Genomic DNA, 57,671 nt, shown 5'->3' with positions numbered 1-57,671 from the left:
TTGAGTTGCGTGACGATGCCAATGCTGTTGCGCACCATATTTTCGGCGTGGTGGGCATTGGCCGTGATGCCCACCACACACTTCTCGCGCAGGGTATGGCAGGCGTTGGTTAGGTAGGAAATCGACGTAAACAGGGCAAAGGATATTACCGGCTCCATCACGTTTAGCTGTAGCTGGCCAGCCTCGGCGGCCATGGTCACGGTCAAATCGGCCCCGATAACGTAAAAGGCCGTCTGGTTGACTACCTCGGGCACTACGGGGTTTACCTTGCCGGGCATGATGCTGGAGCCGGGCTGCAGGGGCGGCAGATTAATCTCAAACAGACCCGTGCGCGGACCGGAGGACAGCAGGCGCAAATCGTTACAGATTTTGGAGAGTTTCACGGCCGTGCGCTTCAGTACGCCGGAAAGCTGCACGTAAGCACCGGTATCGTAGGTAGCCTCAATTAAGTCGCCGGCCAGGCTCAGGTCCAGGCCGGTTACGTCGCGCAGGTGCTTGGTTACCAGCTCTGCGTAGCCGGGAGGCGCGTTTACGCCGGTACCAATGGCGGTAGCGCCCATGTTTATTTCACTGATTAGCCGGCGGCTGTCCTCAATGCGCAGCAATTCCTCGCGCAGGTTGGTGGCAAAGGCCTTGAACTCGTCGCCCATGCTCATGGGCACCGCATCCTGGAGCTGGGTGCGGCCCATTTTCAGCACATTTCGGAACTCCTGCCCCTTGGCCGCAAAGGCATCGGCCAGCTCGCCCAGGGCCTGGCTGTAGCCCACGAGCTTGTTGCTGAGGGCAATGCGGAAGGCCGTGGGGTAGGCGTCGTTGGTCGATTGCGAGCAGTTGACGTGGTTGTTGGGGTGGCAGAACTCGTACTGGCCCTTTTGCTTGCCCATGAGTTCCAGGGCGGCGTTGGCTAGCACCTCATTGGCGTTCATATTCACGGACGTGCCGGCGCCGCCCTGAATCATATCGGTTAGAAACTGATCGTCGAGTTCCCCGCTGGCTACCCGCTCGCAGGCTTTGATAATGCACTCGGCGATGGCCGAATCCAGCACGCCTAGGTCGCGGTTGGCCATGGCGGCGGCTTTTTTTACGTAGGCCAGGGCCTGCACAAACAAGGGTTCCGACTTCAGCGGAATTCCGGTGATGCGGAAGTTTTCCAGGGCCCGCAACGTCTGGATACCATAGTATACTTCGTTAGGAATGGTTCGTTCGCCAAGGAAATCGTGCTCAAGCCGGGTGGTAGTTTGCATAACAGGAGAAAAAGGAAACTGAACAGAAACCTAAAGACGGAAAACAAGAGCCGGGTTGCGGCTTTTAGCTAAGTCAAGGGTAAGGAAAGGCGGCGAAGGTAGTGGGCGGGGCCGAAAACGGTGCCATTGGCTAGGGTTGCCCAACTGCTAGCGTTCTACTCTATCTACCAGCCTGAGGTTGAGCTTACCCATCTGCCCTAAACTTCATTCCGTTGTGGACTCAGGTCAAGGCTCTTCGCCCAGGTAGGCGGCGATGGCCCACTCCCACCTTATGATTGTCAACGTTGAGATTAACCGGGCACCAATAATCACTGTCTAGCTTTCTCACGATGAACCGCTTATAGACTAAGTGCTTTTGTGCAATGCTAGAGGAGTGGTGTATAGCTAGGTTTATACTTCCGTGTTTACTCCTTGCCTAACTCGGCATCTTCTTCACCATATACCATTTTACGAAATATTCGTAGAAATACGAATATTTCGTATATTAGCCTGATACCGATACTACTGCCTTTGATACGGGTGTCGGTTTGCTATTTACTTTACTTGCATGCTTACCTGTTGCCGTTTGCTTTGCTGCTGCCGTACGTTGCTGGTTGTGCTGGTGGCATGTCTGACCCTGCCCACTGCGGGCTGGGGGCAGGCCCGGCTCAGCGGCGTGGTGCTAGACTCCCTAACCCAGCAGCCGCTGCCCTTTAGCACGGTATTTTTGGCCAATACTACCCTAGGCGTTACCACGGATGAGGCGGGGCGGTTTGTGTTTGAGCGGGTGCCACCGGGCAGCTATGAAGCAGTAGCTTCCTTTTTGGGCTACCGCCTACGCCGCCAGCCGGTGCTGATAGCTACCAGCGCCCAGCACCTCACCTTCCGGCTCCCACCGGCGGCCACAGCCCTCGGTGAGGTGGTGGTACGCCCTACCCCCAACAACCCAGACGACTACCGCAAGTTTGTGGAGTCGTTTCTAGGAGCCACCAGCTTCTCGCGCCAGTGCCGCATCCGCGACCCAGAGGCCGTGCGCGTGCACTACGACCCGGAGGCCAACGAACTACACGCCACTTGTTCGGATTACGTGACGGTAGAAAACCGGGCGCTAGGCTACCGCATCAAGTACTACGGCCTGGATTTTCGCCTGAACTTCCGGCAGCAGTGGGTGGCGTTTTACGGCTGGCTGATTATGGAGGACCTCACGACCACATCGGAGCGGCAGCGCCGCCGCTGGCAGGAAAACCGCCGCCAGGCCTACGTTGGGTCGCTCACCCATTTTCTGCGTAGCGTGTACGATAACCGCGTAACTGAGGAAGGCTTTGTAGTGCAGCGCTTGCGCCGGGTAGTGAATCCGGCCCGCGCCCAGGCCGATAGTTTGCTGGTCCTTATGCGTCAGCAAACTACCACGCGCCGCCTACTGAACCCGGCCCGCTTCGACGATTCCCTGCAAGCCCTGGCCGCGGTGCCGCGCCAGCTGGAGTACCTGTACACGCGCCCCCTGACTACTGAGGCATACCGGCAGCAACTCCCAGACGCGGAGCGCGTGGCCCTGCAATTCCCCGACTTACTTCAAGTCAGCTACGGCCGCGAGAAGCCCGACCCAACGTATGCCGCCCACCTAGCCCGCACGGCGCCCCTAGGCCGACCGGCTCCGGCGGCGCCCACCACGCAGGTTTCGGTGTTACACCTGCTATTACCGCAAGTGCTGGTGCAGGCCAATGGCCAAGCCACCAACCCGCTAGGAGTGCTGACGGAAGGGTACTGGGGCTTTGAGAAGCTTGGGGAGTTTCTGCCCGTGAACTATCAGCCTGAGCTGCTTCAAAGCAGGCCCGCAACGAGTGGTCAGTGACTGAATTTTCTTATGCCAAATCGGTAGTGTTGGCATACGTATTACCCGTTCCCATGTGCGGCTTATGCTATAGCCCAGGGCTAAAAACCAACCGGAATGAAAGTACTAAGTGGCAAGGCATTGGAGCTAAACTCCTATTTTCGGTGGCTTAATTTATTACTTTTTACATGCCTGCTATTCAGCCTGTTCCGCGTACTGGTTCTTCTCAATCCTGGATTCGTTCGGCCGGGTTTGATGGACTCTGGATTATTGGGCCGCCGTTTCTGGCTTTGTTGGTAGCCGCCGCCTTACCTGCGCCATACCGGAACTCCGCTCAGATGCCGGTTTGGGCTTGGCTGGTCCTGGTAGTGCTTATCGATGTTGCCCACGTGTATAGTACCCTATTTCGGACCTATCTTGACCCGGTGCGGCGTCGGCGCTTCCGGACGCTGCTCTGGGCTGTGCCCCTAGGCTGCTACAGCGCAGGCGTGACTCTGCACTACGTCAGCGGACTCTGGTTCTGGCGAGTGTTAGCGTACGCGGCCGTATTTCATTTCGTGCGGCAACAGTACGGCTTTCTGCGGCTGTATGGGCGGCAGGAAGCGGCTATACCTCGACACCGAGCATTGGATCAGGCAGTTATCTATGCCGCCACGCTGTATCCGCTGCTCTGGTGGCATTTGTCCTCGCCTCGCAACTTCAACTGGTTTGTGGAGGGTGACTTTGTGCAGCACGATTTTCCGGTGGGTCGGGCGCTGCTCACGGTACTATACGTGGCTTTGCTGGGGCTGTACGTAGGCAAGGAAGCGCGGCAGTACCAGCAAAACGGCTGCTTGAACCTGCCGCGCAATCTGCTAATTCTGGGCACGGCAACTTCCTGGTACGCGGGCATCGTGCTGCTTAACGGCGACCTGGCCTTTACCCTGCTCAACGTGGTAGCTCACGGTATTCCCTATCTAGCCTTGGTTTGGGTTAGCAGTCAGCCCACCCCCCATGCATCCTCAACAACTCCTCACCGCCTAACTCCAACGTGGTGGCAGGGCCGGTTTGGGGTAGTGCTGTTCCTAGGTTTGCTATTCGGATTGGCCTATCTAGAAGAAGGCATCTGGGACGGGCTGCTCTGGCGGGAACATGGCCTGGTTTTCAGTTGGTTTCAACACCTGCCAGCCGTTACCAACCCCCTCGTACTCTGCCTGCTGACACCCTTGTTGGCCCTACCTCAGGCTACCCATTATGTGCTGGATGGCTTCATCTGGCGTCGCAATTCATAAAGTATAACGTGCAAAAAAGTGACTCCCACTGTAATTACTGTTCCATGGAACAGTGATTACAGTGGGAGTCACTTTTTTGTCTATGCTGCTCCAGGGCGTTTGCGCCGCCCAAAGGCAGCGGCAGTTCTTTGCTTAAGCTGCCTGAGCCAGGGGGCGCACCACTTCGGCATCCAAAATTTCTACCACAAAGCCATTTTCGGGAGAGTAGGTTTTGCGGTAGTGCACTACCAACTGCCGGCCGCGGGGCGAAGTGACTTGCGTGGTGCACACGTCGCCGTAGGCTTTTTCCTTTTCCAGGAAAGGCTGTAAGGCTTGGATGGTTTGCAGAAACTCCGCCGGCAGCAACCCGTGCTGCTCCTGCAACTTCACGGCGCTAACGGGGTACAAAAAACGAGTGTTGAAGAGAATCATGAAGGCAGAAAACAAGTCAGATTGGCTACTTGCTTTTAACACCTTGGACTCATCCTTAATTCCTACCCACCAACGAATTGCACCTCTTTCTTTACTAGTTAAAGCTGACCTGATGCGCACTTGCAAGCTCGCCCCATTTACCCGCCGTACTGCCGCAGAATTCCGGCCAGCGCAGTAGCCCGGGCCGCATCATTGGTGTCGGCGGCGGCCAGGTACAGGTGCTGGAGCGTGAAGAGCTGCATTCCGATTTCCCGCTCAAACAGGGCGGCATCGGGGCGGGCGGCGTAGTGGGCTAGGTGTTGGGTGGTGCGGGTTGTGAGTGTGTCCATGATTTCGCGGGCCCGGTGGCTTTCGCCCACTGCCACCAAGGAAGGCACCAGGTCAGGGGTGTAGGCGTCGTAGGGCAGGGCCGTGTCGGGCAGCACTGTTAGGCACTTTTGCAGCACTTTGCGGGCGCGAGGGTGGTTGCCGGCCTCCACGTAGGCGCGGGCCAGGCGGGCAAACTGCTCCCGGTAGCCGCTTAGGGTGAAGCGCTGATTTTCATCGTAGTACACCTTGGGGTTGTTGAGGTTGCGGTAGCTGTACTTGCGCATCAGGGAGTCATAGAGCAAGTCTTTTGCTACTTCTCCTTCCTCTGGCAAGCGCAACTCTGGCCGGAGCGCGGCTGGGGCGCGGCACGGCAACACCCGACAGGCCAGCCCCTCCAGCTGCAGGTAGGGCTCCAGGCCCATGCGGGTGGCTGGGCTTACGGTATTGGCAAAGTACACCGGCCGCTGCCAGTTGTTGGTAGCCAGCACATCGAGTAAGGCCAGCTCCCGCTTTTCCAGCGCCCCCCGGCTCACGTCCCACTCCAGGCGCGAAACTATCTGGGCCAGCCGCTCCGGGGGTACCATGCCGCTGCGCCGCACCGCGGCCGTATCAACGGGTAGTACCAGGTGGGTAGCGGGGTAAGAAAGCAGGGTTCGGGAACCGTCGCCGTAGCTAACCTGCAGCAGGGGGCTGTTTTGCTCCACCAGTTGCACAAACTCGCGCACGTTCAGCTCGCGCACGGCGGGATTTTCTACGAAGGGCAGGTAATCATTGGTGCCCTGGCGGTAGTGGGCCGGGCTAATGGACAGGGGTAGCGGAGCCGACTGGTAGCTGCGCTGGCGCATCTGCTCCACGTACCAATCGGTGTTTAAATAGCTGGATACCAGCACGCGCACATCGGGGCGCACGCCTTCCACCTCCTGGGCGTACCAGAGCGGGAAGGTGTCGTTGTCGCCCTCCGTAACCAGAATGGCATTGGGGGCCAGGGTGTTGAGCACGTTTTTGGCGTAGTCGACGGAGCTGAAGCGTCCGGTCCGGTCGTGGTCGTCCCAGCCTTCCGTGGCCATGAGGGTTGGTACGAGCAATCCTAGTGCCGAAGCCAGCAGCACCCGCGGCCGGCTAGCCGAAAGCAGGCGACCCAGGGCGGCGTGCAAAGCCGGCACGCCCAGCCCAATCCAGATGCAGAAGGCCAGGGTAGCGCCGGCAAAGGTGTAGTCCCGCTCCCGAGGCTCCTGGGGCGGCTGGTTGAGATAGAACACAATGGCCAGGCCGGTCAGCAGAAACAGCAGCCCCACCACCAGAGCCTGCCGCCCGTTGCGGCGCAGCTGCCACACCAAGCCGGCTACCCCCAACAGGAATGGCAAGGCGAGCAGGGCGTTACGGCCCCGGTTTTCGGCCACGCTGGCCGGCACCGCCTGGGTAGTAGCCCAGGGCCAGAGTACGCCCGCGTGCTGCACGTCGCTTTCCCGCCCGATGAAGTTCCAGCCGAAATAGCGCCAGAACATGTGCCCGAACTGGTACTGCCACAGGAAGCTCAGGTTCTGCGTCATGGTAGGCTTGCGGCCTTCTTCCAGGTCAGTAACCCACTTGCGGTACTGGCGCACCAGCTCAGGGCTAGTCCCGGCCGGGCCGGCGTAGATGCGAGGCAGCAGCACTTTATCGGGGGCCTCATAGCGCAGCTCCGGACGGTGGTCCGTGATGATGTAACGGCCGTTTTGGCGGGTGTAGCGCGGCGCCCCGTCCTCCTGGGCTACGGCCTGGGCAAACAGGTGGGGCCCGTAGAGCAGGGGCCGGTCGCCGTACTGCTCGCGCTTCAGGTAGCTCACGAAGGAGAGGATTTCGTTGGGCGCGTTTTCGTTGATGGTAGGGCTGAAAGAGCTGCGGATGGGCACAATCAGGTAGCTGGAGTAGCCAATGAGCACGAATACCAGGGCCAGCAGGGCCGTGTGCAACCCGCGCCGACCCTGCTGGTAAGCCCACCGAAGCGCCAGCAGCAATGCCCCCAGCCCGGCCAGCAAAAACAGCAGGAGCCCCGAGTTATAAGGTAGCCCGAAGGTGTTCACGAAGAACACCTCACTGGCCCCAGCCAGGGTAGGCAAGCCCGGAATAATGCCTTCCAGCACCAATAGCACCAGCCCGCTACCCCCTAATAGTGCCAGTATAGTACCCCGTCTTGTGGGTTGCGCCGTGCGGCGGAAGTACCACACCACGCTCAGCACCGGAATGGCCAGCAGATTCAGCAGGTGCACCCCAATGCCCAGGCCAATGACGTAGGCAATGAGCACTAGCCACCGGTCCGAGTCGGCCTCGTCGGCGCGCTTTTCCCACTGTAGCATTAGCCACACCACCAGGGCCGTGCCCAGGGTAGAAAGGGCATACACTTCCGCTTCCACGGCGTTAAACCAGAACGAGTCAGAGAAGGTAAGCGCCAGCGCCCCCACTACCCCACTACCTAGCACCAGGGCAGTTGCCGTACCGGGCATGAGCTCCGCAGCCTGGGCCGGCCGCAGGAGCTTTGCTGCCAGATCCGTGATGATGCCGAACAGCAGGGTAACAGTAGCGGCACTAGCCACTGCCGAAACCAGATTCACCAGCACCGGCACCCGGGTTGGCTCCCCGGCAGCTAACAGGGAAGCCAGCCGACCCAGCAGTAGGTAGAGTGGGGCGCCGGGCGGATGCGGCACCAGCAGCTTGTAGGCACTAGCGGTAAACTCGCCGCAGTCCCAGAAGGAGGCGGTGGGCTCCAGCGTGGCCCAGTACACGCCCAGTGCGAGCAGAAATAGGGCCCCGCCAAACACGGGTTTAAGTCGGGAATACAGCATCTGGCAAGAAGGTAAGGGTGACAAAAAACCGCATCCGGCGGCCCGGAATGACTTCCAGAACGCCGGATGCGGTTTTTCGCTTAGCCGTTGCCTTTCTCCCGAAATTTGTAGGTGGTTTATAAACTCAGCTCCACCGTTACGGCCGTGGAGCCGCCCGCATCATCGTCGGTTACCAGCAGCAGCTCATAGTGTTTTGGGCCCAGGCGCCGACGCCCAGCCACGCTTTCCACTTTACCTCGGTAGGCGCGGCCGCCGGGCAGCTCCAGCCGAGCCAATTGCACGGGCAACACTTTTGCTGCCCGGTTGGCCATCTGCAGCACGCCCACAAACGAGCCCAGCACGGCCCCGTCGAGCACGGCATCCTGGGTGTCTTCTACCGAGGCCGTTACAAATAGTCTATCCTCAAACCAGGTAGCCCCGGAAAAACCGGCGGGCTTCCCATCAATGACGGGCAGCTCAAACAGCTGGGCCTGCACCGACGGAACCTGCGGGCTACGGTGCTGCAAATACGCCAGCGCGGCCTCCAGGGGCAGACGAAACAATAGGTTACCGGCCGCCGAGCCCACGGTGCGCTGAAACAGCAGAAGCTCCGTAGTGGTAGCCGCCGCCGCCTCCAGGTTCAGAACCACGCCGGCGGGTAGCACTGCCCGCAAGGCCGCGTACAGTCCGCTCAAGGAAATGGGGTACACGGCGCCGGCACCGCCGGTTTTGGGCAGCGGCACCCAAAAGCCCTGCTCGCGCGCGGCCGTAGCCCCCGAGCCCAGCACCAGCAGGCCAGTCTCGCCGGTAGGGGTAGTCAGGGCGGTGAGGCATTCCAGATCCAGCTTCAGTTCCTTCGGAATTCGGCCGCTGCTGAAGTGTGCCGTTTCGAAAAGCCGGGTGGGCGCGCCCGCCGCCAAGGTGGCCGCATCCAGCTGATACAGGTAGGGTGCATCGTCGCCGATGACGTAGGCCACGTTACCGACTACCTCCACTCCCGAAGCCGAGGGTAGCTTCGGCAACACTGCTTCGTGACGAATAAGAGCCTGCATCATTGAGGGTTTTGGGAGATTGGGAAATTGGGTATATGCGCTTGGCTGCCTGAGGTTGGTAAACTCCTGGTTTTTTCGACACCGATTGCTATTGCTTTGAATCTGACAGTCAGTCATGGACAAACAAGCGTTATAACCAAGGCCCTCCATTCCCAAGACCCTACTTCACAATCGTAAACTCTACGCGCCGATTCAGCTTGCGGGTTTCCTCTTTTTCGTTGGATGCCCGGGGGCGGCTGCCGCCGTAGCCAATGGTGCTGATGCGAGTGGTGGGGATGCCGCGCGTCACGAGGTAGCGCTTCACCTCGGCCACACGCTCCTCGGAGAGCTTCACGTTCAGGTCGGGCCGGCCCTGGTTATCGGTGTGGCCCTCCAGGCGAATATTGACCGTGGGGTTGTCCTGCAGAGTGCGAGCTAGGCGGTTCAGTTCAGTGTAGGAAGCGGGCAGCAGGTTGTATTTGCCCTGGGCGAAGATTAGCGTTGGCAATTCCAGACTGGAGCCCACGGCGGCCGGCACCAGCAGCAACTCCAGGGCGCGGGAGCCGCTCATCGTAACCGTATCGGTGGCCGTGAGGTAGCCCGCGCGCGAAGCCAGCAGGCGGTAGCGGCCGGGCGGCAGCGTAAGCTGGTAATTGCCTCCCGCCACATCGGTGCGGGCCGTGGCGTTGAAAGCCAAGTCGTTACCCAGCCGAATGGCTTTCACTTCCGTGGCCAGGGGCTGCCGCGTTTTGGCATCCAGGGTCCGCCCCGTTAGCAGGGTACGAGCGGCCACGGCGGGAGCTACAGGCTCGGGCGGAGCGGGGCGGGCCGTGTCGCTCGGGGCTACCCCCGTCACCGTGCGAAACAAATCGGCGGGGCCGTTGGCCGTGCGCGAGGCAGCATAATACGCCTGCTTGCCATCGGCGGAAAGGCTTAGGTAGGCATCGAAGCCGGGGCCATTCAGGGGGGCACCTACGTTGCGCGGCTCGCTCCAGCGGGTCCAGGAGTCGTCGAGGCGTTGGCTGACGAAGATATCGGCGCTGCCGTAGCCGGCGTGGCCGTAGGAGCTGAAGTACAGCGTCTTGCCATCGGGAGCCAGCCAGGGAGCAAAGTCGAAACCAGGAGAATTGATAACGGCGCCTAGGCTGACCGGGTCATTCCAAATGCCATCAACCCCGGGCCGACTCAGGTACAGGTCGTTGCCGCCCTGAGAGTCGCCGCGCTCCAAGGAAAGCAGCAGAATTTTCTCGTCGGGCGTCATGAAGAAGGACGTAGCGGGGGCCGCCGAGTAGTAGTTGGCAATGTCCAGGGGCACCGGATGCCCACTTTTTCCAGTGGCACCCCGCGCCACTTGGCTCAGGCCCTCATCCCGAAACGAACCGTCCCGTTCGTAATGGCCCCGCAGCAGCAAGGTTTTGCCTGCGTTGGTAATGGCCATTACGCCGTTGTGCTGGGTAGTATTTAGGGCATCGAGGCGGGTAGCAGGGCCCCAGCTGCGGCCCTCGTCGGCGGAGGTGCTCACCCAGATGTCGCCGGATTCGGTTACGCCTTCCGTGTTGCCGGCGTAACGAGTGCGCACAAAGTACAGGGCGCGGCCATCGGGGGCTAGCACGGGCTGCAGCTCGTTGCCGCCGGGCGTATTCAGGCTGGCCAATGGCTCGGGGGCCCCAAAACCGGGCTGGCTATTGTCCACGTTAAGCCGAAGCTTGAACAGCTTCCATTGCTGGGTGGCGCGGTTTTGCACGCGCTGGCCTACCACGGGAGTGCCGTTAAACTTATCGGCCGCGGCCAGGGACGCGCATTTATCGTTGCCCCGACTCACCAGAATAAAGCTCCCGATGGGCCCCGAGGGCACTAGCTTCCACTGCTGGTAAAAGCTGCCCGTCCAGGGGCGCTGCACCAGGGGAGCGTTTTCATCGGGCTTTTCCAGGGTAAGACACTTGCCGCTGTGCCGGGCCTCAATGCGGTAAAAGTCGCTGCCCGTGGCTGCCGGCACAAAGCGCCACTGCTGGCTGTTAGCGTGCGTAAATTCCCACTGAATACCCGTAGCGCCGGCCTCAGTGGAGGCGTTGCTGATGTCCAGGGAGCGGCCGCTACTGCGGGCAATAACGCCGTACCACGCGCGCTCATCAGGAACAAAGGTTGCCTGAGCGAAAAGGGAAGGCGAGGCAAGGAAAAGCAATGCCCACAACGGCACTACCAAGCGAAACAGCGGAGTTGTCATGCACGCAAAACGGATGAACCGGGGCGCAAGTTAGCCGAGAAATTTGCGCGGCCCCGGCAATAGCGCGAAAAGGCGCTGCTCTCCTCAACGGGAAAGCAGCGCCTTTTGGTGTGGAATTGTGCGATAGGGTTCTGCCGCTGGCGTCATATACGGCAGGCAGCAGAGGCTAGATTATTTGGGCCTGGGGCGGTAGGTACAACCGCCTAGTTGTTGTTGATGTACTTGAAGCGAACAAACCGGTCGTTTTCGTAGATGGCGGTGAAGTGCCCACCCCCAGCCTTGGTATCTGATTTGCGCTCCGCGGGCTTGTGGTTGTGGCTTGCCGAAGAACTGGTAGGAACGGCAGGGTAAGCGCCGGGAGCCATCCCGGGCACATGGCAGATAAAGGAGAGAATCTTGGACGGCATGGCTTGTTTTTCGTTAGCAGTTAGATGTTTAGACACGGGTCAATCTGTGGTTAAGTGAGAAAAAACTGCATTTAAGCGCGTTAAGGCGGCTTTTTGTCAGATCAAATATAAACATATTATCATTTGATTGAACGATGCTAAGGTATATTTTTTCTCCTTAAAATGTAAATCAGTAGCACCCCTGATTTTACCTCCGTACTAGTACGGATATTTCGCCTGCCTTCTTCCGTTCTATATTTTAATTGAAAACTGCCAGTCTCAATCACCACTTCTTACGCTCAATAAACACATTACAGCAGCTTGAAGGCCGTTTTTGAAACTACTGCGCGTACTTACAGCTGCCTTTCCTACCTCGTTATCCGGGTTGAGCCCCACTGTGCTTACTAGCCGGTGAGCCTGCGCCAAATCTTCGCTCGTTTGCTAGCTTTTGTTGTCCAATTAAACCTGCATATATCCCTATATACTCCTAACAGGATTATTGCACATTACCTGCCCCTACGCGGTATTGGCCGCTATATTACGATATCAACTTGTGGCGCAGCGCGTACTGAATCAACCCCACCACCGACTTGGAATTGGTTTTGGTAAACAGGTTGCGCCGGTGAGTTTCCACGGTACGCTCGCTGATAAACAAGGCCTCGGCAATGGCCTGGTTGGAATATTCCTGCGCAATTAGCTGTAAAATTTCCCGCTCCCTGCCAGTCAGTTCGGCTGGGCGGCTGCCTTCCAGCGCCGCCGGAATGTGCATGTTCTGGAGCAGGGTAGCCGCTACATCGTGGCTGAAGTAGCTGCGGCCCAGGGCTACCTGGCGAATAGCTTCGCTTAATTCGGCGCGGTTGGCAGTTTTAAGCACGTAGCCCGAGCCGCCAGCTTCCAGCATTTCCGCTACCGTCGCGTGGTCGTGGAACATGCTCAGAATTAGCACCCGAATATGGGGCCAGCGCGAGCGAATAACCCGCGCCAACTCAATACCCGACATTTCGGGCATGTTCAAATCCAGAACGGCTACTTGAATAGTTGGGTGCTGGTCCGCCAGAATGCTTAGTGCTTCGATTCCGCTGTACGCCTGCGCTACCACTTGTAAGCCCGTTTCGGGCCGGAGCAGTCCTTTTATACCTTCAACCACCACCGGATGGTCATCCACCAGCAAAAGTGAGATTGTTTCTTCCGCAGGTAGGGGTTCAGGCATAGCGGCACAGTGGCAGTGCACTGTATTTTTTCGGGCGAGGTAAGGCCCATGAGGTACAAAGAAAGATACTATAATCCTCCTTGATCGTCAATATAAGAACAAGAATATATTATAATAGTTTGACGCCGCTAAACCGGCTTATAAGCATAGCGCGGAGCATACTGGCCCCCAAGCCGCCTTACGGCCAACTTAGGCAAAACCACTACGCTCCGCGCCATGCTAGGCAAGGAAGCTACTACTCTCTATTTCAGCCCGTACTTGTCCTTGAACTTGTCGCGCAGGTAGGTTTGCTTGGTATCGAGGCGGAAGGCGCGGCCGTCAATCCAGGCGCGGGTTACGTCGTTGGTGCGCATGTCGAGCAGGTCGCCGCGGCTGATGAGCAGGGTAGCACTCTTGCCCGCTTCCAGGGAGCCAAAGTCTTTGTCGATGCCCAGGATGCGGGCCGGGCTCAGGGTAATGGCCTCCAGAGCTTGTTCTTTCGTGAGGCCGTAGCCGGCGGCAGTACCCGCAATGAAGGCCAGGTTCCGGGACCCGGAGGTTTCCTGGGAGCCCTCATAATCAAGGCAATACCGAATACCGGCTTGCTGGAGCAGGCTAGGCAGGCGGTAGGGCTGGTCGTAGTCGTCGCCCTCGCGGCGGGGTAGGGCATGGATGCGGGACAACACCACCGCTACGTTGTTCTGCTTGAGAAAGTCGAGCATCATCCAGGCGTCGCGGGCGCCTACTACCGTTACCTTCTGCACGCCCAGCCGCTTGGCAAAGCGCACTGCTTCTATTAGCTCCTTGCCATAGTCGGCGTGAATGAACAAGGTTTTGGAGCCGTCGAAGAGGCCGGCCAAGGACGTTAGGCGCAGGTTTTCTTTGCGGCCGGCAGGCTGCTGGCGGTAGGCGCTGGCCTCGGTGAGTAGGCTTTCCAGTTGGCGCAATTGCTCCTGCCGGGCTTTTTCGCGGCGCTCCAGCACCTGGGCGTCGTCGTTGGGATTGGTTTTGATAATCATTACCGGCCAGTTCAGGTGCAGCCCGTCATCGGCCTTTACCTGGGCGTCTTGCCAGTTCCAGGCGTCCAGCTGCACCACGCTGCTCTGGCCCGAAAGGATGCCGCCGCGGGGCGTTACTTGCGCCAGTAACACCCCGTTGGTACGCACCGTCGGCAGAATATCGGAGTCGGTGTTATAGGCAATGAGGCTGCGCACGTTGGGGTTGAACTCGCCTACCTCCCGCTCATCCACCGTAGCGCGAATGGCCTCTACTTCCGTGAGACCCAGGGTGGAGTTAGGCAGAATCAGGCCGGGGTAAATCTGCTGGCCTTTCACGTCGATAACCTCGTAAGCGGCGCGGTCCTGGCTGAAACTACCCTGGGCGCCGGCGTAGGTAATGCGGCCTTTATCAAAGGCCACGGCAGCATCGGGTACTAACGTGCCGTTGCCCACGTGCAGGGTGCCACCGAGCAGCAGTACCGGCTTGCTTTGGGCCGGCGCGGGGGCCGGTACCTGCGCCAGCGCGGGGGTAGCTGTTAGCAGCGCCAGGGAAAGAAGTATATGTTTCATGGAGTTGATGTTCTGATGGGAGCCTCACCCCTAGCCCCTCTCCGGGTGGAGAGGGGAACTAGTTTTTAGCTTTTTAGAGCTAGCCTTTTCTAGAAGGGGCAAGAGGCTCTAGTTAGAAGCTAGTGCTCCTCTCCACCTGGAGAGGGGCTAGGGGTGAGGCACACGTTAGGCAATTCGTTTTTTACTGGTCCAGTTCTTTTTCCTCACCCATGGTGTCGCAGTGGTAGTGCTTGTTGGGCTTGGCGGTGGGTAGCTGGGTAGCGGCGCCGCCTTTCTTGGCGTCCAGCATTTTCTGGACGATGCGCAGGCGCTCCTGCTGCATCTGCTGGCGTAGCTGCTGGTCGGTTTCCAGGCTGAACAGCTCGCGGCCATCCACGAAGGTGCGCTCAGCGCGGGCGTACACGCTCAGGGGGTTATCGGTCCAGAGCACTACGTCGGCGTCCTTGCCCTCCTTGATGCTGCCCATGTTCTGGTCTAGGTGCAGCATTTTGGCCGGGTTGATGGTCACCAGCTTCAGGGCCTCTTCCTCAGAGAGGTTACTATACTTCACCATTTTGGCCGCTTCCTGGTTGAGGCGGCGGCTCATTTCGGCGTCGTCAGAGTTAATGGCCACGTTCAGGCCCACGTCGTGCATGATGCCGGCGTTGTAGGGAATGGCGTCGCGCACTTCGTTTTTGTAGGCCCACCAGTCGGAGAAAGTGCTGGCGTTGATGTTGCGCTGCTTCATCTTGTCGGCCACTTTGTAGCCTTCCAGGATGTGGGTGAAGGTATTCACCGGGAAGCCCATGCGGTCCGACACGTTCATGAGCATGTTGATTTCGGACTGCACGTAGCTGTGGCAAGTGATGAAGCGCTGGCGGTTCAGGATTTCTACTAGGGCCTCCAGCTCTAGGTCGCGGCGCGGGGCCTCGCCCTTCTTCTGCTTGCCTTTGCTGAGCTTGTTCCAGGCCTTCCACTCCTGCTCGTACTCCTTGGCGCGGGTAAAGGCATCCACGAACACCTGCTCGGTACCCATGCGGGTTTGCGGGAAGCGCACCACGTTCAGCTCGCCCCAGTTACTTTGCTTGACGTTCTCGCCGAGAGCAAACTTGATAAAGCCCGGTGCGCCGGCAATTTTCATTTGCTCCGGCGTCATGCCCCAGCGCATCTTAATCAGGGCCGACTGCCCCCCAATCGGGTTGGCCGAGCCGTGTAGGAGCTGAGCCGCCACTACCCCACCGGCCAGGTCGCGGTACACGTCCACGTCCTCGGGGTCCACCACGTCACTGATCCGCACCTCGGACGTTACCGACTGGGTGCCTTCATTCACGCCCTCGGAAATGGCAATGTGGGAGTGCTCATCGATAATGCCGGGCGTGAGGTGCTTGCCGGTGCCATCAATGCTGCGGCCTTCGCTGGGCACGGAGAGGTTGCGGCCAATCTTCGTGATTTTGCCGTTTTGCAGCAGCACATCGGTGTTTTCGAGCTTGCCGGCCGCCTCGCTAGTCCACACGGTAGTGTTTTTAATCAGAACGGTTTGCTGGGCGGGCACTTCCGCGCGGCCATAAGCCACGAAGGGATACTGCACCTGGCCCAACTGGGGCGGCACGGGCGCCTTCACGGAGTCGCGGCGGGCGGCACGGCTGGCTTCTTCCAGGCGGCGGGCCGTCCACTTCACGCTGGTAGCGTCCGGGAGCTGGCCGTCGCCCTGGAAGGTGCGGCTCTCGGCGGTGTAGTAGCCGCTGAGGCGGATGGCTCCGCTGCCTTTGGTTTTGGGCGTGGGATTGAAGACGAGGGTAGCCAGTTCCCCATTCACACTCAGAGAGCCTTTCACCGTGTCGCCGGGGGCTTTGGCAATTTTCAGTTCGGGCGCTTCGGGCTTGCCGGCCAGCAGCAGCTTCATTTCCGGCTGCGTGCCCACTTGTAGGGAGTACACGCCGCGGTAATCCGCCGGGATGGTGCTGAGCTGGTACCGCTCGCCCTGCACCCAGTTGTCCAGCAGCACGTTATCATCGGCGAGCAGGCGGCCCGAGCACACCAGGAAGTTGGCTTCCATGCCAGGGCGCAGGGCCCCTACCCTATCCTGCACCTTTACCAGCGCGGCGGGGGTAGCCGTGAGGGCCTGCAGGGCCTGCTCCTCCGAGAGGCCGTACTGCACGGCTTTGCGCAGGTTGGGCAGAAACTTCTTTTTGTCCTTGAGGTCGGCAGCGGAAAAAGCGAAGGGCACGCCGGCCTTGGCCAGCATAGCCGCGTTGGCGGGCGCCATTTCCCAGTGCTTCAGCTCCTGCAGGCTTACGCGCGCGGCGTCGTACACGTCGTCTACCTGGTAGGCGTCGGGGAAGTTCAGGGTCAGGATGAGCGGGGCCTTGGTGGCCTTGAGGTCATTTACGCGCTGGTATTCGTCGCCGCGGCCTTTGATGATGTACTGCACCCCAAACTCGTCGCCGAGCTTATCGGCCCGCAGGGCGTTGAGCTTGTCGCGCACCTCAAAAATGGCCGGCAGACTGCGCTGCTGATTCAGGGCCCGCAGCGAGAGGTTTTGCTCGCGGGCGGGGTTGCGCTGGTTCCAGTCCGCATCGAGGTAGCTCTGGCGCAGCAGGGCAATACTACCCATCAGGGACGAGGGGTAGTCCTGGGTGCTACTGCCCTTGTCGAAGCTGAAAGTAGCGGCGGCACGGTCCTGGAGCAGCACCTCACTTTCGCGGCGGGTAGTGTTCAGGCTCACCAACGCGGCCGTGCCTCGCACTATGCCGTCGGGCTGGTGGGTGAGCACCGCCCCGAAGCCCAGGCGGCGGTAGGCGTCGGCCTGGTCGGCGTTGACTTTGAACAGCTCGGCGGCGTTTACTTCGGGGTGCACAGCTTGGTTCCAGTCGTAGGCTCCGGCTTTGGTGCTTTCTATCTGGGGGCCGGCACGGCGGCCCTGGCGCTCGGGGGCTTTCACCTCGGGCACCCCGTAGGAAGCGTACAAATCCACGAAACCGGGGTAGATGAAGCGACCCTTTAGGTCCTGGACCACGGCCCCGGCCGGGATTTTCACCTTGGTACCCACGGCTTCTACTTTCCCGTCCCGAATGAGCAGGGTAGCATCTTGAAGGCGGGTTTTGTAATCGGTGAAAATAGTGGCGTGCGTGAAGGCGTAGACGCCCGGGCGCTGGTCGTAGACGCCGTTGCGCGGGAAGGTAGCGGGCTGCTGGGCCTGGGTCGCCGAGAGGCTGCCGGCCACGAGCCCGCCGGCTAGCCCCAGCCGGCGAAGATCAATGTGCATGGGTAGTAGAAGTAGGTGGAATAGGAGGAAATGAAAGCGTGTGAGGTAATGGTCCATCAAGTGCGGCCGCGGCTTGCTCGCTGATGGGCTAGGAAAGAAGCACCTGGAGCAACCAGAGTTGCACCGCGACAGTATGCCTGAATGACGACCTAACTACGCACCAAAACCCGACAAATCCACCATCTTATGCGCAAAGGCACCCAAGTAACCTGGAAATACGGCACGGGCACCGCTACCGGCAAAATTGAGGAGACCCACAAAGAGTCCGTCACGAAGAAGCTGCAAGGCGCCGAAATCACCCGCCACGGCACCCCGGACAACCCCGCTTTTCTCATCGTGCAAGAAAATGGCGACAAGGTGCTCAAGCTCCAAAGCGAGGTAAAACCGGCAAAGTAGCAGGCCGTGTCATTCCGAACGAAGCGAGGAATCTGGGTTGGCCTTCTAGCGGTAAACCCAGATTCCTCGCTCTGCTCGGAATGACACGTGTGTTCGAGCGTGTTTGAAATTTGTCATGCAGAGGCGCAGCCGAAGCATCTCGCTCAAATCGTTGAAGTACCATTCCAACGTCAGCACGCGAGATGCCTCGCTACGCTATGACGGTCTTTCTACTTGCTTTCTACCCGCTTTAGATGACAGCATCTGGTATAGTTTTAACTCCTTCCGGAACAAAAAAGCCCCACCGAATTATCGGTGGGGCTTTTTTTGTTGTGAGCTAATGCACTTTAGGCATTCTTAGGATCAGGCTCAATAAAGGCTTGCTCCTCCATTTCGGTGGGCACTACCACGATGCCTTGCTGCAGCTTGGAGTTTCTCTTACCGTAGATAAAGTAGACGATAAAGCCAAGCAGCATCCAGCCCATAGCTACTTTCAGGGTAAACGAATCCAAGCCAATAATCAGGGCCGAGCACACCAGCGCGCCCATGACGGGCACCAGCGGGAAGCTGGGCGAGGACAGCGGGGCACGGAACGGACGGGGCTGCGACGGATCGGAACGGCGCATTACCCACACTCCGATGCTTACCAGCACAAAGGCCAGTAGGGTCCCGAAGGAGGTCAGGTCGCCGGCCAGGGAACCGGGCACGAAGGCCGCGAACAGACCCACGAACACCATCAGCATCAGGTTAGACTTGTAGGGGGTGTTGAACTTGGGATGCAACACCGAGAAGGCTTTCGGCATGAGGCCATCCTTAGCCATGGAGAAGAACACCCGGCTCTGGCCCATGAGCATTACCAGCATTACCGACGTGAAGCCCAGCAGAATACCAATGGTAACGGCCGTAGCCAGCCAGGAGTAGCCGGGCATGTGGGCCCGGATGGCGTAGGCCACGGATGCCTCGCCGCCCACAGCTGGGTCAGCAAATTCGCGCCAGTTGGCCACGCCGGTCAGCACGTGACCGAACAGGATGTACAGGATAGTGCAGATGCCCAAGGAGCCCAGGATGCCGATGGGCATGTCGCGTTTGGGGTTTTTAGCCTCTTGCGCCGCCGTGCTTACAGCATCGAAACCGATAAAGGCAAAGAACACAATGCCCGCGCCGCCTAGTACGCCGCCCAGGCCGTGCTTATTCCAGCCCTCGTAGGTACGCACCACTTCGCCGGCTGCATTTTTCACCACGGCATCAGCCGGAATCAGGTAGGGCGTGTGGTTGGCCGAGTTGACGAACTGCCAGCCTACGGCAATGAATACCAGCACGATGAGGGTCTTGAGCACCACCACAACGGCATTGAACAGGGCCGATTCCTGGGTACCTTTCACCAACAACAGGCTCAGGGCCACAATAATAAGCAGGGCCGGCAGGTTGATAATGCCGTGCTGCGTTACACCGTTTACCACGGCGTGCTCAAAAGGTGAGTGGCTTAAACTGTACGGTATACTGGTGCCAAAGACCTCCAGCAGCTTGTTCAGGTACTCGCTCCAGGCGATACTCACGGTAGCGGCACCCAGGGCGTATTCCATAACCAAGGCCCAGCCAATAACCCAGGCCACAAACTCGCCCATGGTAGTGTAGGCGTAGGTGTAGGCCGAGCCGGCAATTGGAATCATGGCCGCAAACTCGGCGTAGCACAAACCAGCAAACACGCAGCCGAACGCCGCCAGAATGAAGGCCAGCGTCACGCCGGGGCCCGAGGCCTGGGCGGCGGCGTTGGCCGTGCGCACAAACAGGCCCGCCCCAATAATGGCGCCTACGCCCAAGGCCACAAGGTTACCCGCCCCCAGCGTGCGCTTTAGTGCGCCGTGCCCGGATGAATTGGCTTCGCCCAAGAGCACAGCCAGCGGTTTTTTGGCGAAAATATTTGCCATACAGGTTATTGAGAGAAGAAGAAAAGTGAGAAGGGGATTATGAAATTTGCAAAAAAAGCCGCCTGCAAGCGGCTACGTGGCCCGAATATAGCCCTTTCTCCGGACTGCGGACATGGCCCTGACTGTTGGCCGGCTGATTTTAGCTGCGCAGGTAAACTCGGCCGCAGGCTAACTCTTCGCCAGTCGTAATTCCCTCACAGACTCTTTCTGATAGAAAAAGCTGCTTGTTCTGCTTGCGACTTGTGGCCTGACTGCTAGCACTTAGGCGGCATCCTTACTGTCTGGAGCCAATACCTCATTAGGCATCCTGGCCCGGCCGCAGCACCTGCGCGCCCGTGGCCGCTACCTAGCCTAGCCGGAAGTGCGCGGAGGAAAGTTGACCTCATATTACTAGTTGTATTCGGAGCCTCGACGGCTTGATGGGGTCTTTTTTAGCAGAATACCCTCTTCGGGCACGACGGCGCCGGAAACCTGCCCGGCAGCCGAACCGAAACATTTCGGAACCAGACCACTTACTACCCTCGTTGGGTCCCGGCAATGGCCCATTTTGTAACCCAACAGTACTATTTTGCCGGGCTAATATTGCGCTTTGCTGTAGGCTGGCTTTGCTTCTTGCTTATATTTGAGAATATGCCTTCCGGCCACCGCTGAGCTGGCCTGCGGGCATCCACCACATCCAACACCCCATGAGTCCTCTGCCTAGTAGTACCGGTTCGGTACAGATTCAGCAGTTTTACGACAAAGGCCTGGCCCACGCGAGCTACGCCATCCGCAGCAACCGCCAGGTCGCCATCATCGACCCGGCCCGCGACCCCCAGCCTTACTACGACTTCGCCGACGAGCACGAGGCTACGATTATTGCCGTCATCGAGACCCACCCCCACGCCGACTTCGTTAGCAGCCACCTAGAAATTGCGCGCGAAACCGGAGCCACCATTTACGCCAGCAAGCTGGTGAAGGCCAGCTACCCCCACCAGACGTTTGATGATGGGCAGCGCATCACGCTCGGCTCCGTAGAGCTGCACGCCCTCAACACCCCCGGCCACTCCCCCGATTCCATTAGCGTGCTGCTCATGGATGAGCTGGGCCAAACCCGCGCCGTGTTTACCGGCGACACCCTTTTTGTAGGCGACGTGGGCCGCCCCGACCTGCGCGAGGATGACAACGTAGGAGGCCACAGCCGCGAACAGCTGGCTGCCCAGCTCTACCAGAGCACCCGCCAGAAGCTCATGACCCTGCCCGCCACTACCCGTGTGTACCCGGCCCACGGCCCCGGTTCGCTCTGCGGCAAAACCACCAGCCCCGACCTGGACAGCACCATAGGCAAGGAGCTAAAAACTAATTACGCCCTGCAGCCCATGTCGCAGGATGAGTTTATTAAGGTCCTGCTAGAGGATCAGCCGTTTATGCCCAAGTATTTCGGGCACGATGTACTGCTCAACAAGCAGGGTGCTTCCTCCTTCGAGGACAGCGTCCGGGCGGTGCCGCGCTTGCACTCGGGTATTCCGCTGGAGCCGGGGGTAGTACTGATTGACACCCGCCCCGCCGAGGAATTTCGGGCGGGCCACCTGTCCGGGGCCATCAACCTGATGGACGGCGGCAAGTTTGAAACGTGGTTGGGCTCCATTGTGGGGCCGCAGGAACCGTTTTACCTGATTGCCGACTCCCAGATTGCCTTAGACACAGTCATTCGCAAAACGGCTAAAATCGGCTACGAGGGCAACATCAAGGGCGCCTTGCTCACGCCCCGCGAGCTGCCCGTCACCAGCCCCGCCACCGATGTAGAGCACGTTCGGCAGCAACCCCAGGATTTCACCATTGTCGACATCCGCAACCGCACGGAGGCCCAGCAGCCCATCTTCGACAACGCCCTGCTGATTCCGCTGCCGGAGCTGCGGGAGCGGGCCCACGAGGTGCCTACCACCAAACCCGTGCTGGTACATTGCGCTGGGGGCTACCGCTCGGCGGCTGGGGCCAGCATTCTGCAGGCCGCCCTACCGGCGGAGGTGCCCGTGTACGATCTGGGGGAAGCTATTACCTCATTTCAGCCTCAATCGGCAACCGTATAAGTCAGCGTCCGGGCATTTGCGTTCCGGTGCAACCTCTCGGCGCAACCCATACTCTCCCAAAGGCCAGGACTACGGTTCTGGCCTTTTCCATTATCATGAAACCGGTTCCTTAACATGAAAAAGGCGTTCTACTTACTACTAGCCCCTACCCTGCTGTGTACGGCTTGTGATGAGACTGACATTGAGAAAGGCACTCCCAGCTGTATTCGACAGAAAACCATCAACCTGGAGCGAGAGTCGCCGTGCGAGGAGGGCGCCTACGTTAAGGAATACCTTTTTCAAGGCAAAACGGTGTTTGTATTCGAACCAGGTAACTGCATTGCCGACGGCTCCGCTGAGGTGGTAGATGAGGGATGCAACCGGCTGGGTTACCTCGGCGGCTTTATTGGTAACACCCGCATCAATGGTCAGGATTTCAGCACCGCCGAGTTTAAGCGCACGATTTGGGAGAAAAAATAACGCTCCTTTTTCCGCCTGACTCGGAAGGGGCCGCAGCCACGCCGCTAAGGGCTGCTGGCTGGGTGCAACCCGCCGGGCTTTCTTCTTCCCGCCGGCCGGAGTATCTTCGTAGTCATGCGCGTACTACACACCGCCGACTGGCACCTAGGCCAGCGGTTTATTCAGGGCCACGAGCGAACCGACGAGCACCGCCACTTTCTGGAGTGGCTAGTGCAAACCGTGCGCGAGCAGCAGGTAGAAGTGCTGGTGGTAGCCGGTGACATTTTCGACACTGGCTCGCCCTCTAATCAGGCCCTGGAACTGTACTACTCCTTTTTGCTCAGCATGCGCGGCACCGGCTGCCGCGACGTGGTAGTGGTAGGAGGCAACCACGACTCGCCGGCTACCCTCAATGCCCCGGCCCGCTTGCTGCGCCACCTGCGCGTGCACGTGGTGGGCTGCGTGCCCGACTGCTTCGAGGAGCAAGTATTGGTGCTGGATGATGCCCAGGGCAAACCGGGCCTGGTGGTGTGCGCCGTGCCCTTTCTGCGCGACCGGGACGTGCGCCTGTCGGTGCCCGGCGAGACGGCCGAGGAACGGGAAGCCCGCATCAAACAGGGCATTGCCGACCACTACGCCCGTTGCGCCGAGGTAGAGCAGGTCTGGCAACTCAAAGACTTAGGCCTGCCCGTGCTGGCGACCGGCCACCTCTACGCGGCCGGCGCGGCCCCGTCGGATTCGGAACGCACGATTCACGTGGGCAACCTGGGCCAGATTACGGCCGACCACTTCCCGGCCGTGTTCGATTACGTGGCCCTGGGGCATTTGCACCGCCCGCAACGGGTAGGCGGCCGGGAGCATATCCGCTATTCGGGCTCGCCCATTCCGCTGTCGTTTTCGGAAATCGACCACCCCAAGGAAGTACTGCTGCTGGATTTTCAGGGCGGCAAGCTCACGGAACTGCAAAGCCTGCCGGTGCCCGGCGCCCGGCGACTGGTGCGTTTCCACGGCACCCTGCAGGAAGTAACGGAAGGGCTCACAGCCTACGACAACACCGGCTACCCCCTCCCCGCCTGGGCTGATGTGCAGATTCATTCGGAGCTAACCCAACTGGAAGTAGCCGATGCCCTACTAACCGTGATTCAGGCCCTGGACCGGCAGCAGCTGGAAGTGCTGGCCCGCCGTCACTTCCGCCTAGTCAAGCTCCGCGCCCTGGGGCAGGCCGAGGAAACCGACGATACGCCCCTCACCCGCAGCCTCCACGATTTCACGGAGCGCGAAGTATTTGAGCAGCGCCTAGAAGCCGAGCCCGAGGCCAGCCGCGCCGAGCTACTCCGCACCTTCGACGAGTTGCTGGAGCGGATGTAGGAAGGCGGACGGACATATCACGCAACAAAAGCAGGTGTCATGCTTGATCTGGCGTCCGCGCAGCCGAAGTATCTCTACCGAAGTCCTAGCATTGCAACGAAGCGGTAAAGATGCTTCGCGGGGCTCCGCGTGACACGCACTTTTTGCTCTATGTTACACAGCCTTGTTCACTGCCCCTGAGCATTCCGTATTCCATACCAATACCACAAATTCCCATCGGGCTCAGTAAAATCTTCTTGCAGGTGCAGCCCAACTTTCTCCAGGATGTTGCGCGAGGCGGTGTTTTCCCGCCTAACGGTAGCGTTGATTTCCGGCAGCTTCATGATTTCCAGCCCGTAGCGCATCGTGGCGCCAGCGGCTTCCGAAGCGAAGCCTTGGTCCCAGTGATGAGGTAGCAGGCGGTAACCAATGTCGTGGTAGTTGGTGCGGCCGTTTACTTCGCTGTCATCAACCAGCTTGAGGCCACACCAGCCGATGAACTCCTGCGTATCGAGGCGCACCACGGCCCAGCGCCCGATACCGTTGCGCTCGTACTGCTGCCGGATATAGTGAATGATTTTCGCGGCTTCCTCGAGGGTAGCAATAGGCCGGTTAGGCACGTAGCGCAACACGCGCGGGTCGGAGTCCAGAGCTAGGATGCCAGGCGCATCGGCCAGGGTAATTTCGCGGAGCAACAAGCGCGGTGTTTCCAGGCTCGTCATGGCCGCCGCACTGCGTAAATCAGCTCGTCTAGAAATTCGCCGTTTTTGAAAAACGTGTTTTCGAAACGAGCCTCCAGTACAAAGCCCGCCTTTTCCAGCACTCGTTGGGATGCCAGGTTGGTGCCGAAGGGCCGGGCGAAAATGCGAGTGATATCGAAGGTGCGGAAGCCGTAGTCTACCATTTGCCGGACGGCCTCCGTGATGATGCCCTGGCCCCAGAACGGCTCGCCCAGCCAGTAGCCCAACTCGGCGTTTTTGCGCTCAATGTTGGTGCGGGGGTGAATCCCGATGCCCCCAACTGCTTCCCCGGCCACCTCAATAGCCAGGATGTGCGGCGGATTTTCCTGGCTAGCCATGTCAATAAAAGCCCTACCGTTTTCCTCTGTATAAGGGTGCGGGAACTGGTCGTTCATGTACCGGGCAATGGCCGAATTATTGGCGTAACGAACCAGACTAGCCAAGTCGGCCAGGGCCCAGGGGCGGAGGGTAAAAGTAGGGGGCATAAGATGAGGAGAAGAAAGGTAGAATACTTCCTAGGTGGAAAAGTACCAGCCCGTCATTCCTCGCTACGCTCGGAATAACGGGCTGGTATCTGAGTAGCTATGCAACGTCAGCACGCGAGATTCCTCGCTGCGCTCGGAATGACGTTCGGGTGTTTTTCATACTGTTTCCTACTCTATTTCCCCTTCACATAGAACGGAATATTGGCCGTAGCCACGTTGTCTTTGCCATCATAGGCGTACACAAACAGGCGGTAGGCGCCTTCCTTGGTGGGGGCTTTGAGGGTAGTCTGGGCTGAGGCGCCGGCCGGAATCAGGCCCGGAATAGCGACGGGCCGACTTTCCCGGTCGCCGCCGGATTTGAGGTCGGTGCTTTCCGGGAGCAGTTCGTAGCGGTAGGTCAGGGCGTCTTTGTCGGGGTCCGCGACGGCGACAACGGCGGGGTAACTCTGGCCGGCCTGTAGGTACACGTTGTCGGTGGCCTGCTTACCATTTAGCTTGAACGAGGTGAGGTGCGGGGCGCGGTTCTGGGGCCACTTACCGCTCCACAGGTACTGCATGACATCCACCACTTCCGACTCCTTGCCATCCTCGGTGAAGATGCCGTACCAGGTGGGCGTGCGCTCCTGCTTCTGGCCCCACAGAAACACGTAGGTGCCAAAACACTGGGTTTTGTCCTTGGCCACGGAGGCCTCGTAGCGGCTCTGGTACACGGCGGCTTTTTGGCTGCTGGTTTCTTCCACGGAGGCTTTCCAGGGCGTTACGGGGCTTTCCCAGTGGCCAGTGGGCCCCCATTCGGCTACCACGTAGGGGCCGGTCCAGCCGGTGGTGCGCACCTGCTGCGGAATGGAGGCCAGCCCGGCGTACGTGTTGATGCTAAGGATGTCCACGGCCGGGCACTTGGCCTTGATGTAGTCGACCTCCTTTTGGTTGAGGCCGGCCAGCACGGTGCTGGTTGGGTGATTGGGGTCTACCTCGTGAATCATCTGGGCAATTTGCTGCACGGCATCCCAGACTTTGGGGTTGGTATACTCCAGGTTCAGCTCGTTGCCGATGCCCCAGAACAGCACCGCCGGGTTGTCTTTGTACTTGAGCACCTCGGCGCGCAGCTTTTGAAGCTGCTCGGCCACCGCCTGGGGGTTGTTGTAGTCGAAGCCGTGCCGCTCCCGAGCCACATCCAGGCCCAGCATCACAGTAAGCCCGTTTTTATTGGCCTCGGCCAAGACTTTATCAGCGCCGCCCGTGCCCCAGGTCCGGATGGAATTGCCCCCGCAGGCCTTGATGCGCTCCGGAAATTGCCCGCCGCCCGCGCCATTGATGAAGTACGGCTTGCCGCCGCGTAGCAACTGGTAGCGACCAGCCGTTTGTTTTACCTCAACTTTAACTGGACTGGTTTGGGCATAAGTGGTAGTAGCGAGGGCAAGCAAGGAAACAGCGAGGTAAGGTTTCATAGAGGTAGGGAGAGTAGGCAGTGGATTCTGAAGTGCTCAAATTAAGTGTTTTTCACCCTACTCCCCTCCCCTGTTCGCTGCACCTAAGAACGAGCAAGCACTAGCCGGCTTCAACTACCCACCTAGCAACCGGCCCCGCTGCTACTTCGCAACGGAGCCGTACCGCCGTCTAAACTCAATGGACGCCGGCTATACCAGCACTGACAATAGGCCTATTTATTCTGGCCGTCATGCGGAGCATAGTCGAAGCATCTCTGCCGCTTCGTTGCAGGCTTCCTTGATTAGCCAGAGGTAGAGATGCTTCGACCAGCTCAGTACAACTGATTTATAAGCAGCATCATACCTAACAAAGCATTGGGATTTAGCACCGAAACCTGCACCTTACTCTACTGATTTTTCTGCTCATTGAGGAGCTTAAGCAGCACTCCGTTAGTCCAGCCGAAACCATCCTGGAGTTTATACTCACCCCCACCGGCCGGCCGGGTTAGGTCCGTGACGTTGTATTTCTCTAGCAGCTTGCCAGTTTGAGTGAACACGCGCACGTTGAGGTCCATCCAGCGGCGGGCAATGATATTTGCCAGCACCGGCTGCTGGTAGCGGCGCAGACCTTCTATTGCCACGTATTGCAACGGAGCCCAGGCGTTGGGCGCGTCCCACTGCTGACTGCTGACTTTGGTGGTGGTCAGCAGGCCGCCCGGACTCAAAAACGCACTTTCCAAACCCTGGGCAATAGCGCGGGCTTGCTCGGGGGTAGCCACGCCATAGGTGAGCGGAAACGTGCCGGCCAGCGTGCGAGCGGTAGCGAAGCGACGCTGCGTCAGGTCGTAATCAACAAACCAGCCGGCTGCGGCATCCCAGCAGTAGCGCCGGATGGCAGCGGCACGGGCCTGGACCTTTTGCTCATATTCCCTGGCTTGGGGTAGCTGTCCGGCGGCGCGGTGGGCGCGGGCCAGGCCTCGTTCCATGGTCAGGAGCAAACAGTTTAAGTCGACGGGTACCAGCTCCGTGGTGCGAATCGAGCCCAGTTGTCCATCGGGGCCGAACCAGCGGGTGCTAAAGTCCCAGCCCGAGGCAGCAGCAGCGCGCACGTTGCGGTAAAACTGCGGCAGCGGCTGCTTGGTGCGGCGGCCAGCCTCCACGTCGGCGCGGTACGATTCTTCGCGGGGCTGGTCGCTGTCGTCCCAGTAGCGGTTCAGCAGCTCGCCCCCGGGTAGGCACACCACGCGGCGGTCGGCCTGGCCGGGCTTCAGCGCTTCGGCGCCCGCCATCCAATAGGCGTACTCGCGGGCCAGGGCCGGCCGGTAGCGGCCAAGGACTGCCACAGAATCGGGGCCTTCGGCCAGCAAGCCCACCATTTGAGCAAAGAAGGGCGGCTGGGAGCGGGTAAGGTAGTAGGTGCGGTTCCCGTTAGGAATAAAGCCCAGCTTATCAATGAGGTAGGCGAAGTTATCGACCATATCGCGCACCAGATCCTGACGGCCAGCCTCGCGCAGGCCCAGCATGGTAAAGTACGAGTCCCAGTAGTACACCTCGCGGAAGCGGCCACCCGGCACCACGTACGGATGGGGCAACGGCAGCAAGGAGGAGTAGGGTGGCACCTGCGTTTGGGCCGGCCGGCGCAGCACCGTCCAGAGCGTGTCGAGGTGGGCCCGGATGCCGCCCTGGATGTTGCTGCGGTAGAGGGCCGTATCGGTGGCGGGCAGGTAGAAATAACGCTTGGTAAAGGCTTTTAAATCGAAGCCCGGCCGACCTTTTTCCTTTTGGTACGCGGCTAGCACTACACTCGGCGCCACGGTGGGCAACATGTCCACGAAGGTTTTGCCATCGGGGTACACTTGCCCCAGCTGCACCGCCTCAAACAGCCCTGGGTACAGCTGCCGTGGAGTGGGCTGGGCCAGGGCCAGCAGGGGTAGCAACAGCAGAAAAGCCGCTCCTATTTTCTTGATTATCAGCATACAAAAAGCACGTTAGGTGAACGCCTAGGCCGAGCCCACCAACACAGGAGCAGCGGCCCGCTGACGCCAACCGCTGCTCCTGTGTATCGACTCTGCCGCTACTACCTTAATACCCAGGATTCTGGGTGAGGTTGGGGTTTACGGCCAGCTGCTGATTGGGAATGGGGAAAATCAGGTATTTCGGGTCGCTGGTTGTGGTGCGCTGCTCCCCAGGGCTCAGGAACTTACCGAACCGCACCATATCCTGGCGCCGCCACTGCTCTAGGTACAGCTCCCGCCCCCGCTCATCCAGCAGGGTAGTTAAGTCCAGACTGGTTAGGGGTCCGGCATTGCGCGAGCCGTGGGTACGAATGGAGTTGACCAGAGCCAAAGGGGTAGCCCCGTAGGTCCCGGCGGCGGTAGCCGTACCACCGCGCAAAATAGCTTCGGCCTTCATCAGCAGAATATCGGGTAGGCGCAGGTGTACCATATCATTGTCGGTCGTGCCGGCGCCGTTGTTGGTGAAGTCGGGCGGGTATTTCATCGGACGGATACCCGTAACCTCCAGGTTGGCACCCGTTTCAATAATGCGCACTTCCCGGGTGAATGCCAGTGGCGCGCCCGTGCGGTCGGTGAGGGGAGCACCGGTGGTCAGGTTGTACTGCTGTCCGATCAGGAAGCCCACGTTCTGGCGCTTGCCAGGGTTAGCCGGGCCGTTTTTATAGGTGTACACCGTGCCCCGCCGGATGTCACTGGCCCCAAACTTATCGTAGAAGCCGGGCAGGGCGGCTGGGCCGTTGTAGCCGCTGGGGGTCATGTTGTAGTGCGAAATAAACCGCCATAAGTCAAACTGAGCCCCACTACTCACGCCACCAATGTTCAGCTCCGTGAAAATATTCTCCGTGCCGATGGCCGTGTTATCGGGCGCGAAGTTGTCGAAGTAGTTGGTAGCAAACGTGTAGCGCCCCGTGTTGATGATTTGGTTGGCCAGGGTAATTACCTGGTTCATGTCGGCGGCGGCAAACGTGGGCGCGGCGCGGTTGGCGTACACGCCCCGGTTGAGGTAGCACTTCATCAGCAGGCCGCGGGCCGCGTCTTTGTTGGCCCGATAAGCCGGTCCGTCGGGCAAGTTCGTGAGCACGGCATTCACTTCGCTGATAATGTAGTCGAGCGCCTCGGTTCCTTTTCGCACGCGGGCGTTGGCGGCTACACTTTCCCCGGGCTCCCGGTAGGGCACCTGGTCGAAGAGGTCGAGGGTCCAGTACATGGCCCAGGCGCGGAGGAAGCGGGCTTCGGCCTGTTGCTGCACGGAGGCATTGAACTCGGGCCGCAGCACATCGTTAGCGGCAAACACTACCCCACCCAGGTTGGCAAAGGCATCCCGCACCTGGCTGTGGTTGGCATCCCAGGTGTGCAAGTGCAGTTGCCGCCACACGCCGTTGTCGTCCCAGTCGCCGGCGCGGGTAGGCATAATACGCTCGTCGGTAGTTACTTCCGAGAGAGCAAACACCTGAGTAGCGCCCTGAAACGGACTACGCATGGAGGTATACACGCCATCGAGCAGGGAGGCGGCGTTACCCGTGCTTACCTGGTCAGGCGTCAGGGAGCCCTGGAACTCTTCGTTTATATCGCAGCTGCTGGCTAGCAGAAGCGCCGTCAGCATAGCCGCCGCGCTGAGTGTCTTTTTCATGGAACTGCAGATTCAGGGGGTGGATTACAGGGAGAAATTGACGCCGAACGTAAAGGTGCGGGCCGTGGGGTAGCCGGTGTAGTCGATGCCAGCCGAGGGTACCACGCCAAACGACTTGTTGGTGTTGACTTCAGGGTCAAAGCCGCGGTACTTCGTGATGACAAACAGGTTCTGGCCGATGGCGTACACGCTGATTCCCTTGAATGACGAGCCCAGGTCGCCGAGGGCGTAGGAGAGCGTGACGTTGGAAAGGCGCACAAAATTGCCGCTTTCCAGGTAGCGCGTGGAGGGCGTAACAGCGTTGGCCAGCGACTCCTTGGTGCCCGATTCATACTCCGCCAAGGCAATATTGCGGCCCGCCCGAATCTGGCTCACGTTGAGCACACTGTTGAAAGTGTTGTTGTAGATTTTGTTGCCGAATACTCCGTTCAGGTTAGCCGTCAGGGAAAATTTCGCGAAGCGGGCTGTGGTGCTCAGGCCTACCAGCGTAGTAGGGTTCGGATTTCCGGCGTAGCCCGCCGCCCCGAACTCATTGTACAGCCCCGTATCGGCATTAATACCGTTGTAAGTGGGCAAAGAGAAGCCGTTAATGGGCCGGCCGTTCTGAATCGTTTCTGCCGTTACGCCCGACAAGCCCTGCCCACTGAGCGTGCCCGTCTGAATAATCAGGGTTGCAGGCAGGTCCGATACTTCATTTTTCACAAAGGTGGCATTGGCGTTGAAGTTCAAGCCAAAGCGCTGATTATCTACCGCCGTAATACCGGCCAGTAGCTCTACCCCTCTGTTGACAATGGTACCATCGAGGTTAAACCAGATGACGCTGTTGCCGCCCGGCGCCGCCGGATAGCCCGGAATGTTGGGGTACAGCAAATCAGTGGTGCGCTTATAGAAATAATCGGCCGTCAGGGTCAGGCGGTTATTGAAGACGGCCACATCTAGGCCCGCGTTGAACTGCTCATCCGATTGCCACTTCAAGTCCGGATTGGCGTTCGTAATTTGCCCTAGCCCGCCGCTGTTGGGCAAGAACACGAATTGCGACTGGGCCGAGCCAGCCGGAAACTCCTGGTTGCCGGTGCGGCCGTAGCCTACGCGTGCTTTCAGCTGATTGACAGCTTCTACCGCAAAAAAGCTTTCCTGGCTGACATCCCAGGCTACCGAGGCCGAAGGGAAATAGCCGTAGCGGTTGTTGGCACCAAACTTAGTGCTACCGTCGGCCCGTAGCGTGGCCGTGAGCAGGTAGCGGTTTTTGTAGTTCAGAATGGCCCGGCCGAAGTACGACTGCAGCTCGGTTTCGGGGTCCACGAACGAGGTAATGTTGCGGGCGGAAGGGTTGGAAAACTGAATGTAGTTGGTGTAATCCAACCCGTAGGTTCCGAAGCCACCAGCCGGCCCCAACGCATTCACGCCCGAGCCCGAGTTGGAAAACCGCTGGTACTCATAGCCCAGCAGCGCGTTCAAGTTAAAATCAGTGGTTAGCTGCCTGTTAAAGTTGAGCGTGTGCGTCATCTGCTGGGTTAGCAGCTCATTGTTGGCCACAAGGGCAAATCCCCGCCCAAAGTAGTCCTCAATATTCAAGCGCTGATCAATGGATGTGCGGCGAATACCGGTGCTGTAATTGGCTGAAACCAAGGCACGATACTCCAGCCAATCCGTAAATTTGTAATAAGGAGAGAGGGATGCTAGCACCGTCGTTACCCGCGACTTATCATTGTAGTATTCCAGCTGCGCCACCGGGTTGATGGTTGTACCCCGCCGCACAAATGGGCTGCCATCGGCATTATAAAGCGAGTCGGTGGGGTTGTACTGCAAGGCCTGGCCAATGAGGCTGCCGCGGAAGTCGCCGTTGTTGGTAATAGGGGCCAGTTGCTCCCGGAACTGGCTGGCCGTAAGGTTGACATCTACGCCTAGTCGCTTGCTCTGCAGGAATTTCAGATTGGTTGCCAGCTGTGCGCTGTACTTCTCAAAACCAGTTTTCTTAACGATGCCTTGCTGATCAAGGTAGCCGAGTGAGAGGCGGTAGCGGCCGTTGTCGTTGCCACCGCTCAGGGCTACGTTATAGTTTTGGAGCGGAGCCGTGCGCAGAATTTCACCCAAGGGGTCATTGTTTTGCCCTTTATCATTGGTTGCAGGCGCGTCGTAGTAGCGTAGGGCCTGCCGATACTGGCTGGCGTCAAGCACCTCCACCCGGCGCATAATCTGGGAGAAGCCGCCCGAGACGCCCACATCCAGCCGAGGCTCACCCGACTTGCCTTTTTTGGTAGTAATAAGGACTACTCCGTACGCCGCTCGAGAGCCGTAAATAGCCGTAGCCGAGGCGTCTTTGAGAATATCAATTGACTCAATATCGGCCGGATTCAGAAAGTTAAGCGGATTGCTATTGGGGCTGTCGCCAATAGCAGTAGTTAGTCCTGGCCGGGCCGAGCGGCCATCGAGCGGCACCCCATCAACCACGTACAAGGGCTGACCGGTACCCGTCACGGCCGAGTTGCCGCGGATGCGGATGGTAGCAGCCCCGCCAGGCTGCCCGCTGTTCTGCGTTACCTGTACACCCGAGGCCCGACCCTGAATAAGCTGGTCGGGTGAAGTGAAGGTGCCTTTATTAAAATCCTTGGGACTCAGCGAACTAACGGCTCCGGTCAGGTCAGTCTTCTTAACCGTGCCGTAGCCTACCACTACCACATCGCCCAGGGCCTGAGCATCGTCGCGGAGAGTGACTTGCACCGAGGATTTGCCCGTGATGTCGACCCGCTGGCTGGTGTAGCCGACGAAGGAGAAGGACAGCGCCGTGGCCGTGGTGGGCACTTCTAGTTGGAAAGAGCCGTCGGAGCTGGTACTGGTTCCGACAGTGGAGCCGGGCACAATTACCGTCACGCCTGGCAGGCCGGAGCCCGTCCCATCAACTACTCTGCCCGAAACTGACCGCGTAGCCTGTGCCTGAACCAGCAAGGGTAGCAGGCTCAACACCACGCTAGAAGCCAGCACCGATAGCCGCCCGAGTGGGCCGCTACCCGCCATGGTTCCCGGCTGCTCATACGAGGTGTACCGTTTGTACCAGTTGTTGCTCATAAGTAAAAGATTAAAGTGGTGGGAAGTAGATGGGTGCCTAGCCACGTTGCGGTTCAATGCAATCGTTTTCGGCTTAGGGTCTGCAGTATTTAGCCGTTGGCTGAGGGTAGAGTTTAAGCGGTTCGGTTGCCGGTGGGCGTTAGGCCTTTCAGCACTTAACTTTCATGCTCACTCTTCCCCTGGCTTACTGCAATTTCACGACCACCGCCTGCCAGGGCTGCAGCGCGAAAGTTGAGCCAGTAGGTAAGGTTGGGTAGTTATTGAGCCAGGGCTTTCCGCTGGGCTTCAGGCCCGCAGGCAAAGGCCAGTTGCGGGGCGTGTCGGAGAAATTGAGCACGATTAACACTCGCTCGGGACCCAGGGTGCGGGTGTAGGCGTAGATGTGCGGGTTGGCGGCATCCAGCAGCTGGTATTGCCCATAGACCAGCACTGGGTGCTGCTGGCGCATTTCGGTGGCCCGTCGGAAGTGATTTAGCACTGAATCGGGCTGCTTTTCCTGGGCTGCTTGGTTAACGGTCGTATAGCTCGGGTTGATTTTAATCCAGGGGGTGCCCGTGGTGAAGCCCGCGTTGGTGGAGGCGTTCCACTGAAACGGCGTGCGGCTATTGTCGCGGGAGAAGCGCTGCATGGTCTGCAGGTAGGCCGGCAAACTTCCCCCCTGGGACTTCACGAGCTGATAACCGTTGAGCGCTGCCACATCGCGGTAATCGGCAATGTTGTCGAACCGGATATTGGTCATGCCCAGCTCGTCGCCGTTGTAGCAGTAGGGCGTGCCGCGCATGGTCAGCAGAAAAGTGTTCAGAAGCTTGGCCGAGGCCGCCCGGAACTCGGGCCGCTCGTCGCCGAACTTGCTGGTTATGCGCGGCTGGTCGTGGCTGCCTAGGTAAATCGACTGCCAGCCTTTGCGGGCAAAGGCACTGTCCCAGCGCGTAAACACGCGCTTCAGGTCCCTCAGCTGGAAGCGCTCGGGCGTATTGCCTACCCCTACTGCCTCAAAATGATAGGTCATGTTTAACTCCCGACGGGCCGGATCCACGAAGAGCATGGCCTCGGTGGGGTTGCGGCCCGCCCCTTCCGCCACGGTCATGATGTTGTACTTGCTGAGCACTTCCCGGTTCATTTCCTGGAGGTAATCGTGCAGGCGCGGACCGTGGTTGTAGGCATTGGTGTAGTTCGTCTCGTTCAGGCCCGGCATGGGCGGAAACGTGGGGTCTTTGGCCACGAACTGGAAGGCATCCATGCGGAAGCCATCAATGCCCTTATCCAGCCAGAAGCGCATCATGCGGTACACTTCCTGCCGCAGCTTCGGGTTGTTCCAGTTTAGGTCGGGCTGCTTGACGGAGAAGTAGTGCAGGTAGTAGGAGTTCGTGAGCGAGTCGTACTGCCAGGCGTTGCGGTGTACATCGAAGGTGCTGTAGCGGGCTGGGGGCGTACCCTTTTCGGCGGGCCACCAGTAGTAATAGTCGCGGTAGGGGCTTTGGCGCGAGCTGCGGGCCTGCTTAAACCACGCATGCTCGTCGCTGCTGTGGTTGACCACCAAGTCCATTATCAGCTTGAGGCCGCGCTGGTGCATGCCGCGCAGTAGCTCGTCAAAATCCTGCATGGTCCCAAACTCAGGCATAATCTGCTGGTAGTCTGAGATATCGTAGCCGTTGTCATCATTGGGCGAGGCGTAGATGGGATTGAGCCACACTGCGCCTACCCCAGTGCTTTTAAGGTAATCTAGCCGGGAAATGATGCCGCGTAAATCACCGATGCCGTCCCCGTTGCTGTCCTGGAAACTGCGCGGGTATAATTGGTACACTACCGTTTCCTTCCACCAGTCCGGCTTTTTGTCTACTGCAGCAGACGAAGCCGCAACCTGCCCCTTACCAGGGAGGCAGCAGATAAGCAGCACGGCGCTACAAGTCAGCAGGTGAAGTAGTAGTCTTTTCATACAAGCTTGGTTAGTGCGAAACCGACTGACAGGTACCCACTTGCCTAGTCATCTACCTAAGGCTCATGGGGGAAGTGAACCATCACTAATAGCTGTAATTATTATAGAATAGTACTATAAATTCTCATAATTAACAAATAGCAGCTTCGGCATATTCACTTTAGACCGGGTCAGCTATCTGTGAAGCACAGTTTCTAGTTGGCTGGTAAGTCACTGCTTTAGAAATATGTGCGCAAAAGTTGGTTCCTACTCTAAGTTGCGCTACTGCTGGTTGTTGCTACTAGGCTAATGGGTTTTGGCAAAGGAATTTGCTTCCCCATTTTTCTAAAAATTCACATCAGATCGTTATCAAAAATTACACAACAAACACAAATATATAATTTTGTAAATCAGATAGTTACATGCTTTAATTGGGCATAATAATATCAACTTCCTATCAGGCATATATCAGCCGAAGCAGGCTCATTACGTGTCTGTTACAGCCGTAATGTTCAAAAAGTACAACAGCCTTCCCTACCCTTTTTCTACCTCCTTTTTGATGCGGGGTTCTTAGCCACGGCCCCGCTCTTACTAACTCCAAACCAAGCAAATTCAACAGATTAGTTTCTGAAGCGGTAGGTAAAGCACCTGCTAACGGTTTTCATGATGCAGTAAAAACAGGACTGCTAGTTGCTGCTAATCTCCGCTACAGCAATGCCCACCTACCTACTATGCAACGTGGCAGTAGGAAAGTTAAGGGAAGATTATCCACTTGTAGCAGTTAGTTATTAGCTTAGGGAGTCGGCTGTTTAAAGTCCTGGCTCTACCGCTAATAATGCTACTGTTGGTATGCTTGGTTTCTTGCTTGCTCAGCCGCTCTCTGCTCCTCCCCCCGGTTCCCACCCGCTCCCATGCTACACCCCCAGATTCTTAACGCTATCCGGTTTATTTTCCTGGGTAGCCTGTTACTGAGCGCCTTACGTACGCAAGCCTATGGTAGCCGCACAGATAGCCTGCTGCGGGTGCTTGACCAGACCCTGGCTCACCAAACAAGCTACGACAAGCAGCGCCTTGACCGACTGGCCGCACTGAAAGCGGAATTACGCTCCGAGAAAGCTGATGATAATGCCAGCTTCACCTTGTCGCTGCTGATTTGTGATGAATATCAGGTATTTACCTACGACTCAGCTTTTGCTTACAGCCTCAAGCTGGGGGCACTGGCCCGGCGGCTTCGCAGCCCGGTGAAACTGCAAACTGCCCGCACGAAGCTGGCTTACACGCTTCGCTCGGCCGGCTTGTTCAAAGACGCCTTTGATACGCTCAAAGCCATTGATGTCCGCCAGTTAGAGCCGCGCTATAAGGCTGAGTTCTATGAAATTTACAGTATCGTGTGCATTGAGTTGGCTGAGTATGACCAGGATGCTTACTACCAGCCCTATTACACGGCCAAATCGGACGCCTATGCCGATACGGCCGCCCAGTACAGCCGGCCCGGCTCCTACCCTAACCTAGCGCAGCGACTGTACCGGGCCAAACAGCGCAACGATCTGCGGGCAAGCCTGGCCATTTACGCCCAGTTGCAGCGCCTACCGCTAACCGCGCATCAAGTAGCCATCAATGCCAGCGCCATGGCTAGGCTGTACGAAAACGCCGGCCTCAAGGAAAAAGCGCTGCAATTCATGACGCTAGCCGCCATTAGCGACATCAAATCGGCGACGAAAGAAGGCATTGCCCTGTTCAAAGTCTCCGACTATTGCTACCAGCGCGGCGACTTGACGCGGGCCCGTTGGTACATTAGCGAGGCCCGGAAAGCCGCCAACTTCTACAAAGCCCGGCAGCGTTTGGTACAAATGTCGCCGCTCTCTACCCTGATTGACGGCCGGCAAATCAGCCTCATCGAAAAACAGCGCCAGCAAGCCAAAATGTACGCCCTGGCCATTGGGGTGCTAGCTACTCTGCTGCTGGGTACTGCCTTCGTTATTTATTTTCAACTCCGCCGCTTGCAGTTAACAGGGCGCCTATTGGCCACTACCAATCAGGAGCTGCACCAAAACAACGTGAAGCTGCAGGCCCTCAACACCAAGCAGCAAGAGCTGAACAGTAAGCTACAGGAACTTAATCAGGGCTTAAATGAGGCCAATCATGTGAAGGAGGAGTACATCGGGTATTATTTTAACAACACCTCCCGCTACATTGATAAGCTGGAAGTACTCCAAAAGAAGCTTAGCGCCTTACTCTCCACCAAGCAGGTTTCGTCGGCGCAGCAGTTGGTAAAGGACATCGACATCAAATCGGAGCGTATGGCCTTGTTCAAAGGGTTTGATACGGCCTTCATCCATCTCTTTCCCAACTTTGTAGCCGAGTTTAACGCCCTATTCACGGAGGCCGACCGAATTCAGCTAGCCGACGAGCATCTGCTCACAACGGAGCTGCGCATTTTTGCGCTTATTCGCCTGGGAATCAATGACAGTGACCAGATCAGCCGGATTCTGGGCTATTCCATTCATACGGTATACGCCTACAAAACTCGGGTCAAAAACCGCTCTTTCCTTCCCAATGAAACCTTCGAGGCGCGGGTGCTAGCCATTCAGGCTACCTGATACCGGCTTTCGCAGGGCTTGGCCCGCAACAGCTTTGCTTACGGCAGAAACTGAACAATAGGGCTTTACGGTTGCCCTGTTGAGTTATGGGAGCTGTCTGTGAAGTGAATGCTATGCAAAGCCGGAAGCGAAGCATAGCGCCCGAATTAAGGGTAGCAACTCTACTGACGCCAGTGGAGCAAGTGGCTTGGTCTTCGACTCACTATAGCCTTTACATGTTGTGTTGTCACCTTCCGTCCACAAGATCTGGGCAAGATTGAGGTAAGCTCGCAGGTAGCAGATGGGGCGGTTCCAGTGTGCTTAGCGCCCTGCCGAACTGCACCTGCCGGCCCAGGGCGTGTCGACTGTTTTTTCTTTCCCACCTTCTAGCTTCCTACCTAGTGAGAACTCACCTCCGCGCCTGGTCCTGGTTACTTTTGCTTGCCTTGCATTTGCCGCTCGCAGCTCAGACGCCCGACCCCTGGCGTATCACAGCCGATAACATTGACCCCACCAAGTACTATGGCGTGACGGTGGCCAATGGCATGCTGGGAATTGTGTCGGCGCCGGTGCCATTTCAGGTGAAGAACGTGGTGCTGGCTGGGGCTTACGACCAGTATGGGCGGGGCCGGGTAAGTAATTTTCTCAACAGCTTCAACCTGCTGAATATGTACCTGGAGGTGGACGGCCACCGCCTGGATGCCCGCGACGCCCGCAACTTTCGCCAGCAACTCGACATGCAGCGGGCCTCCCTGACCACCACCTTCGACTACGCCGATAAGGCCACTATCAGCTACACTACCTACGCCCTGCGCCACTTGCCCTACACGGTGCTGCTCGACGTTGCTATTACGGCCCGAAAGGACGTGGCCCTGACCGCCGCCAGCGTGATGGAAGCCCCCGATGCCCTGCGCGAGGTGCAGAACTACTACAACGAAATCGACCGGCCTCACGCTACCCTGAGCCTACTTACATCGTCGGCCAAAAGTCCTACGGGCAAGTTGCTGCTCTGCGCCAGCACCAGCTTTTTGTTTGAGGAGAGCCACGGGCTGGAGCCCCGCATCATTCATGAGATGTGGGACAATAACATGCACCTGATGAAATTCAGTAAGGCGCTCAAGGCTGGCCAAACGTACGCCTACGCCGTGGCGGGCTCCAGCATTACCTCGGCTCACCACCCCGACCCGCTGAATGAGGCCGAGCGCCTGACCATCTTCGCCCGCCTGGAGGGCCGCCGGCGCCTGCTGAATTTCCACACGAAAGCCTGGCAGACGCTCTGGCAGAGTGACATTCAGATAATCGGCGATGCCCAGGCCCAGCAGGACGTGCATAGCATGCTCTACCACCTCTACAGCTTCTCACGAGCCGGCACCGATTACTCGCCCTCCCCAATGGGCCTCTCAGGCCTGGGCTATAATGGCCACGTATTCTGGGACACTGACGTGTGGATGTTTCCGGTGCTGGCCGTGCTGCAGCCCGATATTGCCCGGTCGTTGGTAGAATACCGGTTTAACCGCTTGGAGCTGGCGCGCCGCAATGCGTTTGCCCACGGCTATAAAGGGGCTATGTACCCCTGGGAAAGCGCCGATACGGGCGTTGAAGAAACACCCGTCTGGGCCCTGAGCGGCCCGTTTGAGCACCATATTTCGGCCTGCGTGGCGCTGGCGGCCTGGCAGTACTACTGCGTCACTCAGGACAAGGAGTGGCTGCGCGAGAAAGGCTGGCCCATTCTCTCGGCCACCGCCGATTTCTGGGCCAGTCGGGTGGAGCGCAACGGCCCGGGTCACTACGACATCAAGAACGTAGTAGCTGCCGACGAATGGGCGGAAAACGTGGACAACAACGCCTTCACCAATGCTGCCGCCCGCGTGAATCTGCAAAATGCCACGGCCGCCGCGCGGCTGCTAGGCCTGCGCCCCACCCCCGACTGGCAGCACGTAGCCCAGAACATTCCGATTTTGCGCATGCCCGATGGCGTAACCCAGGAGCACGCCACCTACCGCGGCGAGGGCATCAAACAGGGCGACGTAAACCTGCTGGCCTACCCCCTGGGCGTCATCACTGATCCGGCCCAGATCCGCAAGGACTTAGTTTATTACGAAACCCGCGTGCCCAACGAGGGTACGCCGGCCATGACCCAGGCCATCTTCGCCCTACTCTACGCCCGGCTCGGCGACGGGGTCAAAGCCCAACATTTTTTCCAGGATGCCTACCAGCCCAACCTCCTGCCCCCGTTCCGCGTCATTGCTGAAACCAAGGGCGGCACCAACCCCTACTTTGCCACCGGGGCAGGCGGCGTGCTGCAGGCCGTGCTTATGGGCTTTGGCGGCCTTGATATTACGTCCTCGGGCATCACCCAGCGCAAAACTACCCTTCCTACTGGCTGGCAATCGGTGAAGATTACGGGGGTAGGCCCACAGCGCAAAACGTACTCGGTCAGCCGCTAAGGCAGAACGTAGCGTTCTGCTTGGCAAGCCGTTCCCTGCTTACCTGCGCCGGGACTAACGCTACGCCCACCGGGAGCAATACGGGCTACTTGCGGCTTACGCGGCGCCTCGACCCGATGCCACCCCGGCCGGAAGCGCCAAAACAGCGCTGCTCCGGGCAGCACTACCGTGGCCACCGATACAGCTACAACCTCCCAAAACGCTAGCCCCGGCACCCGCACTAGCATTTCGGCTACCAGGGCCACGTAGAGCTCCAGCACGGAGGCGTACATGAAGCTAAAATGCAGTTGCTGCCAGGAACGAGCCGGCTGGCGGCGCAGCACCGGCACCATGCCGGCTACCAACGTCAGGAAGCTGAGCAGGGCCGCTACGTGAAAAATGCCAAAGCCCTGAAACTGCCGGTAAATCCCGAAACAGGTCACCAGCATTATGGTCAAGCTAGCCACGTAAGCGTAGCCTAGTCGGCGGTGTACGGGGCTACTCTTCCGGAGCAATAGCACGGTAGTTCCGAAAACCAGGGAAGCTAGAGCGGCTATCAAATGCACCAGGCCCCAATAGCTGTAAACGATGCTGTGCATGCTATGCGCGTTTGGACAGCAGTTGCCGGGGGGCCAGCCGTAGCTTGCGTACAGCCGCGGCAGCACCTGCTACCGCGGCTGTACGCAAGCCCGCAACTATCGTTTTTTGGGCCGGTGAGCAGAATACGCTGCCGGATGCTGCTAGGTGCCGGTGACGTGTTGGTGCCAGGCGCTACCTCCTCTCATAAAATAATAAAGCCCAGCACTAAGTGCCGGGCTCTGTCATGGGAATCTGTGCGCAAGCTTGCTCCGTGCTTACAGCGGCTCGTCGTTGCTGGTGTTGCTGGCGCCGGGGTCCGAGTCGTTGCCTGCGTCGGACGGGGTAGTTGACGCCGTAGAGTCAGTAGGCGTTTCGCTGGCCGTCTCCGTATCGGGAGAGGGCTTCTCCGGCTCTGGCGCGGGTGGGGCTGCTGCGGGGCGCGGCAGATTGGTAGCGTTTTCGGCGTCGGCGCTTTGGGTACCAGGGGCGTCTTTCGTGGGCCGAGTAGTATCGGCCGGATTAGGCAGTTTCGGATTGTTCTTGGGGTCCATGACGTAAGTACCTAGGCGGTTACAGGTGCTACTGGTGGGGTAGCGTTTTGCTGGCAGGTATACGTTGAAGCTGAACCGTTGGATATTGTTGGCCCCTACCTCAGCTCAGGGTGCGATACAGTTGGCGGGGTACTTTGTGGTTTGCGCGCGTTGCTGGTAGCTCAACCTCTAGTTGGCTACCTTTTTACAGGTAATTAGAAAGAAAGGAAAGTTTTCCTCCACTTCTACCACGTCAATTAATCCAGCAGCACCAAACTCTGCCTCGATGGATTCTCTGTCATAGAAATACATAGTAACGCCATCAAATATCTCATACCGGTCTTCGCTGATAAATTTCCCTTTGCCATAGGTAGGAGCTGTTTTTGAAATAGCGACAAACACCATGTAGCCATTTTCCGCAAGTTGCTTATAGCAATCCTGAATTAGCTTCTGTCTTTCGGCGCTATCGAGTAAGTGAATGAGCGCATAGCAGAATATTCCGTCGTAGTGGCGCGCATCAAACGGCATATCCGTTACCGAGCCATAATAGATGGTCATATCGGCACCGTAATGCTTCCGGGCCATGTCAATGGCGGTTTGGGAAATTTCGATTCCCGTCACCGTCATGCCGGCATTTCGGAAAATCTGCGCGTTGCGCCCGTAACCAATCCCCGGAATCAAGACCTGCTTCACCGCTTTTTCGGCAAAGAAATCTTTGGTCAAGACGGCTGACTTGGCAGGCGCAAAGCCCCACATTTCCTGCTTTTCAGTAAAAGCTGCTTCCCAGAATTCAGGTTTTTCGTTGTCCTTCATGACATCGTTAGATATAGCCTACGCACGAAGCATTTATCTGACAGTTCGTACAGGTTTAACGTAGCGCTACGTGCGCCGATATATGACGCGAGTTTCCAACTCGCCCGCCAGAACAATGACGCTGGACTGGTGTGATGCCTATTTGCCGCTAGCGCGGCAGTGGGACCTAATTTTCTTTTACTTCAACTAAACAAGTCCTCCAATAATGTCCCATTTGGCCCCTTTTATCCATTACTCCTATTGGGAGTTGGTGCACTGGAACGTGAAGAACATCCGTATCAACAGCGTTAACAAATTGCGTTAATGCCTTCAAGTTAGGTTTAGAATAGCCAAGAATTGCGTACTCCCAGCAGGAATAATAAGAAAGCATCCAAGTAAATTCCTGGTCGAGTTTACCTTCCATTATATATCTATCGAGCCATAGGTACGAGGCGGCTACCACTATTTCATCAAGCTCATTGATTCCCGTATAAATAGAAGGCTCCGCGTACATATACCAATTCAGAAACACTAACCGCTTCAGCGCTTCTAGTTGCAGGTCGGCAGAGCCTGTTTGCTCTAACAATTCAAAATACCTTCTATGCAGTTTAGTGTACTCGTCAAATATTCCGGCCTCTTTAAGCCACTATTCTTTAGCCTCCATTGAGCCTTCTAGCCCTTCAGCTGTTCCGTACAGCTTTACTTCCTGAGCAGCTAATACATCAAGTGTGTTAATCATTACGCAAAGAATATTTTACTTGTCATAGCTTTCCCGCCATCACAAACACCAACTCCCCACCATTCATTATATCCTGGTGATTCAGAAACGGTCGTGTGAGTTTCTGACCGTTGAGGCGGGCTTCTTTCACGTACACGTTTTTGTCGCTCTGGTTTTTGACGGTGATGCGGAAGGTGTTGCCGGTTGAGAGACGTAGGGTAGCGCCGTGGATGGCGGGGCTGCCGAGGGCGTACTCGGGGGAGCCGGGGGCTACGGGGTAGAAGCCCAGGGCCGAGAAAATGTACCAGGCCGACATCTGCCCGCAGTCGTCGTTGCCGCCGAGGCCATCGGGCGTGGGGCGGTACATTTTGGGCAGAATCATGCGCACGCGGGCCTGGGTTTTCCAGGGCTGGTCCGTCCAGTTGTAGAGGTAGGCGGCGTGGTGGGCGGGCTCATTACCGTGCACATAGTTACCGATGATACCGTCGCGGGTGATGTCCTCGGTTTCGGCGAAGAACTTGTCGGGCAGGTGCATGGTGAACAAGGAATCCAGGTGCTCGGTGAAGCGGGCGTTGCCGCCCATCTTGGCGATAAGCGCGGCGGGGTCCTGGGGCACGTAGAGGCTGTAGTTCCAGGCGTTGCCCTCAATGAACCCCTGGTTGTGGGTGCTCAGCACGTCGAATTCTTTCCGGAAGCTACCATCCGAGAGGCGCGGGCGCATGAACCCGATGCGCTGGTCGTACATGTTTTGCCAGTTGAGGGCGCGCTTGCTGAACTCCTGCTCAATGTCCGGGCGGCCCAGCTTTTTGGCGGCCTGAGCAATGCACCAGTCGTCGTAGGCGTATTCCAGAGTTTTCGAGACGGAGGAGCCGCTTTTGTCCTCGGGTACGTAGCCCAGGCGCAGGTAGTCCCCCAGGCCGTCGTACCACTGCTGACGGGCGGTGGTCACGCAGGCGTCCAGGGCCTTGTTGGCATCGAAGGGAGCGTTGCCTTTGATGATGGCATCGGCAAGTACGGGCACGGAGTGGTAGCCAATCATGCACCAGTTTTCGTTGGCGTGGTGGCTCCACACGGGCAGCATGTGCTCGGCGCTCTGCTGGTAGTGCGCCAGCATCGACTGAATCATGTCGGCGTTGCGCTGGGGCTGCAGCACGTTGAACAGCGGGTGCAGGGCCCGGTAGGTATCCCAGAGCGAGAAGGTAGTGTAGTTCGTGAAGCCCTCGGCGCGGTGAATGTTCTGATCGAGGCCGCGGTACTGCCCGTCCACATCCTGGTAGGTGGTAGGGCTCAGGAAGGCGTGGTAGAGGGCCGTGTAGAAGTTGTCCTTGTCTACTCGTTTCGGGCTCTGGATGGTCACTTTGCTTAGTTCCTGCTGCCACTGCGCCTGCCCCTGGCGCTTGGTCTGCTCGAAGTTCCAGCCCGGCAGTTCGGCCCGCAGGTTGCGCAGCGCCCCCTCGGTACTCACCCCCGACAAGGCCATTTTCAGCTTGATCTTCTCCCCGGCTTCCGTCTTGAAATCGAAGTATAGGCGCAGCTGTTCGCCGGCCTGCTCCGGGAAGTTGTGCGCTTGGTCGAAGCGGCCCCAGAAGCCCCGGTAGGCCTGCTTTTTGGCGTAGTTGCGGGCCCCGTACTGACGGAAAGGCTTGGAAAATTGCAGGGCAAAATACTCGGTACGGGTGCGGGCCCAACCGTGGGTCTGGCGGTAGCCGGTCACCAGCGAGTCGTTTTCTACCCGCACAAAAGTCCAGACGTTTTTATCGGGGTAGTTGTAGATGCCGGCCGTGAGGTCGAGGATGATGTGGGCATCGTCGGCCTTGGGGAAGGTGTACTGGTGCAGGCCTACTCGGTTGGTGGCCGTCAGTTCGGCCAGGATGTTGTGGTCGTCGAGCTTCACGCGGTAGTAAGCCGGCTCCGCTACCTCGTTCTGATGCGAAAACGCGGAGCGGAAGCCGCTCTGGGGCTTATCGGCAGTGCCGGGATTGAGCTGCAGCGGCCCGGTAGTAGGCATGATGAGGAAGTCGCCGAGGTCGGAGTGGCCGGTGCCGCTGAAGTGGGTGTGCGAAAACCCGACGATGGTTTTATCCTCGTACTGGTAGCCGGCGCAGTACTCGTACACCTTGGGGTTGTACTTGCCGTTCAGCTCATAGCTGATGGTATCGGTATCAGGCGAGAGCTGCACCATGCCAAACGGCACCGTCGCGCCCGGAAACGTGTGCCCCATCCGCTGCGTCCCCACTATGGGATGGGCGTACTGCACTAGGTTTTCGACCGGCTTCGGGGTTTGGGCGAGAGTAGGCAAAGCCGCAAGCAGCGCGGCGAGGAGCGGGAGTTTCATCAGCTTCAATCAGAGTAGCGTTGAGGCTGGGAAGGTAAGAAAGGTGCTGTAGAAGCGGCTCGTTATTCTTCAAACCACCTTTTCTGCATAGCAACATGCGTTAAATGCCTTAGCGTTGTATCTCTGACTTTCAGCTTTGCCCGCTCAGATGCTGAGATAACAGATTTTATCAGCCTAAATGGCTCGAAATTCTCGCTGGTCACGTATTTTTTAACAGCAAAATCCTGCGGATTAGCAATCTGAAATTGCTTAAAGAAATTTTCGTAGAAAATAATTGTATCAAGCCCTGCTATACGTACGTCTTCTTCGATTCTTGTGTCTTCTGACAATTTATTTTTCGCTATGCTAAGCTGATTTGAAACGAATATTTTAACAATTTCAAGTGCTTGCTGATATTCTATATCCATTGCTCAAAACAGAAATTACGTTCTTCTAGTCCCCTAGAAACAAGGCAATACTACCCTCAATGCCCATAACTCACTACCCGCGTCACTTTCCATTGCCCGTCGCGGAGGCGCCACACCATTAGGTTCTTGAAGGTGCCGCAGTCGTCTTTGCCGTTCTCGACATGGCAGAAGCGGTGCTGGTAGGTTTCTACGGCCCCGTAGTTGCTGATAGGGTACACTTCCAGGGTGCCGGGCACGAGCTGGCGGTTCAGGCCGGTGGTTTTGTTCTGGGCAAACAGGTTGCGAAAACCTTGCATGGTTTGCTCGAAGTTGGCCAGGCCGCCCTTGTCGTGGTAGAACTCCAGGTCTTCGGCGAAGAAGGTTTGCAGCTGGGCGGCGTCGTGGCGGTTGAAGGCGGCGAACATGGCGCTATCCAGGCGGGCAATGGTGCGGAACAGCTCCGGGGACACGGGCGGAGGCGGCAGGACAGCCAGCGCGGCAGAAGGCGCTTTTTGCACGGTACAGGCCGGGGTGCTGCCAGCAGCCAGCACGGCTACTACCCCGGCGAGGGTAGCGGCCCGTTGGCAAGCGTCGGCCAGGAGACGGATATGCATATGACCTGGATTTTTATGAAATGTAGGTCAAAAGAACGTCATGCAGTGCCTCCGGCTCTGCATGACGTTTCTGTTTGTGGCACACATCTTCTCTTACCCTAGGAGGAACTAGAAACACAAGCGTATTCAACCGAAGCGGAAGACAAGCGGCCGGCCGCAGCTACCTCCACGGGCAGCCAGACCAACAAAATAGGCCCGCTACTTCGGCAGCCCAGAAATTGCCCTCACCTTTGCCCTCTTATTCCTCAAGCGCAGCCCGTGATGAACGCAACCGAGCAGGAAGAACGAGAATACCTGGAAGAAATTAAGGAGAAACTAACGCTGGCCGTCCGGCGGGTAGACGATGCCGTGCGGCAGTTTTCCGACGAGCTGCGGCAGAAAAAGCAGTACATCCACGAGCACCAGTCAGGTATGGATGAGGCCGATATGGTAGCGGCTGGCCAGTCCATCAACCGCATGGCTTTCACGGGCGAGGCGGCCGTGAGCCGGAAGCGCCGGCTGCTGAAGCTGGGTCAGTCGCCTTACTTTGGCCGGATTGATTTTGCTACCCCACCGCAGCCGCAGGCTACGCCGGTGTACATTGGGGTGTATTCCTTTTTTGATGAGCAGCAGCGCCAGAACCTGATTTATGACTGGCGGGCGCCCATTTCTTCCTTGTTCTATGATTTCGAGCTGGGACCTGCCTCCTACCCTACCCCGTCGGGCACCGTGCAGGGCAGCATTGCGCTAAAGAGGCAGTACAAGATCCGGGACGGGCGCTTGGAGTTCTTGCTGGACAGCGACGTGAACATTCACGACGATGTGCTGCAGCGGGAGCTAGCCAAGTCCTCCGACGACAAGATGAAGAACATCGTCGCCACTATTCAGCGCGACCAGAACGCGGTGATTCGCAATGAGGAGGCCTCGGTGATGGTTATTCAGGGCGTGGCCGGTTCGGGCAAAACCTCCATTGCCCTGCACCGCATTGCCTTCCTGCTGTATCGCTACCGGGAAAGTATTGCGGCCAAGGACGTGCTCATCATCTCGCCCAACAAAGTCTTCGCCGACTATATCTCCAACGTGTTGCCTGAGCTGGGCGAGGAGCACATTCCCGAGCTGGGCATGGAAGAACTGGCGGCCGACCTACTCGAAAATCGGTACCAATTTCAGACCTTCTTTGAGCAGGTTTCTGCCCTGCTGGAGCAGCATGACCCGGCCTTTATTGAGCGGATTCGGTTTAAGTCTTCCTTTGAGTTTCTGAGTCAGCTGAATCAGTACCTGCTGCACATTGAGAATCACTACTTCAGCGTGGCAGAGCTGCGGGTAGGTCGGACTGTTGTTCCCGCCGCCGTTCTGCAGCAGAAGTTCAGGACCTACCACCGGGTGCCGCTCCTGAAACGCTTCCCCCTGGTTGCCAATGATGTGAGGGCCTACGTGCGGGACGCTGCCGGCCGCAAGCTGACGGGGCAGGAGAAAGCCACCATTGGGGAAGCCATTCCGCGTATGTTCAAGCTTACTAATGTGCTGGACCTCTACCGGGATTTTTACCGCTGGATTGGCCGGCCCGAGCTGCTAAAGCTCGACGCGCACCGCCTGCACCTGGAGTACGCCGACGTGTTTGCCCTGATTTACCTGCGCCTGCGCCTGGAAGGCATCACGGCCTACGACCACGTCAAGCACTTGCTGGTAGATGAAATGCAGGACTACACCCCCGTGCAGTACGCCGTGCTGTCCCGGCTGTTCCATTGCCGCAAGACCATTCTGGGCGACGTCAGCCAGACGGTAAACCCCTACAGCGCCTCCTCCGCCGAAACCATTGAGCGGGTATTCCCGCAGGCCGATATCGTGAAGCTCTACCGCAGCTACCGCTCCACGGTAGAAATTACGGCCTTTGCCCAGCGCATTACGCCCAACCCCAACATCATTCCGCTGGAGCGGCACGGACCGGAGCCAGTCATCAGGCCCTGCTCTAGCCCCGACGAGGAGTTGCAGACGCTAACGCAGCTGGTTACGGCCTTCGGGGGCTCCGGCCATCAATCCCTGGGCGTTATCTGCAAAACCCCGCGTCAGGCCCAAAAGGCTTACCAGGCCCTGCAAGCCCCCAACGTGCATTTGCTCACGGCTGACTCCACTTCCTTTAAAGAAGGGGTTATCATCACCACGGCTCATCTGGCCAAGGGCCTGGAGTTCGATGCCGTAATCGTGCCCTTTGCCTCGGCCCGCAATTACAAAACGGAGGTAGATAAGAGCATGCTGTACGTGGCCTGCACCCGGGCCATGCACCAGCTCACGCTAACCTACACGGGTGTTTTAACCACTTTTCTTTCGGCCTGAGAATATGGTTGCTTTAGGCCTACAGGCACTCACCCTGGCGGCTAAGTAAGGGTAGCAACGAAGTGCGAGCTAGCAGAAACTTAAGCTACATCAGCCCACCGACGTTGCTACCCCCGCAAAAGGGCGCGGGCTGACGGGAATATATTGCGCCCGGCGACGGTTACCTTTGTAGAAGCTCACGAAGTCCTTTCTCGTCTGAATTGGGCTTTCCTGGTCGCTCTATAGTTGTCGTTGCCCGCATGAAAATTCTCCGCGTCCGCTTTTACAATTTGAACTCCCTGCGCGGGGAGCATACCGTTGATTTCAGCCAGACGCCCCTGGCCGATGCGGGCTTGTTTGCCATTACCGGCCCCACTGGCGCGGGCAAAACCACCATTCTTGACGCCATTACCCTGGCCCTGTACGGGCAGGTACCGCGCCACGAAACCAGCGGCCCCGAGCACGTAATGAGCCACGGTACGGGCGAGAGTTGGGCGGAGGTAGAGTTTGAAGTAAACGGCCAGCAATACCGCTCGAAGTGGGGGCAGTACCGCGCCCGCAAGCGCCCTGAGGGCAAGCTCCAAGACCCGCGCATGGAGCTGAGCGAGCGAAAAATAGCCGAGAATGGGGAAGAAACCTGGCCCTTTCTGGAAACCTATAAATCGAAGGTTCCGGGCCGCATTGCCGACGTCAGTGGCCTGGAATACAAGCAGTTTCTGCGGTCCGTGCTGTTGGCCCAGGGCGACTTCACCCGCTTCCTGAAGGCTCCGGCGGGCGAGCGGGCCCAGCTCCTGGAAAAGATTACCGACACCCGTAAATACTCCGACATCTCGCGGGCCGCTTTTGAGCAGGCCAAGCAGGAAAGCCAGCGGGTGGAGCAACTGCGAGCCGGTTTGGCTGGCGTGGTGTTGCTTTCCCCGGAGGAAGTAGCGTTTCTGGAGGCAGAAGTTCAGCAGCTCACAGCCCAGTTAAACGCTGCCAGCGCCACCCAGGAACAGCTGCGCGAGGCCCGGCAGTGGCATTTGCGCCTGCGCGAGCTGCGCCAGAAACTGCACGCTACCCAGCAGCGCCAGCAGCAACTCACAACCCAGGCCGAAACCCTGGCTCCGCTGCGTCAGCGTTTGGCCTTGCACCAGCAGGCCGCGCCCTTCGCCACCGATTACGCCCTCTTGCGCCAGGCCGATGAGCAGCTGAGCCGCCTGGGCCGGGAAGTAAACCAGCTCCGCGGGCAGCTGCCTCAGTTACAGGAGCGCCGCGCCACCGCCGAAACGGCCCGCACCAGCGCCTGCCAGGCCCACGAGCAGGCGAGTACCACGCGGGAGCAGCAGGACCCCAAGCTGCGCGAGGCCGAGCTGCTCGACCACCAGCTAGCCGAGGCGCACCGACTACTAACCCAAGGCAAGGCTGAATACGAGGAGAAAAACGAGCAGTGCAAGCGCCTGAAGGCCGCCGCCGAACAAGCCGGCAGCCGGGTCCGCATCCTCCGGGAGCAAGTGCGCGACTTAGATAAGTGGCTGACGCTGAACGCCACCGCCGGAGAACTAGCCGAAGGCTTACCCGAACTATCGGCTAACCTGCAGCACTGGGAGCACCTGAAAGCCGAGTTGGGCCAGCTGCGCCAGCGCCTGCACGAAGCCCGGCAACGCCAGCAGCAAGCCGCTACCTTCGCCGCTACCCACCACGCCGCCGCCGAAGAGGCCCGCCACCAACTCGCTGTCTTAACTGCCCAGCACACCACCGCCAGCACTACCCGCGACGGCTGGCTGCTGCGCCTGCGCTACCACGTAGGTGGCCTGCACCAGGAGCAAGAGCGGGAGCAGCAGCACTGGGACGACTTGCGCCGCAGCCTGCACATGCAGCAGCTCATCCTTTCCCACACCGACACCCGCCAACTGCTGGAAAACGGCCAGCCCTGCCCCGTGTGTGGAGCCACCGAGCACCCCTACCTGGCCGGCGTGCTGGGAGTAAGCGAAGACACGTTTCAGCGCGACCGGCAGCGGGAGGAAGATATGAGCCAGCGCGTGCGGGCCCTGGGCACCCGCTTCAATCGCCTGAACACCTACGTAACCATGCTGGAGCAGTCGGGCCCGGAGCCGGCGCCTACCGCTCCGGACAGCATCCAGCTCTTACCCGAAACGGCCGAAAAAGCTGCCGCTGAGGAAATCAAAGCCTTGGTGCAGGAGCTGCGCCAGCTGCGCGACCAGCGGGCAGCCGCCGAGCAGCGCCTTCAGCAGGCCCTAACGCAGCACGAAGCCGCCACCCGCCAGCAGCAGGAGTACGCCCAGACGGTTACGCAGCTGGAAAAGGAGTTGGCCGACGCCGAGGACCGGGTGCCCACCGCCCGCAGCATGATTCAAAGTCAGGCCCAGAGCTTCGGGCTGACCTTTACGGAAGAAAACGGCCGCGCCCTAATGGAGCAGGCGCGAGTGCGAATCGGTGAGTTTGAGCAGAACCGACAGCAGCTCAATACGGCCAAACAGGAGCTAAGCGGCGTGAGTGTGGAAGCGGAGAAGTCGGAGGCGGCAAAGGAGGAGCTGCACACTTGGCTCCGCACCCGCAAGCAAGGCCTCGTAGAGCAGCACCAGGCCATTCAGCAGCAGCAGCAGCAGCGCCACCAGCTCCTGCCAGAACCTAACGTGGCCCAGGTCCGTCGGCAGCTAGAGGAAGCCGTGCGCGCTACTGATCAACGCCGGCAGCAGGCTGAGCAGCAGTTTCAGCAGCACGATACGGCCCTGACGGTGGCTACCGCCCGCCTGCACCAGCACGAGCAGGATGCCGAGCAACAGGCGCAAACGCGCCAGCAACGCCACGCTACCCTTACGGCAGCCCTCATTACTGCCGGCCTAGCGCCCGACCCAGCCGCCCTGCCCGCATTATTGCTCCCCGATGCGGAGCTGCACACCCTGCAAAACCAACTACGCCGCCAGGAGCAGGAAGCGGCCCTCGCGGCGCAAACCCTAGCCGAAACCACCCAGCAGCTAGAACAGGAAGAAGCCCGCGCCCTCAGCCCGGACCCACTGGAAAGCATTGACCAGCAAATCACTACCAACAACCACCAGCTCGCCTCTCTGAATCAGCAGCTGGGGCAGCGGCAGGAGCGCCTGGGCAGCCACCGCGCCGGGCAGGAGCGCCACGCTGCCCTGGCCGCCCAACTGGAAAAGCAACAGCAGGAAGCCCAGCGCTGGCGGCAGCTGACGGAACTTATCGGCTCCGCTGATGGCAAGAAATTCAGTGAGTTTGCCCAGGGCCTCACCTTGGCTCGCCTCGTAGACCTGGCCAACCGCCACCTGCACCGCTTTACGGACCGTTACCGCATCCTGCGCAACCCGGAGCAGCACCTCGACTTGCTGATTCAGGATGAGTACCAGGCCAGCTCCGTGCGGTCCATGAACTCGCTGTCGGGCGGGGAAAGCTTTCTGGTGAGCCTGGCCCTGGCCCTGGGCCTCTCGGAGCTGGCCGGCCGCCGCACCCAGATTGACACGCTCTTCATCGACGAGGGCTTCGGTACCCTTGACCCAGACACGCTGGACGTAGCCCTTTCGGCCCTGGAAATGCTGCAGGGTACGGGCAAAACCATCGGCATCATCTCGCACGTGGAGGCGCTGAAGGAGCGGGTCACTACCCAGATCAGCGTGCGCAAAGGGGCCGGCGGGGTTAGCTCCCTGCAAGTGCTCGGGTTCGGGCAGGAAGTGTAGAAGCTGTGCCTGATAATGCCGTGTGATTTCGAGCGCGGGAAGCATGTGGGTTAACCACTGAAATAGTTACCCCAGCTTCCTCCCGGCGCTCGAACTAATACGGTGCTGTTCTACCTCGCCTACCGCCCGAATATCGGCCCAACTCCAATAGCGCCGGGGCTCAACGCCCGCGTAGTGGCTGCGGAAAAACGCTACCACTTCTTCCTCAAGTTGTGCGGGTGGAATGGCAGATGAATAGATGGGTCGCTGGTCGGGGTCAGCGTAGCGCTGGGCTTTGGTGAGACCTTTGCCACTCAGGCGCAGCAAGGGGCCCGTGTCGGTGATGCCGTCGAAGGTCCAACGACGCGCCCCCATTTCCAGCTCGTTCAGGCAGTTTGCCAGCGCCTGCAGGGGTAGGCGCGGCAGCGTAGGGCGGCTTTCGAGGTCAATCCAGGTGGTGTACTTATACTCAAGTTCGTAGCGCTGCCCATCATACAGGCTTAGCACCATGTCGGTGCCAGTTGTGGGGCCAAAGAGGGCGTAGTAGGGCACGGGTTCCGGCGTACGCACTACCGTCAGGCCAATTTCGGGGTAGCGTCGGATGGTGGTGGCAGGACTTTGCATAATGGCCGCGGCCTGCTTTACGCGGCCATATTCCGGCTCCCAGGCGGCCTGCCCTACAGCCGGGTTTTCCAGCACGGCCGCAAAGCGCGGCAGAAACCAGGCAAACTTCTCCGCCGAAGCTTCGTCTTCCCGGCGGCGCCGGGCCGGGGCTCCAAAGGGCTCGTAGAAACGGTTTTTTTCCTCGGCATTCAGCCAGCATACCAGCTGCAGGGCATGGTCGGCCAGCGGATTGGCCCAGTTGATTTCCCGGAAGTCGCCGAGGGTGGCCACCTGTCGTAGCAACGGCTCGTGGCGCAAAGCCAGTGCCGGATTCAGCAGCGCCCACACGCCCACAAATCCGTCTATATCAAAGTGATTGGCCGTCACGGCGGCCGCTTCCAGACCGGACGTGGTAGGCTCCCGCAACGCACGCAGCACCGACCCGGCGCTGGTATCGTCCCGCAAGAGTTCGGGGGTAGTGGCTCCGCGCCAGTGCGCTAGCGTGAGAACCGCGCCCAGCCCGGTGCTATCCACTGCAATGGTGGGCTGCTGGCGGAGTTGCTGAAAGGGAACAAAGTGCTTGGGAGTCATGCGCTGAGAAGGTAGAGCTGGCCAGGCAAAGGTACTCGCCGACGGGCCTACTACCGGCTCCTACCGCCGCGCCCGCCGGTTGCTGATGCGCTCTACCCGGTTGCGCCGCACCCAGTGCAAGTATTTCTGCAGCTCCTCCGCCTGGCGCAGGCGCTCCACACTGTTGTAATGCCGGGCCAGCTCGCGGTTGGAGAGCAGCAAATGAATGGTACTATGGCAGGGCTGGCACAACTCCACGGTTGGACCGTAGCGGCCGCCTTCTTCGCGGGGTACCAAATGGTGGCGAGAGGTATGCTGCACTTCCCGCTCGCATAAGCCACAGCGGGTTTCGTTGGTTAAGGCCTCCGGCGGCGTCCATTCCTGCTTTCTTCTGCGCATGGTGTTACTTCTGGGCTCTAATCTGCTTCAGAACACTTGGCTGGCGGTTTTGGTCCCATCTTGCTATGTTGATAAAATAAAGGCCAAAATTTTGTTTACGTTTTCAAATAAGAACTATATTTGGTTGCACCTCAGCTGTATGCGTTTCAGTGGCGCAGGTTCTTGGGTTGATTCACTCTTCTTTTTTGGCACTACTTATTTTTCACTTCTTCACCGCTCTTGTATGCGCGTTTCTACTCCTGCTTTTTCTTTGTCTCGGATAGTGCGGGTAGCAGGTTTGCTACTGGCACTGGTTGTTTTCGCTCCCACCACCTCGCGGGCGCAAACTTGGCTGGTTTCTACGGATGCTTATGTGAAGCTGGGCGTAATGGACAAGTTCGGCCAACTGGGAGCCTACACGGCTAAATTTGTGGTTATCAACCAAGAAACGGGCAAAGAGTACGTACTGGCCAAGCAAATTGCCAAGGGCCAAAACGGCATTGATGTTATTTTCCCTTCGGAAGCCTCGGAGGCCGATTACTTTAAAACCGATACCGGGGAGGCCGCCCGCGCCAAGCCCGGCCGCTACACTTGGGAATGCCAGGTGGCCGGAAAAAAAGTGGTGGGAGGGCGCTTCAGCTTTTCTGAAGTCGCAAATGATGTTACCTTGCTAGGCAAGAACTAACCTCCTCCTTTTCACCCACTCAGTACAAGCGAAAGCCCGGCGTTGCAGCGCCGGGCTTTTTTGTTCGCCGCTTCGGCTGCTACCTCCGGCAGAGTTGCGCGTACAAGCTTGGGGGCTGGCGCGGGGCCAGCCTAGCCTAAGCACCGAATACTCATGCCTAAAAAGTCTTTTTCCGAACTCATTAACAGCCCCGGCATGCCGGTGCTCGTCGATTTTTACGCCGACTGGTGTGGCCCTTGCAAAACCATGGCCCCCATTCTGGAGCAGGTAGCGGCTCAGCATCAGGGCAAGGTCAAAGTCATTAAAATTGACGTGGACCGTAACCAGGCCGTGGCCCAGCAGTTTCGGGTGCAAAGTATTCCTACCCTGATTCTCTTCCACAAAGGCCAGCCGGTGTGGCGGCAGGCGGGCGTGGTGTCGGCGGCCCAGTTGGGGCAGGTAGTGCAAGGGGTTACAAGCGGAGCCTAGCTCCACGGGAAGTAGCGTAAACTTCTCGCCCCCTGTGGGCGTTGGGTGAGTGTCCGTACTTTTGGACGTTCATCTATAGTTTGCTCACATGGCATTACGCCTTACGGTTTTAAGTCTTCTCATTAGCCTTAGTGCGCTCTTGTCCCCGCAGGTGCGGGCCCAGGTGCGCTACACGCTCACGGGCGTGGTGCGCGCCGCCAACAACGCCGAGGCCCTACCCGGCGCCGCCGTTACGGTGCCGGCCCTGGGGCTGGGCGCTACCACCGCCGAGGATGGCACCTACTCGCTGAATTTGCCGGCCGGCCGCTACCAGGTGGTGGTCTCGTTTATTGGGTACGAATCGCAGACCCGGGACCTGAATTTGACTCGCAACCAGCGGCTGTTGTTTCAACTGGTGGAGGCTGGCAACCAGCTGGGCGAGGTAGTCATTGAAGGTTCGGGCACGCTGGAGCAGAAGCTGCAAACTCCCCAGATGAGCGTGGAGCGCCTCACCGCCCGCGAGGCCAAGTTGCTACCCGCCTTGTTCGGGGAGGTCGACATTCTCAAAACCTTGCAGCTCAAGCCCGGCGTGCAAAACGGTGGCGAGGGCACCTCGGGCCTGTTCGTGCGCGGGGGCTCGGCCGACCAGAACCTAGTGCTCCTCGACGATGCGCTGGTGTACAACCCCAGCCACTTGTTCGGGCTGTTTTCCGTGTTTAACCCCGATGCCGTGCAGTCGGTGGATTTGTACAAAGGTGGCTTTCCGGCCCAGTACGGGGGTAGGCTTTCCTCGGTGGTAGATGTGAAGCTGCGCGAAGGCAACCGCCAGAAGCTGGGCGTAAGCGGCGGAATCGGCCTGATTTCTTCGCGCCTCACTTTGGAGGGCCCCATTGTTAAAAACAAGGGCTCGTTTATCCTGTCGGGGCGGCGCACGTATTTCGATGTGTTTACGCGTCAGATCAACAACCTTAACGAAGGCGACGCCAACTACAACCCTATCCCGGATTACTACTTCTACGATTTCAACGCCAAGGCTAACTACACGCTCGGCCCTAAAGACCAAGTATTTCTGAGTGGCTACTACGGCCGCGACGCCTTCGGCTTTGCTTCCCAAGGCGGTTTCAACTTCAGCTTTACCTGGGGAAACTCCCTGGCGGCGGCGCGCTGGAACCACGTGTTCAACAAGCGGCTGTACCTCAACACCACCGCTTCCCTCACCGACTACCAGTACAACGTTACCAACCGGCTCGACCAGTTTAGCTTCAACCTGGGCTCCACCATCCGCGACTATTCCCTACGCTCCGACCTGGATTTTGCGCCCAATGAAAAGCACGCCCTCAAGTTTGGGGTGCAGGGTACCACCCACCGCTTCGGGGTAGGCCGCCTGCAGGCGGGCTCCTCCGATGGTCGCCTGAATATCGGCTCCGACGTAGGCTACAAGGGCCTAGAGGGCGCAGTGTACGCCTCCGATAACTTCAAGCCCTCCGAAAAGTGGCAACTGGAATACGGCCTGCGACTCACCGGCTTCCAAAGCGGCTCCAATGCCTACGGCGGCCTGGAGCCCCGGGGCGCGGCGCGCTACTCGCTCAGCCCCAAAACCTCCCTGAAAGCCAGCTATGCCCTGATGTACCAGTACGTACACCTGGTCACGAACTCCGGGGCCACGCTGCCCACCGACATTTGGTACCCGTCGCGGCTGTCGGTGAAGCCCCAACGCTCCCAGCAGGTAGCCACGGGCGTAAGCTTTCTACTCGGCGACGGTAAGTATCTGCTTAGCAACGAGCTGTACTACAAGTGGGCTCAGAACCAAGTCGATTTTAAGGATGGCGCGCAGCTGTTCGTGAACCCCGATTTGGACACGGAGTTCCTGTTTGGCAAGGGTTGGGCCTATGGCACGGAACTGTACCTAGAAAAGAAAACCGGCCGCACCACCGGCTGGATTGGCTATACCCTGGCTTGGAGCAAGCGGAAGTTTCCGCCCCAGCGCGGCACCAGCGGCATCAACGGCGGCCGCACCTTCTACCCCAACTACGACCGGCGCCATAACCTGACGGTGGTAGTGCTGCATCAGCTCACAGAGCGCCTGAACCTGACCGGCTCTTTCGTGTACACCACCGGCAACGCCACTACCCTACCCGCGGGCCGGTTTGCGGTGCAGGAAGTGTTCGGCGACGATTTATCGGCCGTGCCCATTTACCCAGACCGCAACTCCTACCGCCTGGCGCCCTACAACCGCCTCGACCTGGGACTGGTGTGGAAGCTAAAGCCCAACCGCTGGTTCCCGGAGTCGGACCTGACGTTTAGCGCCTACAACGCCTACAACCGCCGCAACCCTTACTTCGTGTATTTCGACCAAGTGCGCGATGGCGAAGACGGCCCCGTTACCAGCTACCGGGCCCGGCAGGTTTCCCTGTTCCCCGTGATTCCGGCCGTGACCTACAACTTCAAATTCTAAGCGCGACGTGCAGCCAATTTCTATGTTTTTTTTCCTGAAGAAACGTCTGCTGGCCCGGCCGTTGGCGTTGCTCCTGACCTTGCCTGGCCTTGCAAGCTGCAACTTAGAGCAGAATATTGATGTGGACTTGCCGGCCCTGCCCGCGCAGCTGGTGGTAGAATGCTACCTCGAAGACGGGCAAGCGCCGCAGCTTACGGTCACGGAAACAGTGCCCTACCTTTCGGCCCCCGACCCCGTGGTGCCCACCGATGTAACCGTTCGGCTTACCCGACCCAATGGACAGGTAGAAACCCTGCGTTTTTTTCCGGGGCGCAACTCAGTAACTGGTAAGTTCTACACGCACAGCAGCCTGCGCAAACTGGTAGCTCGCCCCGGCGACACGTTTCGGCTGGAAGTCACAGACACCAAGGGCCGCCGCGTAACGGGCACCGCCACTACACCCGGCCGCGTCCCCATCGACTCTCTGGAATACAAGTTCAACGACCTGCCCCCCGGGCAGCGTGAAGCTTACCTGCTCACCATCTTCCAGGACCCAGTGGGCGTAGGCGACTACTACCGCCTGCAAGTTCACCGCGACAGTATTTCCACGGATGCGGAGCTGGATTATGATGTAGAGGACCGGCTCAACGACGGCACCCGGTTTACCCTCGGGAGCAGCTACCGCTTCGACCCGAACGATACCCTC

Annotated in this window: 39 protein-coding genes (2 of these 39 running past the window's edge); 14 read left to right on the top strand and 25 right to left on the bottom strand. The window is 58.8% G+C overall.

Features of this window, described 5'->3' with window-relative positions; translation table 11 throughout:
• On the bottom strand, positions 1 to 1,244 hold the 5' portion of the coding sequence (gene aspA, locus MWH26_RS04030) for an aspartate ammonia-lyase (RefSeq protein ID WP_247976150.1). It extends 166 nt beyond the left edge of the window; only the first 1,244 of its 1,410 coding nucleotides appear in the window; it begins with the start codon at positions 1,242 to 1,244; the stop codon falls past the left edge of the window.
• Positions 1,245 to 1,791: 547 nt separating this feature from the next.
• Here aspA and MWH26_RS04025 point away from each other — a divergent pair.
• The gene (locus MWH26_RS04025) at positions 1,792 to 3,075 is read left to right on the top strand and encodes a carboxypeptidase-like regulatory domain-containing protein (RefSeq protein WP_247976149.1); all 1,284 of its coding nucleotides are present in this window, start codon (positions 1,792 to 1,794) and stop codon (positions 3,073 to 3,075) included.
• A gap of 167 nt (positions 3,076 to 3,242) precedes the next feature.
• Complete coding sequence (locus MWH26_RS04020) at positions 3,243 to 4,325, top strand: hypothetical protein (RefSeq protein WP_247976148.1); 1,083 nt, start codon at positions 3,243 to 3,245, stop codon at positions 4,323 to 4,325.
• 132 nt (positions 4,326 to 4,457) lie between these two features.
• Here MWH26_RS04020 and MWH26_RS04015 read toward each other — a convergent pair whose 3' ends face one another.
• The 8 genes from MWH26_RS04015 to MWH26_RS03980 all read right to left on the bottom strand — a co-directional run bounded on the left by MWH26_RS04015 (position 4,458) and on the right by MWH26_RS03980 (position 17,488).
• Complete coding sequence (locus tag MWH26_RS04015) at positions 4,458 to 4,736, bottom strand: hypothetical protein (protein WP_247976147.1); 279 nt, start codon at positions 4,734 to 4,736, stop codon at positions 4,458 to 4,460.
• A 137-nt stretch (positions 4,737 to 4,873) separates the two neighbouring features.
• Positions 4,874 to 7,867: a glycosyltransferase family 117 protein gene (locus MWH26_RS04010; RefSeq protein WP_247976146.1), complete on the bottom strand. Its 2,994-nt coding sequence runs from the start codon at positions 7,865 to 7,867 to the stop codon at positions 4,874 to 4,876.
• Positions 7,868 to 7,983: 116 nt separating this feature from the next.
• A complete protein-coding gene (locus MWH26_RS04005) occupies positions 7,984 to 8,901 on the bottom strand; it encodes a DUF6929 family protein (RefSeq protein ID WP_247976145.1) in 918 nt (305 codons plus the stop codon).
• 157 nt (positions 8,902 to 9,058) lie between these two features.
• Positions 9,059 to 11,101 (bottom strand): RICIN domain-containing protein, encoded by a 2,043-nt coding sequence (locus MWH26_RS04000; protein ID WP_247976144.1) that lies wholly within the window; start codon positions 11,099 to 11,101, stop codon positions 9,059 to 9,061.
• Positions 11,102 to 11,304: 203 nt separating this feature from the next.
• Positions 11,305 to 11,544 carry a hypothetical protein gene (locus tag MWH26_RS03995; RefSeq protein WP_244695350.1) on the bottom strand — a complete coding sequence of 80 codons (240 nt, stop codon included), beginning with the start codon at positions 11,542 to 11,544 and terminating at the stop codon, positions 11,305 to 11,307.
• 481 nt (positions 11,545 to 12,025) lie between these two features.
• Positions 12,026 to 12,697, bottom strand: coding sequence for a response regulator (locus MWH26_RS03990; protein ID WP_247976143.1), 672 nt, complete (start codon positions 12,695 to 12,697; stop codon positions 12,026 to 12,028).
• Between the two features lie 242 nt (positions 12,698 to 12,939).
• A complete protein-coding gene (locus tag MWH26_RS03985) occupies positions 12,940 to 14,244 on the bottom strand; it encodes an amidohydrolase family protein (RefSeq protein ID WP_247976142.1) in 1,305 nt (434 codons plus the stop codon).
• A gap of 181 nt (positions 14,245 to 14,425) precedes the next feature.
• Complete coding sequence (locus MWH26_RS03980) at positions 14,426 to 17,488, bottom strand: amidohydrolase family protein (protein ID WP_247976141.1); 3,063 nt, start codon at positions 17,486 to 17,488, stop codon at positions 14,426 to 14,428.
• Between the two features lie 186 nt (positions 17,489 to 17,674).
• Between MWH26_RS03980 and MWH26_RS03975 the strand changes: the two genes are divergently transcribed.
• Positions 17,675 to 17,884: a hypervirulence associated TUDOR domain-containing protein gene (locus MWH26_RS03975; RefSeq protein WP_244695345.1), complete on the top strand. Its 210-nt coding sequence runs from the start codon at positions 17,675 to 17,677 to the stop codon at positions 17,882 to 17,884.
• Between the two features lie 326 nt (positions 17,885 to 18,210).
• Here the strand turns inward: MWH26_RS03975 and MWH26_RS03970 are convergent, their stop codons facing one another.
• Positions 18,211 to 19,791, bottom strand: a complete 1,581-nt coding sequence (locus MWH26_RS03970; RefSeq protein ID WP_247976140.1) for an amino acid permease — start codon at positions 19,789 to 19,791, stop codon at positions 18,211 to 18,213.
• Positions 19,792 to 20,477: 686 nt separating this feature from the next.
• Here MWH26_RS03970 and MWH26_RS03965 point away from each other — a divergent pair.
• From MWH26_RS03965 to sbcD, 3 genes are all read left to right on the top strand, one after another.
• Positions 20,478 to 21,860, top strand: a complete 1,383-nt coding sequence (locus MWH26_RS03965) for an MBL fold metallo-hydrolase (protein ID WP_247976139.1) — start codon at positions 20,478 to 20,480, stop codon at positions 21,858 to 21,860.
• Positions 21,861 to 21,974: 114 nt separating this feature from the next.
• Positions 21,975 to 22,319: a DUF6970 domain-containing protein gene (locus MWH26_RS03960; protein ID WP_247976138.1), complete on the top strand. Its 345-nt coding sequence runs from the start codon at positions 21,975 to 21,977 to the stop codon at positions 22,317 to 22,319.
• A gap of 114 nt (positions 22,320 to 22,433) precedes the next feature.
• Entirely contained in the window at positions 22,434 to 23,666 is a 1,233-nt protein-coding gene (gene sbcD, locus MWH26_RS03955) for an exonuclease subunit SbcD (protein WP_244695341.1), read from the top strand.
• A gap of 167 nt (positions 23,667 to 23,833) precedes the next feature.
• Here sbcD and MWH26_RS03950 read toward each other — a convergent pair whose 3' ends face one another.
• From MWH26_RS03950 to MWH26_RS03920, 7 genes are all read right to left on the bottom strand, one after another.
• A complete protein-coding gene (locus MWH26_RS03950; protein ID WP_247976137.1) occupies positions 23,834 to 24,367 on the bottom strand; it encodes a GNAT family N-acetyltransferase in 534 nt (177 codons plus the stop codon).
• Positions 24,364 to 24,870: a GNAT family N-acetyltransferase gene (locus MWH26_RS03945; RefSeq protein WP_247976136.1), complete on the bottom strand. Its 507-nt coding sequence runs from the start codon at positions 24,868 to 24,870 to the stop codon at positions 24,364 to 24,366. Before MWH26_RS03945 ends, MWH26_RS03950 begins: the two co-directional genes overlap by 4 nt.
• Positions 24,871 to 25,043: 173 nt before the next feature.
• Positions 25,044 to 26,318, bottom strand: a complete 1,275-nt coding sequence (locus MWH26_RS03940; protein ID WP_247976135.1) for a glycoside hydrolase family 2 TIM barrel-domain containing protein — start codon at positions 26,316 to 26,318, stop codon at positions 25,044 to 25,046.
• Between the two features lie 386 nt (positions 26,319 to 26,704).
• Positions 26,705 to 28,273, bottom strand: a complete 1,569-nt coding sequence (treF, locus tag MWH26_RS03935; RefSeq protein ID WP_247976134.1) for an alpha,alpha-trehalase TreF — start codon at positions 28,271 to 28,273, stop codon at positions 26,705 to 26,707.
• A 106-nt stretch (positions 28,274 to 28,379) separates the two neighbouring features.
• Positions 28,380 to 29,942, bottom strand: a complete 1,563-nt coding sequence (locus tag MWH26_RS03930; RefSeq protein ID WP_247976133.1) for a RagB/SusD family nutrient uptake outer membrane protein — start codon at positions 29,940 to 29,942, stop codon at positions 28,380 to 28,382.
• A gap of 24 nt (positions 29,943 to 29,966) precedes the next feature.
• Positions 29,967 to 33,008: a SusC/RagA family TonB-linked outer membrane protein gene (locus MWH26_RS03925; protein WP_247976132.1), complete on the bottom strand. Its 3,042-nt coding sequence runs from the start codon at positions 33,006 to 33,008 to the stop codon at positions 29,967 to 29,969.
• Positions 33,009 to 33,192: 184 nt separating this feature from the next.
• The gene (locus MWH26_RS03920) at positions 33,193 to 34,944 is read right to left on the bottom strand and encodes a glycoside hydrolase family 13 protein (RefSeq protein ID WP_247976131.1); all 1,752 of its coding nucleotides are present in this window, start codon (positions 34,942 to 34,944) and stop codon (positions 33,193 to 33,195) included.
• Between the two features lie 890 nt (positions 34,945 to 35,834).
• Here MWH26_RS03920 and susR point away from each other — a divergent pair.
• Positions 35,835 to 37,523 carry a SusR family glycan utilization regulator gene (gene susR, locus MWH26_RS03915; protein WP_247976130.1) on the top strand — a complete coding sequence of 563 codons (1,689 nt, stop codon included), beginning with the start codon at positions 35,835 to 35,837 and terminating at the stop codon, positions 37,521 to 37,523.
• A 431-nt stretch (positions 37,524 to 37,954) separates the two neighbouring features.
• A complete protein-coding gene (locus tag MWH26_RS03910; protein WP_247976129.1) occupies positions 37,955 to 39,949 on the top strand; it encodes a kojibiose hydrolase in 1,995 nt (664 codons plus the stop codon).
• Here the strand turns inward: MWH26_RS03910 and MWH26_RS03905 are convergent.
• The 6 genes from MWH26_RS03905 to MWH26_RS03880 all read right to left on the bottom strand — a co-directional run bounded on the left by MWH26_RS03905 (position 39,946) and on the right by MWH26_RS03880 (position 45,882).
• Positions 39,946 to 40,377: a hypothetical protein gene (locus MWH26_RS03905; RefSeq protein ID WP_247976128.1), complete on the bottom strand. Its 432-nt coding sequence runs from the start codon at positions 40,375 to 40,377 to the stop codon at positions 39,946 to 39,948. The two genes, MWH26_RS03910 and MWH26_RS03905, sit on opposite strands and share 4 nt — an antisense overlap.
• A gap of 405 nt (positions 40,378 to 40,782) precedes the next feature.
• On the bottom strand, positions 40,783 to 41,058 hold the full coding sequence (locus tag MWH26_RS03900; RefSeq protein WP_247976127.1) for a hypothetical protein: 276 nt from the start codon (positions 41,056 to 41,058) through the stop codon (positions 40,783 to 40,785).
• Between the two features lie 168 nt (positions 41,059 to 41,226).
• The gene (locus MWH26_RS03895; protein ID WP_247976126.1) at positions 41,227 to 41,850 is read right to left on the bottom strand and encodes a class I SAM-dependent methyltransferase; all 624 of its coding nucleotides are present in this window, start codon (positions 41,848 to 41,850) and stop codon (positions 41,227 to 41,229) included.
• 740 nt (positions 41,851 to 42,590) lie between these two features.
• Entirely contained in the window at positions 42,591 to 44,882 is a 2,292-nt protein-coding gene (locus tag MWH26_RS03890) for a GH92 family glycosyl hydrolase (protein WP_247976125.1), read from the bottom strand.
• A 62-nt stretch (positions 44,883 to 44,944) separates the two neighbouring features.
• Positions 44,945 to 45,289 (bottom strand): DUF1493 family protein, encoded by a 345-nt coding sequence (locus MWH26_RS03885; RefSeq protein WP_247976124.1) that lies wholly within the window; start codon positions 45,287 to 45,289, stop codon positions 44,945 to 44,947.
• A 56-nt stretch (positions 45,290 to 45,345) separates the two neighbouring features.
• Complete coding sequence (locus MWH26_RS03880; RefSeq protein ID WP_247976123.1) at positions 45,346 to 45,882, bottom strand: nuclear transport factor 2 family protein; 537 nt, start codon at positions 45,880 to 45,882, stop codon at positions 45,346 to 45,348.
• Positions 45,883 to 46,143: 261 nt separating this feature from the next.
• On the opposite strand from MWH26_RS03880, the gene MWH26_RS03875 reads away from it, so the two are divergent.
• Together MWH26_RS03875 and MWH26_RS03870 are read left to right on the top strand one after the other, a co-directional pair.
• Positions 46,144 to 48,195, top strand: a complete 2,052-nt coding sequence (locus MWH26_RS03875; protein ID WP_247976122.1) for a HelD family protein — start codon at positions 46,144 to 46,146, stop codon at positions 48,193 to 48,195.
• A gap of 239 nt (positions 48,196 to 48,434) precedes the next feature.
• Complete coding sequence (locus MWH26_RS03870; RefSeq protein WP_247976121.1) at positions 48,435 to 51,869, top strand: AAA family ATPase; 3,435 nt, start codon at positions 48,435 to 48,437, stop codon at positions 51,867 to 51,869.
• Positions 51,870 to 51,935: 66 nt separating this feature from the next.
• Here MWH26_RS03870 and MWH26_RS03865 read toward each other — a convergent pair whose 3' ends face one another.
• A complete protein-coding gene (locus MWH26_RS03865; protein ID WP_247976120.1) occupies positions 51,936 to 53,042 on the bottom strand; it encodes a DUF6687 family protein in 1,107 nt (368 codons plus the stop codon).
• A gap of 60 nt (positions 53,043 to 53,102) precedes the next feature.
• Positions 53,103 to 53,420 (bottom strand): HNH endonuclease, encoded by a 318-nt coding sequence (locus MWH26_RS03860; protein WP_247976119.1) that lies wholly within the window; start codon positions 53,418 to 53,420, stop codon positions 53,103 to 53,105.
• Between MWH26_RS03860 and MWH26_RS03855 the strand changes: the two genes are divergently transcribed.
• From MWH26_RS03855 to MWH26_RS03840, 4 genes are all read left to right on the top strand, one after another.
• Positions 53,419 to 54,084: a hypothetical protein gene (locus MWH26_RS03855; RefSeq protein ID WP_247976118.1), complete on the top strand. Its 666-nt coding sequence runs from the start codon at positions 53,419 to 53,421 to the stop codon at positions 54,082 to 54,084. The two genes, MWH26_RS03860 and MWH26_RS03855, sit on opposite strands and share 2 nt — an antisense overlap.
• Before the next feature lie 153 nt (positions 54,085 to 54,237).
• Positions 54,238 to 54,552, top strand: a complete 315-nt coding sequence (gene trxA / locus MWH26_RS03850; protein WP_247976117.1) for a thioredoxin — start codon at positions 54,238 to 54,240, stop codon at positions 54,550 to 54,552.
• A gap of 88 nt (positions 54,553 to 54,640) precedes the next feature.
• Positions 54,641 to 56,986 (top strand): TonB-dependent receptor, encoded by a 2,346-nt coding sequence (locus MWH26_RS03845; protein WP_247976116.1) that lies wholly within the window; start codon positions 54,641 to 54,643, stop codon positions 56,984 to 56,986.
• A gap of 22 nt (positions 56,987 to 57,008) precedes the next feature.
• On the top strand, positions 57,009 to 57,671 hold the 5' portion of the coding sequence (locus tag MWH26_RS03840) for a DUF4249 domain-containing protein (RefSeq protein ID WP_247976115.1). The gene runs 180 nt beyond the window's last position; the window shows 663 of its 843 coding nt (coding positions 1–663); it begins with the start codon at positions 57,009 to 57,011; the stop codon falls past the right edge of the window.

Origin of the sequence: Hymenobacter sublimis, assembly GCF_023101345.1 — a bacterium.
In the GTDB taxonomy this organism is placed as follows: domain Bacteria; phylum Bacteroidota; class Bacteroidia; order Cytophagales; family Hymenobacteraceae; genus Hymenobacter; species Hymenobacter sublimis.
The sequence above is the reverse complement of the archived record's forward strand: the minus strand, read 5'-3'. Positions and strand labels throughout refer to the sequence as shown.

What these genes read in the sequence shown, in the direction of transcription:
- MWH26_RS03945 (WP_247976136.1), bottom strand. Translation starts at nt 24,870, where the DNA reads ATGCCCCCTACTTTTACCCTCCGCCCCTGGGCCCTGGCCGACTTGGCT.
- MWH26_RS03970 (WP_247976140.1), bottom strand. Translation starts at nt 19,791, where the DNA reads ATGGCAAATATTTTCGCCAAAAAACCGCTGGCTGTGCTCTTGGGCGAA.
- MWH26_RS03950 (WP_247976137.1), bottom strand. Translation starts at nt 24,367, where the DNA reads ATGACGAGCCTGGAAACACCGCGCTTGTTGCTCCGCGAAATTACCCTG.
- MWH26_RS03925 (WP_247976132.1), bottom strand. Translation starts at nt 33,008, where the DNA reads ATGAGCAACAACTGGTACAAACGGTACACCTCGTATGAGCAGCCGGGA.
- MWH26_RS03890 (WP_247976125.1), bottom strand. Translation starts at nt 44,882, where the DNA reads ATGAAACTCCCGCTCCTCGCCGCGCTGCTTGCGGCTTTGCCTACTCTC.
- MWH26_RS04005 (WP_247976145.1), bottom strand. Translation starts at nt 8,901, where the DNA reads ATGATGCAGGCTCTTATTCGTCACGAAGCAGTGTTGCCGAAGCTACCC.
- trxA (WP_247976117.1), top strand. Translation starts at nt 54,238, where the DNA reads ATGCCTAAAAAGTCTTTTTCCGAACTCATTAACAGCCCCGGCATGCCG.
- MWH26_RS03960 (WP_247976138.1), top strand. Translation starts at nt 21,975, where the DNA reads ATGAAAAAGGCGTTCTACTTACTACTAGCCCCTACCCTGCTGTGTACG.
- MWH26_RS03940 (WP_247976135.1), bottom strand. Translation starts at nt 26,318, where the DNA reads ATGAAACCTTACCTCGCTGTTTCCTTGCTTGCCCTCGCTACTACCACT.
- MWH26_RS03885 (WP_247976124.1), bottom strand. Translation starts at nt 45,289, where the DNA reads ATGGATATAGAATATCAGCAAGCACTTGAAATTGTTAAAATATTCGTT.
- MWH26_RS03865 (WP_247976120.1), bottom strand. Translation starts at nt 53,042, where the DNA reads ATGACTCCCAAGCACTTTGTTCCCTTTCAGCAACTCCGCCAGCAGCCC.
- MWH26_RS03920 (WP_247976131.1), bottom strand. Translation starts at nt 34,944, where the DNA reads ATGAAAAGACTACTACTTCACCTGCTGACTTGTAGCGCCGTGCTGCTT.
- MWH26_RS03860 (WP_247976119.1), bottom strand. Translation starts at nt 53,420, where the DNA reads ATGCGCAGAAGAAAGCAGGAATGGACGCCGCCGGAGGCCTTAACCAAC.
- MWH26_RS03905 (WP_247976128.1), bottom strand. Translation starts at nt 40,377, where the DNA reads ATGCTGGTGACCTGTTTCGGGATTTACCGGCAGTTTCAGGGCTTTGGC.
- MWH26_RS03985 (WP_247976142.1), bottom strand. Translation starts at nt 14,244, where the DNA reads ATGAAACATATACTTCTTTCCCTGGCGCTGCTAACAGCTACCCCCGCG.
- MWH26_RS03990 (WP_247976143.1), bottom strand. Translation starts at nt 12,697, where the DNA reads ATGCCTGAACCCCTACCTGCGGAAGAAACAATCTCACTTTTGCTGGTG.
- MWH26_RS03980 (WP_247976141.1), bottom strand. Translation starts at nt 17,488, where the DNA reads ATGCACATTGATCTTCGCCGGCTGGGGCTAGCCGGCGGGCTCGTGGCC.
- MWH26_RS03845 (WP_247976116.1), top strand. Translation starts at nt 54,641, where the DNA reads ATGGCATTACGCCTTACGGTTTTAAGTCTTCTCATTAGCCTTAGTGCG.
- treF (WP_247976134.1), bottom strand. Translation starts at nt 28,273, where the DNA reads ATGCTGATAATCAAGAAAATAGGAGCGGCTTTTCTGCTGTTGCTACCC.
- MWH26_RS03880 (WP_247976123.1), bottom strand. Translation starts at nt 45,882, where the DNA reads ATGCATATCCGTCTCCTGGCCGACGCTTGCCAACGGGCCGCTACCCTC.
- MWH26_RS04020 (WP_247976148.1), top strand. Translation starts at nt 3,243, where the DNA reads ATGCCTGCTATTCAGCCTGTTCCGCGTACTGGTTCTTCTCAATCCTGG.
- MWH26_RS04015 (WP_247976147.1), bottom strand. Translation starts at nt 4,736, where the DNA reads ATGATTCTCTTCAACACTCGTTTTTTGTACCCCGTTAGCGCCGTGAAG.
- MWH26_RS03965 (WP_247976139.1), top strand. Translation starts at nt 20,478, where the DNA reads ATGAGTCCTCTGCCTAGTAGTACCGGTTCGGTACAGATTCAGCAGTTT.
- MWH26_RS03900 (WP_247976127.1), bottom strand. Translation starts at nt 41,058, where the DNA reads ATGGACCCCAAGAACAATCCGAAACTGCCTAATCCGGCCGATACTACT.
- MWH26_RS03855 (WP_247976118.1), top strand. Translation starts at nt 53,419, where the DNA reads ATGGTGTTACTTCTGGGCTCTAATCTGCTTCAGAACACTTGGCTGGCG.
- MWH26_RS04025 (WP_247976149.1), top strand. Translation starts at nt 1,792, where the DNA reads ATGCTTACCTGTTGCCGTTTGCTTTGCTGCTGCCGTACGTTGCTGGTT.
- MWH26_RS03975 (WP_244695345.1), top strand. Translation starts at nt 17,675, where the DNA reads ATGCGCAAAGGCACCCAAGTAACCTGGAAATACGGCACGGGCACCGCT.
- sbcD (WP_244695341.1), top strand. Translation starts at nt 22,434, where the DNA reads ATGCGCGTACTACACACCGCCGACTGGCACCTAGGCCAGCGGTTTATT.
- MWH26_RS04010 (WP_247976146.1), bottom strand. Translation starts at nt 7,867, where the DNA reads ATGCTGTATTCCCGACTTAAACCCGTGTTTGGCGGGGCCCTATTTCTG.
- susR (WP_247976130.1), top strand. Translation starts at nt 35,835, where the DNA reads ATGCTACACCCCCAGATTCTTAACGCTATCCGGTTTATTTTCCTGGGT.
- MWH26_RS04000 (WP_247976144.1), bottom strand. Translation starts at nt 11,101, where the DNA reads ATGACAACTCCGCTGTTTCGCTTGGTAGTGCCGTTGTGGGCATTGCTT.
- MWH26_RS03895 (WP_247976126.1), bottom strand. Translation starts at nt 41,850, where the DNA reads ATGAAGGACAACGAAAAACCTGAATTCTGGGAAGCAGCTTTTACTGAA.
- MWH26_RS03930 (WP_247976133.1), bottom strand. Translation starts at nt 29,942, where the DNA reads ATGAAAAAGACACTCAGCGCGGCGGCTATGCTGACGGCGCTTCTGCTA.
- MWH26_RS03875 (WP_247976122.1), top strand. Translation starts at nt 46,144, where the DNA reads ATGAACGCAACCGAGCAGGAAGAACGAGAATACCTGGAAGAAATTAAG.
- MWH26_RS03870 (WP_247976121.1), top strand. Translation starts at nt 48,435, where the DNA reads ATGAAAATTCTCCGCGTCCGCTTTTACAATTTGAACTCCCTGCGCGGG.